Genomic DNA, 55,539 nt, shown 5'->3' on the forward strand with positions numbered 1-55,539 from the left:
GGCTGCGCAGCAGCCCCAAATCACCCCGCATAACCCAGCAGGTACAACAACCCGGTCAAGGTGACTAAGGAAGCCACTGTCGACAACAGTATCGTCCGCGATATCAGCCCCGCTTCCCGGTTGTAATACTCCGCCAGCATGAATGGCCCGGTCCCAGTCGGCAGCGCCGCCAGCAGTACCGCTGAAGCAGCCCACATGTTCGGCAGGCTGAATACCTTGAACGCCAACACCCAAGTCAGCGCTGGCTGCCCTACCAGCTTCATCGCAACCAGTGGCCATGGGCTGGCCTGAGCGCCGCTGCGTTTCTCTGCCAGAAACGCCCCCAGCGAAATCAATGCACACGGCGTGGTGGCCAAGGCCAGCATGTCGAGAAAATGCATCACCGGCTCCGCCAACCCCAACCCGGACATTGCCCAAGCGGCCCCAGCCACGGGCGAAATCACCAAGGGGTTCTTCGCCAGCGCCTTGCACACCACCCACATGGCGCGGCCGATCCGCTTCTCTTCCTGTAGGCCAATTTCGATCAGCGTCAGCGATATCGCGAACACCAGGCAGACCACGATCAACGAAGAAATCAACGCAGGCTGCAGTCCGGCCTGACCGAACAGCAGCAAACACAGCGGGATGCCGATATAGCCGGTGTTGGCATACCCCGCGCTGAGCCCGTCGATACTGGCCGCGACCAGCCCGTGGCCGCTGAACAGACGCCAGGCCAGCGTGGCCACGAACATCGCCAGCGCCCCTGCGCCAAAGGCCACGATGAACCCTGGATGCCATACCTCGCTCCAGGTTGCGGTGGCTGTGACCTTGAACAGCAGGGCCGGCAGGCACAGCCAGACCACCATCTTGTTGATCTCGGCCGCTGCCTTGTCGCCAAGCTTGTTGGTCCGGCGGCAAAGATAACCGACCAGGATCAACGCAAAGATCGGCGCGACGATGACCAGGATGGTGTGCATGTCAGGCCCTGCGCACCAGCGGTGCCTCCGTGCGGCTGCCCAGGCGGCTCAGCCATACGGAGCCCAGGATGATCGCGCCACCGATGAGCAAGCGCCCCAATGGCTCGTGCTGGTTCCAGATCAGCAGGTTGAGCAGCAGCCCCACCGGCACGTGCAGGTTGTTCATCACCGCCAGCGTAGCGCCGGACACCATGCAGGCCCCCTTGTTCCACCAGTACAAGCCCAGTGCCGTCGGGCACAGCCCGAGGAACAGCAGCACCAGCCATTGCACGTCGGTGCTCGGCAAATGCTGGGTGTTGCCAAACAGCAGGAAGGCCGGCAGCACGACGATCAACGCCCCTAGGTAGAAGTAGCCGAAACGCTTGTAATGCGGCAGGTCGCTGGGGTGGCGGGCAACCAGATGGCGGTATAGCACCTGGCCGGCAGCGTAGGTGAAGTTGGCTAGCTGCAGCAGCAGGAAGCCGATGAAGAAGTCGCCACTGATGCTGTCGAAGCGGATCACCGCCGCACCTGCAACCGCCACCAGGGCGGCGAGCAAGGCCCAAGGATTGAAACGGCGGTTCAGCGCATCCTCGATCAGGGTCACGTGCAGTGGCGTAAGGATCGTGAACAGCAGCACCTCCGGCACGGTCAGCACGCGGAAACTCAGGTACAGGCAGACATAGGTGATGCCGTACTGCAACGCACCGATCAGCAGCATCGAGCGCATGAAGCGCGGCTCGACCTGGCGCCAGCGGGTCAGCGGCAAGAAAACCAGGCCCGCCAGCACCACGCGTGCGAGCACGGCAAAGTAGCTGTCGACGTGCCCGGCCAGGTACTCGCCGATCAGGCTGAAGGAAAACGCCTGGATCAGCGCGACGATTATCAGGTAGCCCATGGTTGCCTCTCGTAAATCAAGGCCGCGACCTTAGCGGGTTGCGACCGATGTGTTCAACCATGCGCTATGTGGGGGCTGCGCATTTCATGGGCGGGAGTGATTCACACACAAAAAAGCCCGGCCATCGAGGCCGGGCAGGTACACCCAAAGGAGCAAACAAGGTGTCAGGGTTGGGAATTCGTTGACGCTCAGGCCACCGCAGCCAGCTTGGCCTTGGCCTGGTTGATGCCTTTCTCGTGGAAGTCACCGCTCATGTTCAGGCCTTCGGCATGGATGAAGTTCACATCGTGAATACCGATGAATGCCATCACCTGGCGCAGGTACGGCTCCTGATGGTCGCTGGTGGCGCCGGCGTGGATGCCGCCGCGGGCTGTCAGGACAATGGCGCGCTTGCCGGTCAGCAGGCCTTGCGGGCCGGTCGGGGTGTACTTGAAGGTGATGCCGGCACGCAATACGTGGTCAAGCCAGGCCTTGAGCGTGCTGGGGATGGTGAAGTTGTACATTGGTGCAGCCATCACCAGCACGTCGGCCGCCAGCAGCTCATCTGTCAGCTCGTTGGAACGGGCCAAGGCGTCCAGTTCAGCGGCATTGCGCTGCTCTTCAGGCTTCATCCAGCCACCGAGCAGGTTGCCGTCCAGGTGCGGCACCGGGGTCACCGCCAGATCGCGCACGGTAATCTCGTCGGCAGGGTGCGCTGCTTGCCAGTGTTCGATGAAGTCACGGGTCAGTTGACGGGAAACGGAATCCTGCTGGCGGGCGCTGCTTTCGATGATCAGTACGCGGGACATGGGTGCCTCCATCGGCAAAATGGGTTGCGATTCGATGGAGGTGAGATTAAGGCTTGACCTATCGATAAAAAAGCGTAAAAAGTGGGTGCAATCTATCGATTAATCAGTTTTATTCCGCTTTGCAGTTCACTGCGATACGTAGCTTGATGATCTGCCGGTTGAACTTGGCCGTGACATCCACACTTTTGCCCGCCGGCACATTCACCCGGCGTACCCGTGGCGCCTCCGGGCCGTTGCGGAACGTCACCTTGCAGGCCGCCGGCACTTGCCCATAGTTGTTCAGGGTGATGGCTCCGATGTCGTACGCGGTGTCGTAGGCGGTGTAGTCCAGCTTGACCCCGGCCAGTTCCTTCTCCACGTCGATGGGGTAAGCCATGGCCCCGAGGGGCAGGCACATCAGTATTGCCACACAACATTTCTTCATGGGGCGCTCTCCTTGAAAGAGCGCAGCTTAGGTCAACAGGAGCCAAAGATGAAAGCGCCGCGCGTAACCCTGGATCAGTGGCGAACCTTGCAGGCAGTGGTCGATCACGGCGGGTTTGCCCAGGCAGCCGAAGCTCTGCACCGCTCGCAGTCATCGGTCAGTTACACGGTGGCGCGCATGCAAGAGCAGCTCGGCGTGCCACTGCTACGCATCGATGGCCGCAAAGCCGTGCTGACCGAGGCGGGCAACGTGCTGCTGCGCCGCTCCCGGCACCTGGTCAAGCAGGCCAGCCAGCTTGAAGACCTGGCTCACCACATGGAGCAAGGCTGGGAAGCCGAGGTACGTGTAGTGGTGGATGCCGCCTACCCCAGTGCCCGCCTGGTACGTGCCCTGGCCGCGTTCATGCCGCAGAGCCGCGGTTGCCGGGTGCGCCTGCGCGAGGAGGTGCTGTCCGGCGTCGAGGAGGTGATGCATGAAGGTATCGCCGACCTTGCCATCAGCAGCTACAGCATTGGCGGCTATCTGGGCACCGAACTCAGTGCCGTGGAGTTCGTGGCTGTCGCCCACCCCGAGCACAGCCTGCACCGCCTGGGCCGGGAGATCACGTTCCAGGACCTGGAAAGCCAGTTGCAAGTGGTAATCCGCGACTCCGGCCGCGCCCAACCCCGCGATGTCGGCTGGCTCGGCGCTGAACAGCGCTGGACAGTCGGCAGCCTGGGGACCGCCACGACCTTCGTCAGCAGCGGGCTGGGCTTTGCTTGGCTGCCGCGGCACATGATCGATCGTGAACTGCGCGAAGGCGTGCTCAAGCCGCTGCCACTGGACCAGGGTGGCAGCCGTCATCCACTGTTCTACCTTTATTCGAGCAAAGAGAAGACCTTGGGCCCGGCCACGCAGATTCTCATCGACCTGCTGCGCAATTTCGACACCGCGCCACTGGACGTGCCCTTCGCAGCCCCCCCGCAAGCCTGAGAGAACCGCGCCCATGGCCTATTTCGAACATGAAGGATGCTCGCTGCATTATCAGGAATACGGCCAGGGTGAACCCCTGGTACTGCTGCACGGCCTGGGCTCCAGCAGCCAGGACTGGGAGCTGCAGGTACCCGCGCTCAGCCGCCATTACCGGGTGATCCTCATGGACATCCGGGGCCACGGCCGCTCCGACAAGCCCAATGATGGCTACCAGATCGCCACATTCAGCGAAGACCTGCTGGCCCTGCTCGAACACCTGCAGACCGGCCCGGTGCACTTCGTGGGGCTGTCGATGGGCGGCATGGTCGGGTTTCAATTCGCCGTCGACCATCCGCAGTGGCTGCGCAGCCTGTGCATCGTCAACAGCGCCCCCGAGGTCAAGCGCCGCACGCGCAACGACTGGGTCTGGTGGGCCAAGCGCTGGGGCCTGGCACGCATCCTGAGTGTCGAGACTGTCGGCAAGGGCCTGGCCCAGCGCCTGTTCCCCAAACCGGAGCAAGCCGACTTGCGCCAGAAGATGGCGCAACGGTGGGCGCGCAACGACAAACGCGCCTACCTCAAGAGTTTTGACGCCATCGTGGATTGGGGCGTGCAGGAACGCATCGGCCAGATACACTGTCCCACGCTGGTGGTCGCTGCCGACCACGATTACACCCCGGTACAACTCAAAGAGCGCTACGTTGCCCTGATGCCGCAGGCAAGGCTGGTAGTCATCGATGATTCCCGGCACGCTACACCTCTCGATCAACCCGAAGTCTTCAACCAGACTTTGCTGCAGTTCCTCGCAGCCGCTTCCACCTCTCAAGGATCTTTGAGCCCATGCTGAAAAAACTTCTGCTCACCGCCTGCTCGGTCGCCTTTGCCACCACCGTCATGGCCTCCGACAAGACCCCTCACGTAGTGCTCGACACCAGCTTCGGCCAGGTCGAAATCGAGCTCGATGCCGAGAAGGCGCCGGTCAGTACCAAGAATTTCCTCGAATACGTCGACAGCGGTTTCTACAACAACACCATTTTTCACCGTGTGATCCCGGGCTTCATGGTCCAGGGCGGCGGGTTCACCGAGCAGATGGTGCAAAAGCCGACGCGTGACCCGATCCGCAACGAAGCCGGCAACGGTCTGCAGAACACCCGTGGCACCCTGTCGATGGCACGCACCTCCGACCCGAACTCGGCCACCAGCCAGTTCTTCATCAACGTGGCCGACAACGACTTCCTGAACCCGGGCCGTGACCGTGGTTATGCGGTGTTCGGCAAAGTGACCAAGGGCATGGAGGTGGTCGACCAGATCGTCAACTCGCCCACTACCGTCAAGAAAGGCATGCGCGATGTGCCGGCCGATCCGGTGTTCATCAAGTCCGCCAAACGCATCGACTGACTGCAGGCTTCACAAGGACGTGAAACCGCCTGAGGGTCGGGTTGAACAGGAGTGTTGTCACCCATGCTGTACCGCCGTTTCGAGCAACTGATCGACATTTTCCGCGACGCGCCCAGCGAGTCGCCGCCCACCCAGGTGTGGCCCTTCTACCTTTACTACCTTCGCCAGGTGTGGCCGAGTTTTCTCGCCCTGCTGGTGGTCGGGCTGGTTGCCTCGCTGATCGAGGTGGCGATGTTCAGCTACCTGAGCCGCATCATCGACCTGGCCCAGGGCACGCCCAATGCCAACTTCTTCAGCGAGCACAGCGGTGAGCTGATCTGGATGCTGGTGGTGATCCTGCTGCTACGGCCGGTCTTCTTTGGCCTGCATGACCTGCTGGTGCACCAGACCATCAACCCGGGCATGACCAGCCTGATCCGCTGGCAAAACCACACGTATGTGCTCAAGCAGAGCCTTAACTTCTTCCAGAGCGACTTTGCCGGGCGTATCGCCCAGCGCATCATGCAGACTGGCAACTCCCTGCGCGACTCGGCAGTACAGGCGGTGGATGCGTTGTGGCATGTACTGATCTATGCGATCACCTCGCTGGTGCTGTTCGCCGAGGCTGACTGGCGCCTGATGCTGCCATTACTGGTCTGGATTGCCAGCTATGTCGCCGCGCTGTTCTACTTCGTGCCGCGGGTCAAGGAGCGCTCGGTGATCTCCTCCGATGCCCGCTCCAAGCTGATGGGGCGCATCGTCGACGGCTACACCAACATCGCCACCCTCAAGCTGTTCGCCCATACCGATTACGAGCAACAGTACGCCCGCGAAGCGATCCGCGAGCAGACCGAAAAGACCCAGCTGGCGTCGCGAGTGATCACCAGCATGGACGTGGTCATCACCAGCCTCAACGGTTTGCTGGTGGTCGCCACCACCGGCCTGGCCCTGTGGCTGTGGAGCCAGTCGCTGATTACCGTCGGCGCCATCGCCCTGGCCACCGGGCTGGTGATCCGTATCGTCAACATGTCGGGCTGGATCATGTGGGTGGTCAACGGCATCTTCGAGAACATCGGCATGGTGCAGGACGGCCTGCAGACCATCGCCCAGCCTGTCACCGTCACCGACAAGCCCAAAGCAGCGCCGCTGAAAGTGACCCGTGGCGCGGTGCGTTTCGATAACGTCGACTTCCACTACGGCAAGGCCCGCAACGTCATCGACGGGCTGAACCTGGACATCCGCCCGGGCGAAAAGATCGGCCTGATCGGCCCCTCCGGCGCTGGCAAGTCGACCCTGGTCAACCTGCTGCTGCGCCTTTACGACGTGCAGGGCGGGCGTATCCTGATCGACGGGCAGGACATCGCCGAGGTGAGCCAGGCCAGCCTGCGGGCGCAGATCGGTATGATCACCCAGGACACCTCACTGCTGCATCGCTCGATCCGCGACAACCTGTTGTACGGGCGCCCTGATGCCAGCGAGCAAGCGCTGCACGAGGCGGTGCGCCGGGCCCGTGCCGACGAATTCATTCCACAGTTGTCGGATGCCCAGGGCCGCACGGGCTTCGACGCGCACGTGGGCGAGCGTGGGGTCAAGCTCTCCGGTGGTCAGCGCCAGCGCATCGCGATAGCCAGGGTGCTGCTCAAGAACGCGCCCATCCTGATCATGGACGAGGCCACGTCAGCATTGGACTCCGAGGTCGAAGCGGCGATCCAGGAAAGCCTGGAAACCCTGATGCAAGGCAAGACGGTGATCGCCATCGCCCACCGCCTCTCCACCATTGCGCGGATGGACCGCCTGGTGGTGCTGGACAAGGGGCATATCGTCGAAAGTGGCAGCCACAGTGAACTGCTGGCGCAACAAGGCTTGTATGCCAGGCTGTGGCATCACCAGACGGGCGGGTTCGTCGGGGTGGATTGAGGCCTGTCCGGTCTCAATCCCGGCGATAAGGCAACATCCCCCGCGCCTCTTCGGCATAGCCCATAACCCCTGCCCGCTCCTGCTGCAGGAAATCGTCCACCGCCCGGCGCAGCCCTGGGTGAAGCAGATAATGCCAGGAGCGTGTAAGCACCGGCTCGAAGCCACGAATCAGCTTGTGCTCGCCCTGCGCCCCAGCATCGAAGCGCTGCAAGCCTTCGGCAATCGCAAAGTCCATGCCTTGGTAGAAGCAGGTTTCGAAGTGCAGCCGGTCGAACTCATCCAGGCAGCCCCAGTACCTCCCAAACAGGCTGTCGCCACCCACCAGGCTCAGGGCCATGGCGACATCGCGACCGCCTTGACGCGCCATCACGACCCTTAGGGCCTCGGGCATGCGCTGCGCCAGCAGGCTAAAGAATTCGCGGGTCAGATAGGGCGTACGCCTGCGCACTGCGTAGGTATTGGCGTAGCAGAGGTAGACGAAATCCCATTGGGCCTCCTCCAGTTCCTCGCCACGGTACCAACGGAAGTCGATGCCCTGCCCTGCAACCTGCTCACGTTCCTTGCGCATCTGTTTGCGCTTGCGCGAACTCAAGCTGTCGAGAAAGTCCTGAAAGTCGCGGTAGCCACGGTTGCGCCAGTGGAACTGACATCCCAGGCGCTCCATCCAGCCCGGCAGGCCGGCCATCTGTGCATCCAGGCCTGGGTCGGTGAAGTTGATGTGAGCCCCGGATAGCCCGCCTTTGCCCAGATACTCAGGCAATGCCTGGAGCATGAGCAGGCCATCGGCCGGGTCAAGGCTGAGCAGGCGCGGCCCGCTGACCGGGCTGAACGGCACGGCGCCGAGCAGCTTGGGGTAATAGGCAATACCGGCGCGCTCGCAGGCGTCGGCCCAGCCATGATCGAACACGTACTCGCCGTACGAGTGCCACTTACGGTACGCCGGCAACAGCGCACGCACTTGCCCGTCACGCTCCAGCACCAGGTGTTCCGCCGCCCATCCGGTGGCTGGCACGACACTGCCGCTGTCCTCCATGGCGCTGAGGAACGCATGGCGCAGGAACGGTTGGCCGGCAGGCACCAGGGCGTCCCAGGTCGCGGCAGGCAGGTCACGCAGATGGGCAAGGCTGTAGAGGCTGGTCACGATGTCGACTCGCGGAGTGAGGGCATCAGTATCAGGGAATACCGGCCTCTCACTCAAATGCCGAATGCCGGCCCGATCCTTTCATTCTCAATTACTTAACGGCAGTGCCACCAAATAGACATTATTCTGTCATTCGCCCCCGCAATACTTGCGCCTGTTTTCCGGAACCCTAGAACCTGTCTATTCAGGCCCTTTCCGAAGACATGCCAACATGGGGGTGGACGCTGAGCCTCCCCAATATTTTTCAGTAGGGAGAACCTTATGCGTCTTGTTTCTACACTTACCGGAGTGAGCCTCACCGGCATGATGCTGGCTCTGAGTACTCCGGCCAGTGCGGCTGTCGACGCCAAGCTGCTCGAAATGCTCCGCGCCAATGGCTCGATCAACCAGGCGCAGTACAACGAACTGCAAGGTGACCTGGCAAAAGAAACCAAGGAAAAGGCCGACCAGAAAGCTCAGTCAGAACGCATGAGCTCCTTCGAACAGAAAGTGGCATGGGCCGCCAAGACCCAGGTCAAAGGCGACATACGTCTGCGCTACGAGGACGTCAACGTCGACGACCCGAACAGCAGCAGCGGCAACCAGGACCGCCAGCGCGTTCGCGCCCGCGTCGGTTTCTACAGCGAGATCAACCCGCAAGTCGACGCAGGCATCCGCATCGCCACCGGCAGCAGCGCAGACCGCCGTTCGACCAACCAGAGTTTCGATAACTACTTCGACAAAAAATCGCTGTGGGTCGACCAGGCCTACCTCGACTGGCACCCGACCGCAGTACCGAACCTGCACCTGATCGGCGGCAAGATGGCACAGCCTTGGGTGAGCATGGGTGACATCATCTGGGACGGCGACATCAACCCGGAAGGCGTTGCCGCCACCTACAAGACAGACCTCGGCGGCGCCGAAGTCTTCGCCAGCGCGGGCCAGTACACGCTCAAGGACAACGTGGACGGCGACGGCGTGCAGTACAAGCACGACGCCCAGGTCTACCACGGCCAGTTGGGCGCCAAGTTCGCCCCGGCCGATGTGCTCAAGCTCACTGTCGGCGCGAGCATCTATGGCTACGACAACGACAAGGAAGCGACCATCCTGCAGTCGTTCGGCAATACCACCAACGAGTTCAACCTGGTGGAAGGCTTCGGCCAGCTGGACTTCACCGGCCTCGCCATCCCGTTGTCGGCGTATGGCCAGTACGTGAAGAACACCGAAAGCACCGATGGCGAAGACCAGGCCTGGCTGGCTGGCCTGAAGACCAAAGTCGGCGCCTGGAGCCTGGATTACAACTACCGCGATGTTCAGCGCAACGCCGTGGTCAGCCTGTTCACCGACTCCGACTTCGGCAACGGTTACACCGGCTCGCGCGGCCACAAGTTCAAGGTCGGTTATGAAATCGACAAGAACTTCTCGCTGGGCGCCGCTTACCTGATGGCCAAGACCGACCTGTCGCAGTTGCCGAACAGCGATGCCGATGTCGACACGCTGCAGGTGGACCTGGAAGCCAAGTTCTAAGCTGCAACGCCTTAGCTTCACTCAAGGCGGGAAATGCCGACCCCATCCGGCATTTCCTGCCTTTTTTTGCCTGCGAGAAACGCACAGGCCCCACCGCCGGCAAGCCGGCGCAGGGCCTGTGCCAACTGTCAGCGTTTACGCAGGATCACACTACCAATCGAATAACCCGCACCAAACGAGCTCAACACGCCCAGCGAACCCTTGGCCAGGTCATCCTGGTAGAGGTGGAAGGCAATCACCGACCCTGCCGAGCTGGTGTTGGCATAACGGTCGAGAATGACCGGTGCATCTTCCTCAGCCACTTCACGCCCCAGCAGCTTCTTGACGATCAGGTGGTTCATGCTCAGGTTGGCCTGGTGCAGCCAGAAGCGCTTGACGTCGGAGGGCTGCAGATCGTTCTCGCCCAGGTGCTTGCCGATCAGCTCGGCGACCATCGGGCAGACTTCCTTGAATACCTTGCGGCCTTCCTGCACGAACAACTTGTCCCGCGTACCGACGCCCTCTTCCGCAGCACGGTTGAGGAAGCCGAAATTGTTGCGGATATTGTTGGAGAACGAGGTCTGCAACTTGGTACCGAGGATATCGAACTGGTGTGCCGAGGTGGCCTGGTCGGCACGCTCGACCAGCACGGCAGTGGCGGCGTCACCAAAAATGAAATGGCTGTCGCGGTCACGGAAGTTCAGATGCCCGGTGCAAATCTCCGGGCTGACCACCAGCAACGCACGGGCCTGGCCCAGTTGCACGCTGTTGGCTGCGGTCTGGATACCGAAAGTGGCCGAGGAGCAAGCCACGTTCATGTCGAAGGCGAAGCCCTGGATGCCCAGCGCCTGCTGCACTTCGATGGCGATGGCCGGGTACGGGCGCTGCAGGTTGGAGCAGGCGACGATCACACCGTCGACATCGGCAGGTGTGCGGCCGGCGCGCTCAAGCGCCTGACGGGCAGCGGCCACGCCCATCTCGCAAAGGATCGACTGCTCGTCATTGGAACGCTCCGGCAGGCGCGGCTTCATGCGCTGCGGGTCGAGAATGCCGGCCTTGTCCATGACGAAGCGGCTCTTGATGCCCGAGGCCTTCTCGATGAAGGCGGCGTCGGAGAGCGGCGCAGCTTCGACCTCGCCGCGCTCGATGGCGGCAGCGTTGTCGCGGTTGAACTGCTGCGACCAGGTGTTGAAGGATTCCACCAGTTCTTCGTTGGAAATGCTCTGGGCCGGGGTATACAGGCCGGTGCCGCTGATCACGACGTTATGCACGATCGTTCCTCTGGTCAAAGGCCATCGCCACAGGGCGCTGGCTGGAGTAATAGCACTTTAGTACCAAGTTCATGGCGCAGGTTGAACCCGCAAGGGGCCGCAATGCGCCCCCAAATTGCCTCAATATTGCCACAACTTGCGGGGTTTAGGCTTCCACCTGAGACCACTGTTTGCTGAGACGCTTGTCAGAAATCGGTACTTTCGTGCCCAATTGCTGGGCAAACAGCGACACCCGATATTCTTCCAGCAACCAGCGGTACAAGGTCAGCTGCTCGTCGCGCTTGCCCTCTTGGGCGTGCTTGTCGGCCCGGGCCTTGTACTGGGCCCAGAGGTTGGTCAGCTCGCCACTCCACACCCGGTCCTTCTGCACCTGGGTGCCGAGCTTCTCCAGGCGCAACTCCACCGCCCTGAGGTAGCGCGGCAGCTCCTTGAACCAGGCCGAAGGCGTCTCGCGCACGAAGCCCGGATACACCAGGTTGGCCAACTGCTGCTTGATGTCGTTCAGCGCCACCGCCTGGCTCAGGTCGATCTTGCCTTTGAAACGCTTCTGCAGGCCGTGCCACAGCTTGAGCACTTCCAGGGTCTGGCGGGCCAGGCGCTCGGCATGCTCGGCCCAGCTGCCGCGCTTACGCTCGGCAAGCCCGGCCAATGCTGCGCCATCGCGCGGTAGCGTGGCCTCACCTTCGAGGATGCAACTGTCGAGGCTGGCCAGCAGGATATCCTCCACCAGCGCCTCGACGCGGCCCAGTTCGCGGTACAGCAAGCCCAGTTCGGTCAGCCCCGGGAGCTTGCCGCGCAGGAACTTGGCAGGCTCGGCCAACTGCTGCAGCAACAGGCGCTGCAAGGCACGGCGATGCTGAAACTCGGCTTCGGCCTGGGTCGAGAAACGCCCCTCGCGCACGCTGCCGCTCTCTTCCACCAATGCCGGGTACACCGTCATCGACAGCCCGGCGATCTTCTGCTGGGCGGTCTGCTTCACTTCACTGAAGGCCTTGGCCTGCACCGGCTGCGCGCCCTTGTCGTCGCGCGGCACCGCCAGCGCTGCCTGGCTGGCGGCGGCAAAGCGTGCGGTCAACTCGGCCAGGTCGCGGCCCTCGCCGAGGAACTTGCCCTGGCCATCGACCACCTCGATATTCATGCGCAGATGCCCTTCGACCAGGCCTACCGACTCTGCCCAGGCCTCATCGGACACACGGGCACCGGTCATGCGCAACAGCTCCTGCCCCAAGGCCTGAGGCAAGGCCCCCTGGCCGAACGTCATGCGTGCCAGCGATGCCTTGACGAAATCCGGTACCGGCACGAAGTTCTTGCGCAGGGCCTTGGGCAGGTTGCGCACCAGCGCCACGCACTTGGCTTCGAGCAAGCCCGGCACCAGCCACTCCAGGCGCTCGCCTGGCAGGCTTGGCAACAGCGGCGCGGGCACCCTTACAGTCACGCCGTCGCGTGGGTGGCCTGGTTCGAAGTGGTAGCTCAGCGGCAGGCGCAGCTCGCCGACCTGCAGGCTGTCCGGGTATTGCGCCGCAGTGACTTCGCTGGCCTCACGGGCCAACACGTCTTCCTCACGCATGATCAGCAGGCTGGCATCCTTCTGGCTGCCCATGCGGTACCAGCTGTCGAAGGTCGCGGTCTGGTGGATCTCCGCTGGCAGGCGCGCTTCGTAGAAGGCGTAAAGGGTTTCTTCATCGGCAAGAATGTCGCGCCGGCGCGCCTTGGCTTCCAGCTCGTCGAGCTCTTCAAGCAGGCGCTTGTTGGCGGCCAGGCACTTGGCTCGCGACTGGATTTCGCCCCCAACCAGCCCTTCGCGTATGAACAGCTCACGCGAGGTAACCGGGTCGATCGGACCGTAATGCACTGGGCGGCGGCCGACCAGGATCAGCCCGTACAGGGTGATTTGCTCGTAGGCCACCACCTGCCCGCGCTTCTTCTCCCAGTGCGGTTCGAAGTGGTTCTTCTTGACCAGGTGAGTCGCCAGCGGCTCGATCCAGTCGGGCTCGATCTTGGCCACCATGCGCGCATACAACTTGGTGGTCTCCACCAGCTCGGCGGCCATGACCCACTGCGGGCGCTTGCGGCCAATGCCTGAAGACGGATGCACCCAGAAACGCCGCTGACGCGCGCCCTGGTAGTCGCCGTCTTCGGTCTTGTGGCCGATCTGGCTGAGCAGCCCGCTGAGGATGGCTTTGTGCATCTTCTGGTAGTCGGACGGATCTTTGTTCACCGTCAGTTGCAGGTCACGGCAGATCAGCGCCAACTGACGATGGGCGTCGCGCCATTCGCGAAGGCGCAAATAGTTGAGAAAATTCTTGCGGCACCAGTTGCGTAGCGGGTTGGCCGTCAGCGCCTGGCGCTGCTCCTCGAAGCCACGCCACAGGTTGACCAGTGCGGCAAAATCGGAATCCACATCCTTCCACTGCGCATGCGCCTGGTCAGCCGCCTGCTGACGCTCCGGCGGGCGCTCGCGCGGGTCCTGCACCGACAATGCACTGGTGACGATCAGCACTTCCTGCAGGCTGCCCTGACGGGCGCCTTCGAGCAGCATCCGGCCCAGCCGGGGGTCGATCGGCAAGCGCGCCAGCTGACGGCCCAGGGGCGTGAGCTGGTTCTCGCGGTTGACCGCCGACAGCTCCTGCAGCAGGTTGAAGCCGTCGCTGATGGCCTTGCCATCCGGCGGCTCGATGAACGGGAAGGCATCAATGGCGCCCAGCCGCAGGTGCAGCATCTGCAGGATCACCGCCGCCAGGTTGGTGCGCAGGATCTCGGGGTCGGTGAAGGCTGGCCGGCCGTTGAAGTCTTCTTCGCTGTAAAGGCGTATGCAAATGCCAGGCTCGACACGGCCGCAACGGCCCTTACGCTGGTTGGCGCTGGCCTGGGATACCGCTTCGATCGGCAAGCGCTGGACCTTGGCCCGGTAGCTGTAGCGGCTGATGCGGGCGGTACCGGTGTCGATTACATAGCGGATGCCTGGCACGGTCAGCGAGGTTTCCGCCACGTTGGTGGCCAGCACCACACGGCGGCCAGTGTGCGACTGGAAGATACGCTGCTGCTCGGCCGGAGACAGGCGCGCATACAGCGGCAGGATCTCGGTATGACGCAACTGGGCCTTACGCAGGATCTCGGCGGCATCGCGAATCTCGCGCTCGCCCGGCAGGAACACCAGCACGTCGCCGGGGCCCTTGCCCTCGCTGCGCTCGTGGTGGGCGATCTCATCGAGGGTGGCGAGGATCGCCTGGTCGACGGTGAGGTCGTCCTCGACCTGGTTGCCTTCTTCGTCCTGTTCACTGGTCAGCGGGCGATACCAAGTGTCCACCGGATAGGTACGGCCGGACACCTCGATGATCGGCGCACCATCGAAATGCTTGGAGAAGCGCTCCAGGTCGATGGTTGCCGAAGTGATGATCAGCTTCAGGTCCGGGCGGCGATGCAGCAGGGTCTTGAGGTAGCCGAGCAGGAAATCGATGTTCAGGCTGCGCTCGTGCGCCTCGTCGACGATGATCGTGTCGTAGCGCTCGAGGAAGCGGTCATGTTGGGTTTCGGCCAGCAAGATGCCGTCGGTCATCAGCTTGACCAAGGTGTTGGCGTCGCTCTGGTCCTCGAACCGTACCTGGTAACCGACCAGGGCGCCCAGCGGTGTACCAAGCTCTTCAGCCACACGGGCAGCAACGCTGCGCGCCGCAATCCGCCGTGGCTGGGTGTGGGCGATCAGGCCGTGGCTGCCGCGGCCCAGCTCCAGGCAGATCTTGGGTAGCTGGGTGGTCTTGCCCGAACCGGTCTCACCGGCAATCACCAGGACCTGGTTTTCGGCCAATGCCTTTTTGATCTCGTCACGCTTGGCGGCAATCGGCAAGCTGTCGTCGTAGCGGATGCGCGGCACACTGTGCTGGCGCGCGGTCACCTGGGCGCAAGACGCCTGGACCTTTTCCACCCACTGCGCGAGCTTGGCCTCGTCGGGGCGCTTGCGCAGCTCATGCAGTTGCCGGCGCAGGCGATGGCGGTCGGCGATCATGGCGTGGTCGAGGTTTTGCAGCAGTTTGTCGATGGCGTGGTCAGTCATGGGGCTTTTTAGTGATGCAGGTGAGCCTGCTTTTGCATGATCGGCATTCGAAGGATGCGCGATTGTCGCAGATTTGCCGGCTTTTTGCTGTCTGTACCGCCCCCCGCGAATGTTTAGCCGATACCAGAGTGAAGGTTGCCATTCACTGCTTTAATCAACCTGACGCCGCATGTGAGTATCCAACGCATGATCCCCTTCCAGCCCATCGCCCCGCCGCTGTCGCGCCCTTCGCTACCGAAGGCCCGCATCTGCGCCGGTGAAAATCCGCTGGTCCATGTGATCCTGGCCTTCTGGGCCCTCTGGCATTGCCGCCACGCCCGCCCACCGGACACTTCACTCGCGCATCTGACAAAGCCCGGCCACCTTTCGGCCGATTGACTCAGCCGGACCGCCGCCAAGCTGCGGTCCTGTATGCACACGAGCGAATCCCTCATGCACTTTGCACCTGTTGAACACGCCCGACGTTTCCTTGCCGAAAACCCCGATATCGAGCTGTTCGAACTGTTCATCCTCGACGCCAACGGCGTGCCGCGCGGCAAGCTGCTGCACCGCGACGAGCTGCTGGCGGTTTACCAGAGCGGCCGCCCGCTGCCCAGTACCATCCTGGGCCTGACCCTCAACGGCGATGACGTGGAAAACTCCGGGCTGGTCTGGGACGTCGGCGACATCGACTGCCGCGCCTACCCCTTGGAGGGCAGCCTGGTGCGCCTGCCGTGGCGCCGCGTGCCGACCGCCGCCGTGCAAGTCAGCATGCACCCCAGCGAAGGCCTGCCGGCCAGTGTCGCCGACCCGCGCCATGTGCTGTTGCGCACCATCGACGCGCTCAAGGCCGATGGCTACCACCCGGTAATGGCATGCGAGCTGGAGTTCTTCCTGCTCGACCAGCAGCGTGACGCCCAGGGCCGTCCGCAACCGGCTCTGGACAACGACGGCGGCCGCCCGCGCAGCACCCAGGTGTATGGCCTGCGTGAGCTGGAGCAGATAGAGCCGTTTCTCGCCGACCTTTACGCGGCCTGCAAAGCCCAGGGCATCCCGGCCCGCACGGCGATTTCGGAGTACGCCCCCGGCCAGGTGGAAATCACCCTGGAGCATGGCGATGCCCTGGAAGCGATGGACCAGGCCGTGCGCTACAAGCGCTTGGTCAAAGGCGTGGCGCACGCCCACGGCATGCAGGCGTGCTTCATGGCCAAACCTTTTGCGCAACTGGCCGGCACCGGCATGCACATGCACCTGAGCCTGGCCGACAGCGCCGGCAACAACCTGTTCGCCAGCGAAGACAAGGCCGGCACCCCGCTGCTACGCCAAGCGGTTGCCGGCATGCTGCGCCACCTGCGCGACTCGCTGCTGCTGTTCTGCCCCAACGCCAACTCGTTCCGTCGTTTCCAGGCCAACAGCTATGCACCGCTGGCGCCAACCTGGGGTGTCGACAACCGCACAGTCAGCTTGCGCGTGCCCGGCGGGCCGGCCAACAGCCGCCATGTCGAACACCGCATCTGTGGCGCCGACGCCAACCCGTACCTGGCCGCTGCGGCGATTCTCGCTGCCAGCCACCGCGGCATCCGCGAACAACTCGACCCGGGTGCTCCGGTCGAAGGCAACGGCTATGCCCAGGCCACCGAGCACCTGCCCACCGACTGGCTGACTGCCCTCGACGCACTGGAGCGTTCGGCGTGGGCACGCGAAGCACTCGGTGCGGACTTTCTCGGGGTGTACCTGAAGGTCAAGCGCGCCGAGTATCGCCAGTTCATGGCCGAAGTCAGCGAACAGGACTGGCGCTGGTACCTGCACCAGGCCTGAGCCTCACCCTATTCAAAATAAGGAACACCCATGAACGCAGCAGTGAACCACGGCCCGGCCCAGCGCGCGCCGTCCTACTACAGTGCCTCCCTCAACGACCACACGCAGTACCCGCAGCTCAAGGGCACCGTGCAGGTCGACGTAGCCATTATCGGCGGCGGTTTCACCGGCGTAGCCACCGCCGTGGAGCTGGCCGAGCGCGGCCTGAAGGTGGCGGTGGTGGAAACCAACCGCATCGGCTGGGGCGCCAGCGGCCGTAACGGCGGCCAGGTTACCGGCAGCCTCTCGGGCGACGAAGCCATGCGCACGCAGATGCGCGACCGCCTGGGCAGCGAAGTGGATGACTTCATCTGGCACCTGCGCTGGCGCGGGCACCAGATCATCGAGCAGCGGGTCGAGCGCTATGACATCGACTGTGACCTCAAGCGCGGCCACCTGCATGCAGCGATGAAACCGTCACACCTCAACGAGCTGCGCGCCTTCGAAGCCGAAGCGCAGCGCCGCGGCATGGGTGATCAGGTCCACATGCTCGACCGCAACGCGGTTGCCGAGCACCTGCAAAGCCCGTTGTACCTGGGTGCGCTGAAAAACCTGCGCAACCTGCACCTACACCCGCTCAACCTGTGCCTGGGCGAGGCGCGTGCAGCCCATGCACTGGGCGCGCTGATCTTCGAGAATTCCGAAGTGCTGGACATCGTGCACGGCCCGCGCCCTGCAGTGGTCACTGCCCAAGGCCGAATCGAAGCACGCCAGGTGATGCTGGCCGGCGACGTTTACCACAAACTGGAAAAGCGCCAGCTCAAGGGCAAGATCTTCCCCGCCATGGGTGGCATCGTAACCACCGCGCCGCTGGGTGAACTGGCCGAACAGATCAACCCCCAGGACCTGGCGGTGTACGACTGCCGTTTCGTCCTCGACTACTACCGCCTCACTGCCGACAAACGCCTGCTGTTCGGCGGCGGCGCCAACTATTCGGGCAAGGATTCACGTGATATCGCAGGTGAACTGCGCCCGTGCATCGAGCGCACCTTCCCGGCCCTCAAAGGGGTGCCGATCGAGTTCCAGTGGAGCTGCGCGATGGGTATCGTGGTCAACCGCATACCGCAGCTGGGCAAGCTTTCGGACAACGTCTGGTACTGCCAGGGCTATTCGGGGCACGGCATCGCCACCAGCCACATCATGGGCGAAATCATGGCCGAGGCGCTGACCGGGACACTGGAGAAGTTCGATACCTTTGCCGGGTGCAAGCACATCAAGGTGCCGATGGGGGACCTGCTGGGTAATCCGCTGTTGGCGGCGGGGATGTGGTACTACCAGATGCTGGAAAAACTGCGCTGATTGCGCTCCCCCTGTAGGAGCGGCCTCGTGTCGCGAAAGGGCCGCAAAGCGGCCCCAGATTTTCAGCATGCTGCAAATATAGCCAGGCAATGGTGAGCGATCAGGCGATCTTCTTCAAACCCTGCTTTTTCAGCTCTTCATCACGCAACTCGCGGCGCAGGATCTTGCCCACGTTGGTCGTTGGCAGCGCATCGCGGAACTCGATGTAACGCGGCACCTTGTAGCCGGTGACGTTGGCACGCATGTGCTCCATCACCTGCTCCTTGGTGACGGTCATGCCCGGCTTGACCACAATGAACACCTTGATCAGTTCGCCCGACTTTTCGTCCGGCACCCCGATCGCAGCGCACTGCAGCACACCCGGCAGGGCAGCCAGTACGTCCTCCAGCTCGTTGGGATACACATTGAAGCCCGAGACCAGGATCATGTCCTTCTTGCGGTCAACGATGCGCATGTAGCCATCCGGCTGGATCAGGGCAATGTCCCCGGTCTTCAGCCAGCCGTCACTGTCGAGGATCTCGGCGGTGGCATCTTCACGCTGCCAGTAGCCTTTCATCACCTGCGGCCCCTTGACGCACAGCTCGCCCACCTCGCCCAATGGCAGTTCGCTGCCACTGTCATCGATGACCTTGCACAGGGTCGAGGGCACCGGGATACCGATGGTGCCGACCTGATTGGCTTCGGACGGATTGACCGCCGCTACCGGGCTGGTCTCGGTCATGCCATAGCCTTCGCAGATGGCGCAACCGGTGACGGCTTTCCAGCGCTCGGCCACGCTCAGTTGCAGCGCCATGCCACCGGACAAGGTGATCTTCAATGCCGAGAAGTCCAGCGCACGGAACGCCTCGTTGTTGCACAGGGCAACGAACAGGGTGTTGAGGCCGACAAAGCCGCTGAATTTCCACTTGCCCAGCTCCTTGACCATTGCCGGCAAGTCACGCGGGTTGCTGATCAGCACGTTATGGTTGCCGATCAGCATCATCGCCATGCAATGGAAGGTAAAGGCATAGATATGGTACAGCGGCAGCGGCGTGATGAGGATCTCGCAACCTTCTTGCAGGTTCGAACCCATCAGCGCCCGGCACTGCAGCATGTTGGCCACCAGGTTGCGGTGCGTCAGCATTGCGCCCTTGGCCACACCTGTGGTGCCGCCGGTGTACTGCAGCACGGCCACATCATTGGCTTGCGGGTTGGCCTCGGCCACCGGCTGGCCCTTGCCCAGCGCCAGGGTATCGTTGAAGCGCACGGCCTTCGGCAGGTTGTAGGCCGGCACCATCTTCTTCACGTACTTGATCACGCTGTTGATCAGCAGGCGCTTGAGCGGTGGCAACAGGTCCGCCACTTCAGTGACGATGACGTGCCTGACCTGGGTCTTGGGTACAACCTTCTCGGCCAAGTGAGCCATGTTGGCCAGGCATACCAAGGCCTTGGCACCGGAGTCGTTGAACTGGTGTTCCATCTCACGCGCGGTGTACAGCGGGTTGGTGTTGACTACGATCAGCCCGGCGCGCATGGCGCCGAACACCGCTACCGGGTACTGCAGGACATTCGGCAGCTGGACGGCAATGCGATCACCCGGTTTGAGGTCGGTGTGCTGCTGCAGCCAGGCCGCAAAAGCGCCCGACAGGGCATACAACTCGCCGTAGGTGATGGTCTTGCCCAGGTTGCTAAAGGCCGGTTTGTCGGCAAAGCGCTGGCAGGATTGCTTGAGTACCGCCTGGATATTGGGAAATTCGTCAGGATTGATTTCCGCCGTAATCCCGGCTGGGTATTTATCCTTCCAAAAATGGTCGATCATGCAAGCCCACTCCTTCAGCAACAGCGAAGTTCGATTTACGCGTCGATGCGTTTATTATTGATATGAGATGGCGGTTCGTTGCAAACCGAATCATCTGAAAGCGGGCCGAGAGTAACAGCTTTGCCAAGGGTCGCCTAGAGGCCAAATCAGGCCTTATAGTCACAAAAATGACTCAATGAACAATACAAGTCATTTTTAGAGTATTTGACTTAGATCGCCAAGTTTCAAGCGGCAAGCTGCAAGCTAGAGCGGCGCACGCCCCCTCTTGCAGCTTGAAACTTGAAGCTTGAAGCTCGCCCTCCCTTACGCGATGTCGCGCAGTTCGCGACGCAGGATCTTGCCCACCGGTGTCATCGGCAACGACTCGCGCAGCACGATGTGCTTGGGCACTTTGTAACCTGTGAGGTTGGCCTTGCAGTAGGCCTTGAGTTCATCGACGCTGAGCCCGCCCTCACGGGCCACCACGAACAGTTTGACGGCCTCGCCCGAACGCTCGTCCGGCACGCCGATGGCGGCGCAGTTGGCCACCTTCGGGTGACCCATGATCACGTCTTCGATTTCGTTGGGGTACACGTTGAAGCCCGAGACGATGATCATGTCCTTCTTGCGGTCGACGATACGCGTGAAGCCGTCCGGGTCGATCACTGCAATGTCGCCGGTTTTCAGCCAGCCATCGGCATCCAGGGTCTGCGCCGTAGCCTCGGGTTGCTGCCAGTACCCCTTCATCACCTGCGGGCCCTTTATGCACAACTCGCCCCGCTCACCGAGCGGCAGTTCATTGCCCTCATCATCGATGACCTTGAACGCGGTGTCTGCAACCGGTATGCCCACGGTACCCAGGCGTGCCAGCTCGCCATAAGGGTTGGTGCTGGCCACTGGCGAAGTCTCTGTCAGGCCGTAGCCCTCGACAATGCGGCAGCCGGTCAGGCTCTCCCAACGTTCGGCGGTGGCCTTGACCAGTGCCGTACCGCCAGAGTTGGTCACCTTGAGCGCCGAGAAATCCAGCTGCCTGAAGCCCGGGTGATCCATCAGCGCCACGAACAGTGTGTTCAACCCCAGCAGTGCGGTGAACCGCCATTTGCCCAGTTCCTTGATGAAGCCAGGGATATCGCGCGGGTTGGTGATCAACACATTATGGTTGCCGGTGACCATCATGCACATGCAGTTCGCGGTAAAGGCATAGATGTGGTAGAGCGGCAGCGGCGCGATCATCACCTCCTGGCCTTCCTTGATCAGCTTCTGCCCGTCCGGGCCATGCTGCGAAAAGCACGCCAGCACCTGCAGCATGTTGGCCACCAGGTTGCCGTGGGTGAGCATGGCGCCCTTGGTCAGGCCCGTGGTGCCGCCGGTGTACTGCAGCACGGCGATGTCGTCGAGGCTCAGCGTTACCGGCTTGTGGCTCAGCGCCGCGCCCTCGCGCAGTGCCTGCTTGAACGAGATGGCCTGCGGCAGATGATAGGCCGGGACCATTTTCTTTACCTTGTCGACCACGGTGTTGATCAACCAGCCCTTGGCCATGGGCAACAGGTCGCCCATCTTCGCCTCGATCAGGTATTCGATGCCGGTATCGGGCAGCACCTCCTGGACCCGCTTGCCGAACATGTTCAGGTACACCAGGGCGCGGGCACCGGCATCTTTGAACTGGTGGCGCATTTCACGCTCGGTGTAAAGCGGGTTGGTGTTGACCACGATCAGCCCGGCGCGCAGGGCGCCGAACACCGCAATGGGATACTGCAGCACGTTGGGCATCTGTACGGCGATGCGGTCACCCGGCACCAGGTTGGTATGCTGCTGCAGCCAGGCAGCAAAGGCCGCCGAAAGGCGGTCGAGTTCGCCATAGGTCAGGGTCTTGCCCAGGTTGCTGAACGCCGGGCGGTCGGCGAAGCGCTTGCAGGAGCGCTCGAAAACCTCGACGACCGAGGTGTACGCATGGATATCGATGGTGGAAGGCACGCCCGCCGGGCGCTTGTCATTCCAGAAGTCGGCTTGCATTTATTATTGTTCCTCTGCCTGAACCCGCTCTTAGCCTGTAATCCCTTTGCCTGATGGCAAAAAGGCGTTCAACCGACGTTAGCAGGTAAGCCTGAGGTGGCATATATGCCAAGTGCCGCCATTAACATTGTGAATCTTATTTGTGCCCTTCCTGCAATCCGGCCACTTGCGCATACACTGTGCTCGTACCCAGCGCAAAGGATCCGCCATGCCTTACGACGCCTTCTGGCTGCCGGCCAGCGAGCATTGCAGCCTGTACGTGCACCAATGGCTGCCGGCCACGCCGGTCAAGGCCGTAGTGCTGCTGGCGCATGGCATGGCCGAACATGCCGGGCGCTACCAGCACCTGGGCCAAACGCTGAGCGCTGCCGGCTATGCGCTGCTGGCTCCGGACCTGCGCGGCCACGGCCGTACAGCTGAGCTGGGCGGCCTCGGCCTGTTCGCCCGGCAATATGGCTGGAATGCCGTGGTCAACGACCTGGCCCTGCTCACGCAGCACATCGGCCAGCAGTTCCCCTGCACACCGCTGTTCCTGTTCGGCCACAGCATGGGCAGCTATATCGCCCAGGCTTACCTGATGCATCACAGTGGCAGCGTGCACGGGGCGATCCTCAGTGGCTCCAATTTCCAGCCGCCGGCGCTGTATCGCATGGCGCGCCTGATCGCCCGGCTGGAGGCCTGGCGCCAAGGGCCCCTGGGCAAGAGTGCGCTGATCGAATGGCTGTCGTTCGGCTCGTTCAACAAATCGTTCAAACCCACCCGTACCGCCTTCGACTGGCTCAGCCGCAACCCTGAAGAGGTGGATAAATACGTCAGCGACCCGCTGTGCGGTTTTCGCTGCAGCAACCAGTTGTGGTTAGACTTGCTGCTCGGCCTGGCGCAGATCAGCCAGGCGAAGAACCTCGCGCAGATCGATCCGAACCTGCCGCTACTGGTGATTGGCGGTGAATGTGATCCGGTGAGTGCCGGCAAGCGTCTCACCCATCTGGCCGACGCCCTGCGCGCGACCGGCAATCGACATGTACAACTGCGCGTCTACCCCCAGGCGCGGCACGAAGTGCTCAATGAACTCAATCGGGACGAGGTCACCGCCGATATACTCGCGTGGCTGGAGCAGGCGCTGGCCCTTGGCCGCCCTGCCCGCAGTGAATGATAACGGCCTTGTCCGCCCATCAAGGAAGCGCCAATGACCCAGGTCACCAACACGCCTTACGAAGCTCTAGAAGTCGGCCAGAAGGCCAGTTACGAAAAGTCTGTGGAAGAACGCGACATCCAGCTGTTCGCCGCGATGTCCGGTGACCACAACCCGGTGCACCTGGATGCCGAATTCGCCGCCAAGAGCATGTTCCGTGAGCGCATTGCCCATGGCATGTTCAGCGGCGCGCTGATCAGCGCGGCAGTAGCCTGCACCCTGCCCGGCCCCGGCACCATCTACCTGGGCCAGAAGATGAGCTTCCAGAAGCCGGTGAAAATCGGCGACACCCTGACCGTGCGCCTGGAAATCCTCGAGAAGCTGCCCAAGTTCAAAGTGCGCATCGCCACCAACGTGTACAACCAGAACGATGAGCTGGTTGTAGAGGGCGAGGCAGAGATCCTGGCGCCGCGCAAGCAGCAGACGGTAGAGCTGGTATCGCCGCCCAATTTTGTCGCAAGCTGATGGGTTCAGGCAGTACCGGCGACAGGGCCGGTGCTGCCGGGTCATTCCAACGCCTGCAGCTTTCCCTCGATATGCCGCCGTTCCGGCGCCTGACGCGTCAACTCCAGCGCCTGGCGCCAGGCCGCACGGGCCTCTTCTATCTGACCCAACTGGTAATGCAGCTCCGCCCTTGCCGCATGCGCCAGGTGATAGTCGCGCAACTCGCCAGTCGCCAGAATTGTTTCAACCTGCGCCAACCCGACCTGCGGGCCATCCCGCTTGGCCAATGCCACCGCTCGGTTGAGTGCAACCACTGCGGATGGCCAATGCCGCTGCAGCACATCGTAAAGGCCGACAATCTGCGCCCAGTCCGTTTCACTGGCGCTCGCCGCCTCCGCATGCACCGCTGCAATCGCCGCCTGCACCGTATAGGCACCGAACGCGCGGCTGCGCAACGCCAGCTGCACCAATTCACAACCTTCGCTGATTTGCGCACCGTCCCACAGGCTGCGATCCTGCTGCTCGAGCAGCACCAGATTGCCTTGGGCATCGCTACGCGCGTGCTGGCGTGACGCCTGCAGCAACATCAGCGCCAGCAAACCGACCGCCTCCGGGTCCGGTAACAACTGCACCAGCAAGCGACCGAGGCGAATCGCTTCGTCACTCAACGCCTGCTGTACCAAAGCCTCACCAGAAGACGCCGAATAGCCCTCGTTGAACACCAGGTAAATCACCCGCAACACGCTTTCCAGGCGCTCAGGCAATTCGTGCAGCTCCGGCACCTGATAAGGAATGCGTGCGTCGCGGATCTTGGCCTTGGCGCGCACAATGCGTTGGGCAATGGCCGCCGGGCTCTGCAGGAAGGCACGGGCGATCTGCTCAGTGGTCAGGTCACAGACTTCGCGCAACGTCAAAGGCACCTGCGCATCGGCAGCCAGAGCCGGGTGGCAGCACGTGAAGATCAGCCGCAGGCGATCGTCGGCGAGCAACTCCTCATCACTGGGGTCTTGCCCCTGGCCCTCGATGAGCATGATCAGGTCAGCCTGCGAACGGTCGAAACGCGCACGGCGCCGCACCGCGTCAATGGCCTTGAAACGGCCGGTCGACACCAGCCATGCACGTGGATTTTGGGGGATACCGTCGCGCTGCCAGCGCTCGACGGCAATGAAGAAGGCATCATGCATGGCCTCCTCTGCCAGGTCGAAATCCCCCAGCAGGCGGATCAGCGTCGCCAGGATACGCCGCGAGTCCCGGCGGTAAACCCCCTCGATCTCGGCGCGTACCTGCACCAGCGTTGCCATCAGTCCGGCATCCGCTGGGTCACCACCTCCACCAGGCGGTCCAGGCTTTCTCCCCACCCCTGGTGAAAACCCATTTCTTCATGGGCCGTGCAGTCGGCAGCGCTCCAGTGCCAGGCGCGTGCGGTATAACGGGTCTTGCCGTGTTCCTCGTCAAAGGTCACCACTGCGGTCATGAAGGCCTTGGCAGACGGCACCCAGCCTGGCCCGAACGCATCGGTGAACACCAGCCGACGTGGCGCGGCGATCTCCAGGAACACACCCTGGGTGGGGTAGTCGGTACCGTCGGGGGCGCGCATCAAGGTGCGAAACAGGCCGCCGACCCAGAGCTGCATTTCACATTCCGGCGTGGTCATGCCATGCGGCCCCCACCACTGCATCAGCCAATGGGGTTCGGTCCAGGCACGGAACACCTTGGCGGGCGGGGCGTCGATCAGGCGGCTGATGGCCAACTCATGTTGCGCTTGCGCAGGTTGGGCAAGGCTCATTCTTGTTGTTCTCCGTTGCGGTCAGGGTTGCAGTTCGCGCACGGGCCTTACCTCAACGCTGCCGACCCGTGCGGCCGGGATGCCTTTGGCAATGTTCAATGCCTCGTTGAGATCGCGGGCATCGACCAGGTAAAAACCCGCAAGCTGCTCTTTGGTCTCGGCGAACGGGCCATCGGTCAGGCTCATGCGGCCACCGCGCATGCGTACCGTGGTGGCGGTCTGCACCGGTTTCAGCGCCTCGGCCGCGAGCATGCGCCCACAGCGCTGCAGCGACTCGGCGTAAGCCATGCATTCGGCGTCTTCGGGGCTGTCGGGCAGGCTGTGCAGCAGCCCCTCGTCACAATAGACCAGGCACAGGTATTTCATGGTGATCTCCACGGCATTGGCAAAGTGCGTTTGGCGATAGCTGATCAGGGTTTGAGATCAAACAGCGCTTTCTGGGTTTCCACGTCGAAAGGCGCAGACCAGTGTTCATGGATGACCCGCCACAGGCCAGCGGTCTTGCGATAGCCAACGGTGACACGCATGAAACCGCACTGGCTTTCGTCATCCGACGGACCGCAGCGGTTGAGCCAATGGGCCAGGCCCAGCTCGCCATCGGCGTACACCGTGAGTTCGGCCAACTCGAAAGTCATCGGGCCGGTGCAAAAGCCCATGCACATTTCCCAATGTGCCTGGTACACGGCCTTGCCCTTGAACTGCAGTTCCTTGATCGCATCGAAGGCGACGATGTCGTCGGCATAGGGGGCGGTGATACCTGGGATGTCACGATCACGCACCGCTTGCATCCAGCGTTCGATCAGTTCACGGATTTCGCTTTCGGCCTGAGTATTCATGAGGGGCTCTCCGAAGTGCTGGTGGCGCCGGTACTCGGCGCCTTCAACACTGGTCGAACGAGAGAGCGGGAAATCGACAACAGGGAGGAAAAAGACTGATAGGTGCGGCGGCACCCTGTAGCTGCCTACACGCCCGGGCTGGCCAGTATGAATTCGCGATAGCCCGAAACGATCACGTACACCGCGAAATAACAGAAAATCGCTGCCGAGAGCAGGTATGACCACGTCAGCAAACGGTCACCGAGCAAACGCCCACCATGGCTGGCGATGCCGCAAAGGCTCAGGCACCAGACCAGCCCTGCGGCGAAAAAGCCGCTGAGAAACAAACCGGCCTCCAGCAGGCTACCGCCACCGGAACGGGAAATCAGCACGCCACCGACGGCGGCGAACCATAGAATGGCGGTGGGCGACGACATGGCCAGGAAGATACCGCGCATGAATTCGCGCCAGGCCGATTCCGCCACCACCTCGCTGCGCGCTTCCATATGCCCGCCACGCCAGGCCGCCAGCAGCATCTTCAGCGCGAACCACACCAGCAGCGCCGAACCACCCAGCCACAAGGCCCAGCGCACGCTCTCGAACTGCAGCAACACGGTCATGCCGGCCAGCGCTGCAATTGCGTACACCAGGTCACCGACACACGTGCCCAGGCCGAGCCAGAAGCCTTGCAGGAAACCGCGCTGCATGGCCAGGGTGATCATGGCGATATTGGCCACACCGATATCAAGACACAGGGACAGGCTGAGGAGAAAACCGTTGGAGAAAGGCATTGAATACTCGATGGCGGGTAAATGAGCGCCGTAGAGCCTGCCATGAGTGATTGCGGGATTGGAAGAACAAGTGTTCGATCAGGCCAGCGCCGCCTGTTCAAACACCTCATCGGCCCACTGGTTCAGGCTTTTGCCTGCCGCACGGGCAGCAACGCTGGCAGCGGCATGGATTTCGGGCCGGATACGCAGCATGACCTTCCCCGATGCCGGCTTTTCGGGAGTGATGCCCTGTTCCGCGCAATCGGCCAGGTAGTCCTCCAACGCATGACGGAAGGCCTCATGCAGTTCCGGGACAGAACTTGCGTGGAAACTGATGATGTCGCGGATCCCCAGCACGCGGCCGACGAAAATATCATCACGCTCATCATATTCAATACGGGCGGCATAGCCCTTGTAGCGCATGCAACTCATCATTTCACTCCTGCCCGCAGCAAGAATTCGCGGGCCTCTTCAATCTGATACCGCCTGGCCTCCTTGCCTGGATGGGGACGATGGCACCTCCAGCACTGGCCGCCAAGCACCAGTTTGACCCGGGAGCCTTGCCGCTCCAGCACCTGCCCCCCCGAGGTGCAGCACCAGCGTTTCAATCTCGGAAAAGGCTAGTGACTACGTGGTTGGCGTCCTCAGGATAGCGTCGAGAATTTTTCGGTATCGAGTATTCATGGAAAAATGCTATCAAAATAAGATAGCACTTATTCCAAGATATTCATTCAGGATCTTTCATTACCCCCCAGAATCCGCGCATACCGCGCCCGGTCCACGTTCGCTCCGCTCAACACCACAGCCACGCGCTTGCCGGCCTGCTGTTCGCGCTCTTGCATCAACGCCGCCAGCGCTGCGGCGCCTGCACCTTCGGCAGTGTTGTGCGTGGCCTCGTGGTAAACCCGCATGGCTTCGGCGACTTCACTGTCGGTGACCCGCACGATCCGCGCAGCGTGCTCGCGCACCAGGGCAAAGGCTTGCGGATGGGGTACCCGGCAAGCCATGCCATCGGCGAAGGTTTCGGCAGTGGCAGTGGTGACGATATGGCCCTGCTCGAAGCTCTGGGCATAGGCATCGGCGGCGCTGGACACCACACCGACGATCTGGGTTCTCAAACCCAGCAGGTTACGCGCCTGGATCAGCCCGCAAATACCTGAACCCATGCCGATCGGCACGTAAACGCAGTCAAGGTCACGCACAGCCTCGAACAGCTCCAGGGCATAAGTGGCCACGCCCCGTACCAACTCCGGGTGGAACGAAGGCACCATGGCATACCCCAACACCTCAGCCAGCCGCGCGGCTTCCTCACGGGCCACATCGAAATCCACACCGTACTCGACCAACTCGGCACCCAGTGCGCGCATGGCGGCGTTCTTCTCTGTGGAGTTGCCCTCAGGGACTACGATGACCAACGCAATGCCTGCCTGCCGTGCCGCCAGGGCCATGCTTTGCCCGTGGTTGCCACGGGTTGCGGTGACCAGCCCGCGGGGTGGATCGCCGCCCGCCAGCAGCGAGCGCACATAGACCAGACCGCCCCGGACCTTGAAGGCCCCGGTGGGTGCGTGATTTTCGTGCTTCACCCACACCTCGCAACCCAGCCGCTCAGCCAGCAACGGCCAGGCGTGCTGGGGCGTGGCAGGTACATGTTGGTGAACGAAATCGGCGGCTTCGCGCAGGGCGGCAAGGTCGAACATGGCGATCATCCCTTTTCGGTAGGTGGTTGATCCGATCCTAAGCGCGGGGCATTGTATGGGTACAACCTTATATTGCATGGGTAGCAATTTCGTGTGGATCCCGCAGCTCGTCGACGATGATCAACCCCGGTATCTGGCACTGGTCGACGCTATAGGCAACGCCATCGAGAGCGGCGTACTCAAGGTCGGTGACCGCCTGCCGCCGCAACGGCGCCTGGCCTGGAAACTGGGCCTGAACCCCAGCACCACCCAACAGGCCTACCGTGAAGCCGCCGCTCGCCACCTGGTGGCGGGCGAAGTGGGCCGCGGTACCTATGTGCTGGCGGGAAGCAAGGAAGCGACCTTGTTTCGCCTCAAACACTGCGAAGGGCAAAAACCGCTGATCGACCTGTCGACCAATGTACCGGTTGCCGATCCGCACAATCATGACCTGCATAACAGCTTGCGCAGGCTGCTGGAAGGTCACGACCACGGCTTGCTCGACCATTACCTGGGCCCCGAACAGTTGCTGCTGGGGCGCATCCGCGGCGCCCACTGGCTGGGCAATCGCGGCCTGGCCCTGTCGGCCGACCAGCTGTTGCTGTGCGGCGGAGCCCAGCAGGCGCTGGCACTGGTGCTGCAGTCATTCTGCCAGGCGGGTGAGCCCGTCATGCTTGAAGCCCTGACCGCTCCGGGTATCAAGGCCGCCTGCCGGCAACTGCGTCTGCCCGTGCATGGCGTCGCACTGGACAACCAAGGCCTGCGGCCCGATGACCTGGACCGGGTAGCGCGCGCCAGCGGTGCCCGCGTGCTGGTGACCACGCCCACCCTGCACAACCCCACGGGCGCCTGCATGGATGATGCTCGCCGCGAGGCAATCGCTGGGGTAGTCAAACGCCTGGGGCTGTTGGTGATCGAGGATGATGTGTATGGCGCACTCAGCGACCGGCCGCCGCTCTACCCGCTATTGGGCGATCAAGGGATCTACATCAGCAGCCTGTCCAAGACCGTGGCTGCAGGCTTGAGGTTGGGGTGGATCGTGGCCAGCCCGAAGTTGCTGTCACAGGTCGACCCGCATGCCCAGGCAAGCCACTGGCCGGTGTCGCCATTGGGCTTGCATGTCGCTTGCCAATGGATCGATGACGGTACCGCCGCCCGGCGGCTGGCTTGGCAGAAAGCAGAACTTGCCGAGCGCTGGCGCCTGGCACGCAGGCTGCTGGGTGATGGGCTACACAACGCAGGTCAGCCTTCACCCCACGCGTGGCTGGGCACGCCGCAGGGGGCTGAGGCGGTGGTAAAGCAGTGTCGTGAGCAAGGTGTGGAAGTCGTCCCGGCGAGTGTCTTCGCCATTGGCGCAAGCGAGGTGCAAGCCGTACGCATCAGCCTGTCGGCGGCAGGCAGCCGGGCTGAACTGAAACGAGGGCTGGAGGTAGTACGGCAGGTCCTGTCCGGTCAATGAACAGAGGGTGAGGTAAGCAGCCTCTTCGCTACTGCCCGGTGCGAAAAGGCCGCTAACGCAGAACCATCAACCCTGCTGGCAACCTTCGCCCATGGCGCGGTACTGAATGGTGTGCACCTGGCCCTGATGGTCTTCATAGGTCATGGTCGCAGGCACCACTTCACAGACATTGGGGATGGTCGACAGGTTGATCACCCGTTTGATGTCAAGGTTCATGGAATAGTCGTACTGCTGGGCCACAGGCTCGGTGGAGACGGGTTTGGCCTCATCGGCAAGGGCGAACGAGGACATACCGACCAATGCAAGAATCAGTAATGGTTTCATGGATGTTTGGCCTTTAAATCAATCAAGCTGATCGATTGACTTCATATGCCGTCAATGGCGCGGAGAAGTTGTCATCAACTGCAAAGATGACACGAAGTACCGATCCCGCTTTGTCGTACTGCCAGGGGGGATACGTGAAATTCTACTCCCGGTCTGGAATAGTTGAACCCCGAACTCGGACATTCACCCTTGCAGCTTTTGCAACAATCTGCGACAAAGCGAAACGGGTTGATGGCCCGAAATCATTGGGCTAGAGCTGTTTGCCACCGGAATACCATGCCTCCACTCCTCTGCACCCCATTAACCGACCTTGAACGGCGGCTGCTAGACCACTTCTATCGCCAGCAGGGATCGCGCATGCGTGCGGCCGGCGACGGTGAGTTGTGGGTGGCGCGCAGCGGCGTAATCGTTGCTGGTTTGAGCTTGAGCGCTGTTGCCGGTGGCCGGTGGCTCACCGGCCTGCTGGTAGCCCCAGAGTGGCGAAACCAGGGTGTGGCCGCGCGCCTGGTCAACGCAGCACTGGGCGAAGGTCGTGGCCCAACGTGGCTGTTCTGCCACCCGGACCTCGAAGCCTTTTACCAACGTCTGGGGTTCTCCCCGGCGAACATGTTGCCTGAAACGCTGGGGTCACGCCTGGCACGCTACCAACGCAGCAAACGGCTGATGGCGATGGTGCATGGTCAGTCGTCGCTGGCGTCCAGCCCAGGGAACAGTACCTCGGTGTAACCGAACTTGGCGAAATCCTGAATCCGCGAAGGATACAGCCGCCCGATCAGGTGGTCGCATTCATGCTGTACCACGCGCGCATGAAACCCGTCGGCAACCCGGTTGACCGGGTTGCCCTGCGGGTCGATGCCCTCATAGCTGATGTGCTTGTAGCGAGGCACCACCCCGCGCAGGCCAGGCACAGACAAGCAGCCTTCCCACCCCTCCTCGATCTCGGTGGACAGCGGAGTGATCACCGGGTTGAGGAGAATGGTCTGTGGCACCGCCTCGGCATCCGGGTAACGCTCGCTGCGCTCAAAACCGAAAATGACCAGTTGCAGGTCGATGCCGACCTGAGGTGCGGCCAGCCCCACGCCGCCGACATGGCGCATGGTCTCGAACATGTCGTCGATCAACTGCTGCAGTTCGGCGCTGCCGATCAGGTGTTCTGGCACGGGTGCAGCGACGCGCAGCAAACGCTCGTCGCCCATCTTCAGAATGTCACGGATCATCGCGGGTTCGGCTCGGTAGGCTGGGGCTCGACCGGATGTTCATGGCCGAGCACGGTCAGGGTTTCCTTGGGTTTATCGCCCTCGAAATCCTTTTCGCCAGGGTCTTTGCCCTCAGCGGACATATGTTCGATCACAGCGTTCATCTCCGCGCCCAGCAACAATACGGCAGCAGAAATGTAGAAATACAACAACAACACGATGATCGCACCGATACTGCCATACATGGCGTTGTAGTCGGCGAAAGTCTTCACATAGTAAGCGAAGGCCAGCGAAGCGATGATCCAGACCACCACCGCCAGCACTGAACCTGGGGTGATGAAGCGAAACTTCTGTTTCACGTCGGGCATCACGTAGTAGATCACCGCCACCGCCACCATCATCAGGATGATGATCGCCGGCCAACGCAAGATCGTCCACACCGTGACGATCACTTCCTGCATGCCGATCTGCGCGGCGATCCACTCCATCACCTGAGGCCCCAGCACCATCAACGCTGCCGCCGCCAGCAGCATACCGGCAATGCCGACGGTATAGAAAATCGACAACGGGATGCGCTTCCACACCGGGCGCCCTTCGGGCACGTCATAGGCGGCATTCATGGCACTCATCATCAGCCGTACGCCTGCAGAGGCGGTCCACAGCGCGATGACGATACCCACCGACAGCAGGCCACCTTTGGACTGCTGCAACTGATCGATGACGGGGTTGACCTGTTCCAGCGCTTGGGGCGGCAATACCAGTTCCGATTGCATGCGCAGCCACGAGAAGAAATCCGGCAAGTGCAGAAAACCGATCAGTGCGATCAGGAACAGCAGGAACGGGAACAACGAAAACAGCATCTGGTAAGCAAGCGCAGAGGCGTAGGTGGACATCTCGTCGTCAAGGAATTCCTTGACGGTGCGCACCAGAATGCGGTGAAGGGGCAAGCCACCCAGGTCGGGAAAAATCATAGCGTCTCCTTTCGCCGCTTGATCAGTACATCAGGGAAGTCTAATAGACCACGCGACTGGTGTGCTGCTCCCTGCTGGACTTGAAGAAAATTCGCAGTCTTGATCAACAGCCCCATCACCGTCTGCTGGCGACGGGGCTGCAGTCATAACGTGATCAAGGCTTTTTCACAGCATCCTTGACGTCGCCCTTGATTTGCTGCCCTTCGCCCTTGATTTCCTGGGCCTTGCCTTCTGCGCGCAGCTTGTCATTGTCGGTGACTTTGCCAACACCTTGCTTGATGTTGCCCACTGCTTCGTTGGCCATACCTTTGACTTTGTCTTTAGTGCCGCTCATGGCAAATCTCCTGCAAATGGAGACACGTGATCCGTGTCGACAAAAGGTGGACCCAGCGGCCAGTTCAGGAGTTTCAAACATTTTTGCAATCTCAAGCCGAGCGGTAAATATGCGGGCGAATACCGCACTGAATCAGCAACCTACGTCTGCGCAACGCCGCCCTGCTGCCCTAGAATCGCGGGCAAACGGCAGCCCTATAGAGGCTGCATGCTTATAAAAACAACAGCTTACGGAACCCTGCACCCATGCGTTTGATGCCCCTGCTGGCAGCCTTGCTACCGCTGCTGCCCCTGTCCGCGCTTGCTGGCGCACCGGCCACCGAAACCCTGCGGGTCGACCGCTATACCGACGACGGCCAGCCAGGGACCCTGCGCTGGGCGATCGAAACCAGCAACCAGAACCCCGGCCACTACCGCATCGAAATCGACGCGGTCGGCAAAGCCCCGTTTGTCATCCGGCCGACCCGCGCCCTGCCTGAAATCAAAGGCCCGGTACAGATCACCGGCCTGCCTTGGGCGCGCGACGGCCAATACGTCGCCATTGACGGCGCCGGCTACATAAATGACCAGGGAGTACGCACCTGCCCCGGCGCCCTGCCCGGCCAGTTCGGCACCAACGTGCGCACCACGACCAACCCCGGGCTGGTGCTGCGCGACACCCAGGGCGTACACCTCAGTGGCCTGGAAGTGCGCAACTTCTGCATCGGCATCCTGGTCAACCGCGCCAGCAACAACGTTATCGAAGACAACCGCATCGTCGCCAACAAGGGCGGTGCCGGTATCATGCTGACCGGCGATGACGGTGCCGGTAACCCCACGGCCACCACCACGATCAACAACAAGGTGCTGCGCAACCAGCTGATCGACAATGGCGATGGCCTGGAGCTGACTCGCGGCGCGGCGTTCAACCTGGTGGCCGACAACCTGTTCCGTTCGACTGCAGCCAACCCGGAGCCGTCCCAGGGCATCGAGATTCTGCTGGGCAACGACAACAGCGTGGTACGCAACCGCTTCGAGAACTACTCCGACGGCCTGCAGATCAACTGGGGCAAGCGCAACTACCTAGGCGCCAATACCTTCAGCGGCAACTCGATCGGCGTCAGCGTCACCGGCCAAGGCAATATCCTCGACGGCAACCTGATCCACGGCAACCGCATCGGCGTAGCGCTGCGCCCGGAGCCGGAGGTCACCACCACGCGCCTGACCGGTAACCGGATCTGGGGCAACAGCCTGGATATCCGCCGCTGCGAAGCTGGCGGCTCTTGCGTACCGGATCAGCGCACGGGCGCCATCGTTTTTGGCGTGCCAGCCCAGGCCCATGCACTGTACGTAGGTTCACGCGGGGTCGGTGCAGACCTGCCGAAAAAGGACCAGGCAGTGATCTGCGATGCCAAGGGCCAGCCCAAACCCTGCCAGCCGCTGCCCAACCACAACCAGCAGGCACCACGGCTGTTGGCCCTGAACGACAATGTGCTGCGCGGCGAAGTGCAGGGGCCGGCATCGAGCCTGCTGCGGGTCGAGGTGTTTGGCAATGCCCAGGCACAAGGCACTGAGGCTGAGCAGTACCTGGGGGAAGTACTGGTGAACAGCGATGCCAAGGGGCAGGCGCAGTTTGCCCAGGTGCTGGAGAATGCAGATGGGGTGCGCAGCTTTACCGCCACTGTGACTACGGCCGACGGCGCGACCTCCGAGTTGAGCCAGCCGCTTCGCCGCTAGGGTAGCTGGCCTCATCGCCGGCACGCCGACGATGAGGCCATCAAACCTTGCTCCGCTACCCGCCACCCCTCACAATGCAGCCCTTTATAGCGTCACACCGCAGGAACCTGCATGAAACTCGACAAACCCGCCGCCATCGCCCGGCGCAACGAAGCATTGGCCAAGCCGGTGCTCACCAGTGCCAACACGCTGTTCGCCATCCTCGACCCCAAACGCAACCTGTGGTGGTTCGAAGTACCGGTGGCGCTGCTGCGCAAGGGCCAGCCCGACTGGGTCAACCTGCTGCTGCACACCCCTGAAAGCGACGAACTGCAGCACCTGAAGGTCCCGACCAACTTCCTCAAGGCGCATCAGGAGCAGATGGAGGTGCGCAATGCTGGCAAGCGCCGGTCGACCATCAGCCTGGCGCTGAGCGCCGACCGTGACTCGCTGCTGCGCGACACCCGCCCGGGCGGCGAGCAGCTCGACTTCAGCACATTCGTGCAGGCCTGACCTCAGGCCCGCTCGATGCGATCGTCATGGATGACGATCCGGCCCTGTTTGAACAACGCACCGATGGCCTTCTTGAAGTTGCCCTTGCTGACGTTGAACATGCGGCTGATCACCTCTGGGTCGCTCTTGTCGCACACCGGCAACACGCCCCCTTCGGCCTCCAGGCGCTGCATGATCTGCTCATGCAAGCCGTCCGCAAGCGCCTGGCCAACCGGTTGCAGGCTCAACGCGATCTTGCCGTCATGGCGCACTTCCTTGATGAAACCCTTCTCGTGCATACCCGAACGCATGAACTTGAAGATTTCATTCTTGTGGATCAGGCCCCAATGACGGTTGTTGATGATGGCCTTGAAGCCCATCGGCGTCTCGCCCGCCACCAGCAGTTCGACCGGCTGACCAACCTGGTAATCGGCCGGGGTGCGGTCCAGATAGCGGTCCAGGCGTGAAGTGGCGGTGATGCGCCGGGTGCGCTTGTCGAGGTAGACATGCACCACGCAGTAGTCGCCGATCTTCAGCGGCCGCGCCTCTTCCGAGTACGGCATCAGCAGGTCCTTGGACAGACCCCAGTCGAGGAAGATGCCCGCACCGTTGATGTCCTTGACCTTGAGGCTGGCGAATTCGCCAACCTGCACCTTGGGCTTCTCGGTGGTGGCGATCAGCTGGTCTTCGCTGTCCAGGTAGAGGAACACGTTGAGCCAGTCATCGACCTCGGTTTCGGCGTTCTTCGGGATGTAGCGCCCGGGCAGCAGGATCTCGCCGTCAGGGCCGCCGTCCAGGTAGAGGCCGAAGTCCACGTGTTTCACGATTTGCAAACTGTTGTAACGCCCAAGCAGAGCCATTTCCGATGTTCCTCAAGACAAGACGGCTATTCTACACCTGAAGCCAGCGCGCCGCCCGACCGCTGATTCGGCGGAACCGTCGTGGAGTACTCGCGTCTACCGTGTGGCCAGCCATCTGCAAGGGATCAGCACATGTTTCTACGCCTGTCCAAAGCCCTGATCATCGCCACGGCATTTGCGCTGGCACTGGTGGCCTGCAGCCGTATAGACCTGGCCTACCGCAACCTCGACCGGCTGGTCCCGTGGTCGCTGGACGACTACCTGGCCATGAACCGTGACCAGAGGTCATTGCTCGACGAACGGCTCAAGCAGCACCTGGCCTGGCATTGCACGACCGAACTGCCTGGGTACCTCGACTGGCTCGACCGGGTACGCAGCATGGTCGCCGAGGGGCAAGTGACCGACCAGGCGCTGCAACAGCGCATGAACGAAGCCCGCCAGGCGATCGGTCGCGTTGCAGAAGCCATCACCCCGTCGGCCGCCGAGCTGCTGCGCGGCATGAGCGATGCCCAGGTCGCGCAGATGGGCGAAGCTTTTCGTGAAGACATCAGTGAACGGCAAGAGAAATACGTCGATACCCCCCTATCCAAACAGGTCGCCCGCCGCGCCGAGCGTATGGAAAAACGCCTGACACCCTGGTTCGGCGAACTCACCGCAGCACAACGCCAGCGCGTGCAAACCTGGGCACAGGCGCTGGGCGACCAGAACCGCCAGTGGATCGCCAACCGTGCGCACTGGCAACAACAGCTGATGCTGGCCATGAACCAGCGCAGCGACGCAAGCTTCGAACCGCGCCTGGCGCAATTGCTGCAGCGCAAGGAAAGCCTGTGGACTGCGCAATACCGCGCTGCCTTTGAGAACAGCGAGCAGCAGACACGCAGCCTGTTGATCGACCTGCTGCAACAGAGCAGCCCGGCCCAGCGGCAGTATCTTCAGCAACGCCTGGCCAAGGTGCGTACCGACTTCAGTGAGCTCAAGTGTCTTAAGGGATAGGCAGGTCAATCGGTATCCGCCCGATAACCCGCCTCAGCGCCCTTTGCGCCGATACGGGAACACATCGATCACCTTGCCTTCGCGGATAGATGCCTGCAGCCCCTTCCAGTAATCCGCGTCATACAGCTCCCCATGCAGCCTGCTGAATAAACGCCGCTGGCCCATATCGGCAAACAGAAACGGCGGGAACTCCTCCGGGAATACATCGTGCGGCCCAATCGAATACCACGGCTCCCCCGACATCTCGTCCTCCGGGTAGCGCGGCGGTGGGATATGGCGAAAATTCACCTCGGTCAGGTAGCTGATCTCGTCATAGTCGTAGAACACCACACGACCATGGCGGGTAACCCCGAAGTTCTTCAGCAGCATGTCGCCTGGAAAGATGTTCGCTGCGGCCAGCTGCTTGATGGCCAGGCCATAATCCTCCAGCGCTTCGAGTACCTGGCCTTCGCTGGCCTGCTCCAGGTACAGATTGAGCGGGATCATGCGCCGTTCGGTCCAGCAATGGCGGACCAGCACCGTATCGCCTTCCACAGCCACGGTGGACGGCGCCACCTCCAGCAGCTCGGCCAGGCACTCAGGCTCGAACTTGCCCCGGGGGAAACGAAAGTCGGCGAACTCCTGGGTATCGGCCATTCGCCCAACCCGGTCGACACTCTTCACCAGGCGGTACTTGTCGATCACCGTGGCACGGTCGACCGTCTTGGACGGCGAAAAGCGGTCCTTGATGATCTTGAATACGGTATTGAAGCCCGGCAGGGTGAACACACTCATGACCATGCCGCGCACACCGGGTGCCATGATGAAACGGTCGTCGGTACTGGCCAAGTGGTTGATCAGCGCACGATAGAACTCCGACTTGCCGTGCTTGTAGAACCCGATCGAGGTGTACAGCTCGGCAATGTGCTTGCCTGGCAGTATGCGCTTGAGGAAACTGACGAACTCGGCCGGCACCGGCACGTCGACCATGAAATACGAACGGGTGAAGGAGAAGATGATCGAGACCTCGGCCTCGTCGGTGATCAGCGCATCCGCCTCTATGCCATGGCCCTCGCGGTGCAGCAGCGGGATCACCAGGGGCCACTGTTCATCGCTGTTGTACAGCCGGCCCACCAGGTAAGCGCCCTTGTTGCGGTACAGCACCGGCACGAACAGTTCAACGGCCAGGGCCGGGTCCTTGCACACCCAGTCCGGCAGGCAGTCGCGCAGTTGCTCTTCAAGGCGTGACAAGTCGTGCTCAAGGTCACCATACGCGAATGCATAGTCGCAGAAGATAGCCCGCAACAGGCCCTTGAGGCTGCCATCGGGCGTATAAGTGCGGGTCTGTGCAGCACGCTCATGGTTGCGAATCGAGGGCCGGGTGGTGTGGATGAACATGCAGCCATCGCTGATCTGATCATGGCTGAACAGGCTGCAGAACAAAGAGTTGTACCAGGTCTCCGCCAGTTCATCGTCCAGCCGCGGGTCGATCAGGCGTATATAGGCACTTTTCACCAACGGCCACTGTTCGACCTCCAGCAGCACTTCCTCATCGAACCCGTCCCGCAGCCAGCCGTTGACCTCACCGACCTTCTGCTCATAGAGGTTGATCCGCGCCGCCGCTGCGCGCTGAATGTCCTGCCAGCGCGCCTGCTCGAAGCGCTCTCGGGCGCCCAGGGTGATGCGGCGAAAGTGTTCGCGATAGTCGTCGAAGCCATCGAGGATCATCCGGGCGATTTCGCCGGCCGGCCAGTGCTGGGTCATGCAGGACACCTCGGTGCGGGGTGAGATAGACAGCTTAGTCGCCTGTGCAACTTTGCGGAGCTTCTACCGGCTTACACCGCAAGAAAGGACAAGAACCGCCCGTGCGCCATCGCGTACACTCGCGCCCTGCCCTGTACCCGGAGACCACCGTGAGCCCCATCGCCCTGACCCGCCTGCTGACCCTTGCCGCCGTCTGGGGGGCGAGCTTTCTGTTCATGCGCATCATCGCCCCCGAGCTGGGCACCGTGCCCACCGCCTTCTTTCGCGTGTCCATCGCCTGCCTCGGCCTGATCGCCATACTCGCCGCAGCGCGCGTACGCTGGAATTTCGAGGGCAAACTCGGCGCTTGCCTGGTCCTGGGCATGATCAACTCAGGCATCCCCGCCACCTTCTATTCAGTGGCAGCCCAGGTACTGCCGGCGGGCTATTCGGCGATCTTCAACGCCACCACGCCGCTGATGGGGGTGCTGATCGGCGCACTGTTCTTCCGCGAGGCCATGACCTTGCCCAAGTTGTGCGGCATCTTCCTTGGCCTGTTCGGTGTCGGCATTCTCAGTGGCGCGGGCCCGGTGGCGCTGGACATGGCACTGCTGCAAGGCGCCCTGGCCTGCCTGGCGGCAACCACCTGCTATGGCTTCGCAGGCTTTCTGGCGCGGCGCTGGATCAGCGGCCTGGACAGCCGCCTCTCGGCGCTCGGCAGCATGCTCGGCGCCACGCTGATGATGACGCCACTGTTCGCCTGGAGTGCGCTGACCCAGCCGCCTGCCAGCTGGGGCGGCTGGCAGGTGTGGCTGTCGCTGCTGGGCCTGGGCCTTGTGTGCACGGCCTTCGCCTATATCCTGTACTTCCGCCTGCTGGCCGAGATTGGCCCGGTCAAGGCCAGTACCGTGACCTTCTTGATTCCGGTCTTCGGTGTGCTGTGGGGCGCGTGGCTGCTGGACGAATCGCTGTCGATGGGCCATCTCTATGGCGGCCTGCTGATCGCTGCCGCGCTGTGGCTCGTACTCAAGCCCGCGCGCCGCGCTCAGGCCTGATACAGCACTCTGTAGGAGCCGGCTTGCCGGCGATAGGGCCAGTACAGACAACAACGCCAAAGGGCATTACGATAAGCAGCCCTCACGACACGTAACGCCCCATGCCCCCCGAGCAAACCGCAGCCTACAAGATCGTGCTCTGGCGCCTGGAGCAGGATGCCCAAGGCTACCCACCCGCATCGGTCGAAGGCCTCTGGGCAAAACGTACCGCGGCTGGCTACCAGGTCGACAGCCTCCCCTTCTATGCCTACGGCATCGCACCCGGCGACACCATCAGCATCAGCGAAGAGGGCGAGCAATCCTGGTTCGAAGGCTTGCTGCACAGTGGCGGCGCTTCGGTATTTCGCGTTCTTGTGAAGGCAGGCGGTGATCTGGAACAGGTTCGTGCGGCACTCGAAGATTTCGGCTGCCCCAACGAAGTCGAAAAAGCGGTCAGGATGCTGGCCGTCGAAGTCCCGCCTTCGCGCTCACTCGACACCCTGCTCTACTACCTGCTGACGCAGCGCGAAGCCGGCACCCTGGACTTCGAGGAAGGCGTGCTGCGCCACGCCATCCCCGAAGAGTTTCGCTGACGGTCTATGCTTGGGCCATGCGCCTGGCAGGCTTGCTGAACACGAACAGCAAACCGACCACAATCAGCCCCATTCCCAGCAGGCTGAGCGGTGCCAGGCGATTACCAAATATCAGGAAGTCCATCACCGCAGTCACCGCCGGCACCAGGTAGAACAGGCTGGTGACGTTGACCAGATTACCTTTGGCGATCAGGCGGTACAGCAGCATGGTCGCCAGCAGCGAAACCACCAGCCCCATCCACAGCAGCGCACCAATGAAACTGCCGCTCCATGCAACGTGCAGCGGCTGCAGCGGCGCGAACACAGCACACATGGCAAACCCCGCCAGATACTGCAGGCCCAGCGTGCCCATGGGGTTGTCGGTGATGCGTTTTTGCAGGATCGAGCCAAAGGTCATGCTGCCCAGCGCCAGCAAGGCAAACAGCATCCCGGCCAGCGACACTCCGCCGAGGTTGATACCCTGATAGACCACCATCACCAGCCCGCCGAGCCCCAGGCCCAGACCGAACAGCCGGCGCCAGGAGCGCTGGCGCTCCATCAGCACCACAGTGAGGATCGGTTGTACTCCCATCACCGTGGCCATCACGCCGGGGGTCACGTGGGTATTGAGCGCCAGCAGGTAGAAGATCTGGTAGGCACCGAGCAACACGCAGCCGGTGCCAAGGGCTCGCAACATCGTCCCACGTGTGCGCGGCCAGCGCAGGCCCAGCAACGGGCCGATCAGCAGCAACCCGGCGAGTGCCAGCGCTGAGCGCAGCAGCAGGAAAGCAAACGGGCTGGCATGGGCCAGGCCAAGTTTGGAAACGATGGCGCCACTGCTCCACAGCAGGACGAACAGGCTGGTAGTGGCCGCCGAGGCCACGGATGCTTTGGAAATGACAGACATGCATGCACCTGTATTCGGGCAGATAAGCCGAACGGTGGGCGTGAACTTCAGTTACGGAAGCCGCCGACCGTATTCAGTAGGTTGCGCGTGTGACGGGATGCGGCTAAAGGCCGGTCAGCCCGGCACAACCACGCAGCGAGGCGGAGCTACGCCGCCTACAACGCCACTGACAGGTGGTGGGTAATGACTGATCATGGCCGGCTGCTGGCTGCCACGCACGGCCCCGCCCGCGACTGGCGCGATGGCAAAGCTTGCGGTGGACAGGATGGCAGGCATGAGCAGGTCTTCGGGGAGGTGACTGCCCTGGAATATAGCGGTGAATCAGGGCCAGGACAATAGCTGGCTTCTGTGATGCCTGTTGGGCCCTGTCGCCGGCGATAGGGCCCTGCAGGCACCGAAACTTCAGAACAACCAGCGATAGAGCAGGTACGCCACAACCACCGCCAGCACCGGCCGCAGGATGCGGTAGGCCTTGGGGTTGGCACGCTTGAACTGCTTCACGCGGGTGCTGATCCTGTTGCTGAAGCGCTTGCTCCAGGCATACGCCTGGTTGATCCCGCCCACGCGCTCGTCATCGGTGTTCTGCGGTGCAGTGGCGCGGCCCAGGAAGGCGCTGACCTTGCGGTTGATGCGGGCCATCAGCGGGTTGCTGAGCGGGCGTTCGATGTCGCAGAACAGGATCACACGGGTGACGTCGGTTTCGTTCTTGACCCAGTGCACGTAGGTCTCGTCGAACATCACGTCCTCGCCATCACGCCAGGCGTAGGCCTGGCCGTCGACGTAGATGCGGCAGTCGTCGGAGTTCGGCGTAGACAACCCCAAGTGATAGCGCAGCGAGCCGGCGAAGGGGTCGCGGTGCGGGTTGAGATGGCTGCCGCCGGGCAGCAGGGCGAACATCGCGCCTTTGACGTTGGGGATGGCGCTGACCAGCTCGACGGTCTTCGGGCACAGCGCCTCGGCCGACGGCAGCGGTTTGTCGTACCACTTCAGGTAGAAACGCTTCCAGCCCTTCTTGAAGAACGACCCGAAGCCTGCGTCGTTGTCTTTTTCGGCGGCGCGGATGTAACCCTCGTCGAACAGGCGCATGGCCTCTTCGCGGATCACCTGCCAGTTGTCCTTGAGCACGTCCAGTTCAGGGAAGCGCTGGCGGTCCAGGTACGGCTTGGACGGAACACCGGAGAAAAAGTACATCAGGCTGTTGTAGGGTGCGAACAGCGCCGAATGGTTGACGAACTGGCGCAGTACTGGCAGACGCGCCTTGCCGCGCAAGTGGACGAACAGCACGCTGCCGAAAAAAACCAGCAGGACACCTGCCTTGGCGACAAAGGAAAAGGTCATGCAACACTCCTTGGAAAGGGAGCAGGCCAGCGCTGCCTGCCCCCAGAAAAATCATCCTGCCATCATAAACCCATCACGCCCCGGTAAAAACAACCAGGGCGGGAACTCACTCATGAAGATTTTGCAATAAACCCGAGCGCAGGGGCAGCTGCAAGCTTGAAGCTTGCCCTTACTGCTGATTCTCCTGCTCGCTGAACATGTCGGCGAACAGCATGCTCGACAGGTAGCGCTCGCCGGAGTCGGGCAGGATAACGACGATGGTCTTGCCCTGCATCTCCGGCTTTTCCGCCAGCCGCACCGCAGCCGCCATCGCCGCGCCGCAGGAAATGCCGCAAAGAATGCCCTCTTCCTGCATCAGGCGGATGGCCATCGCCTTGGCCTCTTCATCGGTCACGGTCTCGACCTGGTCGACAATCGACAGGTCAAGGTTCTTCGGCACAAAGCCGGCGCCGATGCCCTGGATCTTGTGCGGGCTGGGCTTGAGCTCCTCACCGGCCAGGGTCTGGCTGATCAGCGGCGAGGCCACAGGCTCGACCGCCACCGAGAGGATCGACTTGCCCTGGGTGTGCTTGATATAGCGCGACACGCCGGTAATGGTGCCACCGGTGCCGACACCGGCCACCAGCACGTCGACCGCACCGTCGGTGTCGTTCCAGATTTCCGGGCCGGTGGTCTTTTCATGAATGGCCGGGTTGGCCGGATTGTCGAACTGGCCTGGCAGGAAGTACTGCGCCGGGTCCGAGGCGACGATCTCGTTGGCCTTCTCGATCGCGCCTTTCATGCCCTTGGCCGGCTCGGTCAATACCAGCTCGGCGCCCAGGGCCTTCAGCACCTTGCGACGCTCCAGGCTCATCGAGGCAGGCATGGTCAGGACCAGTTTGTAGCCACGGGCAGCGGCGACGAAGGCCAGGCCAATGCCGGTGTTGCCCGAGGTCGGCTCGACGATGGTCATGCCAGGTTTGAGCTTGCCGCTGCCCTCGGCGTCCCAGACCATGCTCGCGCCGATGCGGCACTTGACCGAGTACCCAGGGTTGCGCCCTTCGATCTTGGCCAGGATGGTCACACCGCGCGGGGCGATGCGGTTGATCTGCACCAGCGGCGTATTGCCGATGGAATGGGCGTTGTCTGCGTAGATACGGCTCATGGCAGGGTCCTTGGCATGAAGTGGCGGGGAAAGACTTAAAGGGTAAGCCTGCCCCGTTGGCCCGTAAAGCCCGTTCGAACTCGCGCGGGCGGCGTGCGGTCAACCGCACAACCCGCCTTGGAGATCACTGCGATGAAAGCCCGTTATCGCTGGCCACTGGTCGGCCTGGCCAGCCTGGTCGTGCTGTTGGTGGCCCTGCACCTGGCGCTGCCTTACCTGGTGCGCGACTACCTCAATGACAAGCTGGCGGATATGGGTGAGTACCGTGGCCAGGTCACGGACGTGGAACTGGCCTGGTGGCGCGGAGCCTACCAGATCAACGGGCTGAAGATCGTAAAGACCAGCGGCAAAGTCCCGGTGCCGCTGCTCGATGCGCCACTGATCGACCTGTCGGTGAGCTGGCACGCGCTGTGGTATGACCATGCCGTGGTGGCCGAAGTCACCTTTGTGCGCCCGGTGCTCAACTTCGTCGATGGCGGCAACAAACAGGCCTCGCAGACCGGTCAAGGCACAGATTGGCGCCAGCAACTGGAAAAACTGCTGCCTATCACTCTCAACGATGTGCGCATCAATGACGGCACGCTGACCTTTCACAACTTCAACTCCAAGCCGCCGGTCGACCTCAAGGCCACCCGGCTCGACGCCAATATCCGCAACCTGACCAACGTACGTGACGAAAAAGGCCGGCGCGACGCCAGTTTTGAAGCCAAGGCCCTGCTGTTGGGCGACGCCAGGGTGGAGAGCCGCGCGACCTTCGACCCGTTCAGCGACTTCGATGATTTCGAATTCCGGCTGCGCGCAACCGGCATGGAGCTGCGCAGGCTGAACGACTTCGCCAGTGCCTATGGCAAGTTCGACTTCAATGCCGGGCACGGCGATGTGGTGATCGAGGCCCAGGCGGAAAACGGCCGGCTCAATGGCTACATCAAGCCGTTGCTGCGCGACGTTGACGTGTTCAATTGGCAGCAGGACATAGAGGACAAGAACAAGGGCTTTTTCCGCTCGGTGTGGGAAGCGCTGGTCGGGGCCAGCGAAACGGTGCTGAAGAACCAGCCGAAAAACCAGTTCGCCACCCGCGTGGAACTCAGCGGCAGCGTGCACCAACAGAACATCAGCGCCTTCGAGGCGTTTTTGCAAATTTTGCGCAACGGGTTTGTCCAGGCGTTCAATGCACGCTATGAGCAGCCTGCGCCTGATTCCGACTGAATAGGCGTGACGAGCCATTCAGGGACTGAATACCCGGTCTGCGTTTGCAGCCGCCTGGGGCCGGGGTATAGTCGCTGACAACAAATGACGACATGCCGTACCTGTACTGGCCCCCGCAGAGGACACTCCCGATGAAGTTCGAAGGCACCCGCGACTACGTAGCCACAGACGACCTGAAACTGGCGGTCAACGCGGCCATCACCCTCGAACGCCCACTGCTGGTCAAGGGTGAGCCAGGCACCGGCAAGACCATGCTTGCCGAACAGCTGGCCGCCTCCTTCGGCGCCCGCCTGATCACCTGGCACATCAAATCCACCACCAAGGCCCACCAGGGCCTTTACGAGTACGACGCGGTCAGCCGCCTGCGCGACTCCCAGCTGGGCACTGAAAAAGTCCACGATGTGCGCAACTACCTGAAGAAGGGCAAGCTCTGGGAAGCCTTCGAGGCCGAGGAGCGGGTGATACTGCTGATCGACGAGATCGACAAGGCCGATATCGAGTTCCCCAACGACCTGTTGCAGGAACTCGACAAGATGGAGTTCTACGTCTACGAAATCGACGAGACCATCAAGGCCAAGCAACGCCCGATCATCATCATTACCTCGAACAATGAAAAAGAACTGCCCGACGCGTTCCTGCGCCGCTGCTTCTTCCACTACATCGCCTTCCCGGACCGCGACACCCTGCAGCAGATCGTCGATGTGCACTACCCCAACATCAAGCAATCGCTGGTCAGCGAAGCGCTTGACGTGTTCTTCGACGTGCGCAAGGTGCCGGGCCTGAAGAAAAAGCCCTCCACCAGCGAGCTGGTCGACTGGCTCAAGCTGTTGATGGCCGACAACATCGGCGAAGCGGTATTGCGCGAACGCGACCCGACCAAGGCCATTCCGCCGCTGGCCGGCGCCCTGGTGAAGAATGAGCAGGACGTTCAACTGCTCGAACGCCTGGCCTTCATGAGCCGGCGCGGCAACCGCTGACAGGAGCCGGCCATGCTGCTCAACCTGTTCAACGAAATGCGTGCGGCCAAGGTGCCGGTGTCGGTGCGCGAACTGCTCGACCTGCTCAACGCCCTGCAACAGCGCGTGGTGTTCGCCGACATGGACGAGTTCTACTACCTGGCACGGGCCATCCTGGTGAAGGACGAGCGCCATTTCGACAAGTTCGACCGGGCTTTCTCGGCCTACTTCAAAGGCCTGGAAAACCTCGACCGGCACATCGAAGCGCTGATCCCCGAAGACTGGCTGCGCAAGGAGTTCGAGCGCTCGCTGACGGATGAGGAACGTGCACAGATCCAGTCACTCGGCGGCCTGGACAGACTGATCGAGGAGTTCAAGAAACGCCTGGAAGAGCAAAAAGAACGCCACGCCGGTGGCAACAAGTGGATCGGCACCGGCGGTACCAGCCCATTCGGCTCTGGCGGTTTCAACCCTGAAGGCATCCGCGTGGGCGACGCCGGCAAACGTCAGGGCAAGGCGGTAAAGGTCTGGGACCAGCGCGAGTACAAGAACCTCGACGATCAGGTCGAGCTGGGCACGCGCAACATCAAGCTGGCACTACGCCGGCTGCGCAAGTTCGCCCGCGAAGGCGCCGCCGAAGAGCTGGACATCGACGGCACCATTGACCATACCGCACGTGACGCCGGGCTGCTGAACATCCAGATGCGCCCCGAACGGCGCAACACGGTCAAGCTGCTGTTGCTGTTCGACATCGGCGGCTCGATGGATGCCCATGTCAAAGTCTGCGAAGAGCTGTTCTCGGCCTGCAAGACCGAGTTCAAGCACCTGGAGTACTACTACTTCCACAACTTCGTTTATGAATCGGTGTGGAAGAACAACCTGCGGCGTACTTCGGAGCGCTTCTCCACCTTCGACCTGCTGCACAAATACGGCGATGACTACAAGGTGGTGTTTGTCGGTGACGCGGCCATGGCGCCCTACGAGATCACCCAGCCCGGTGGCAGTGTGGAGCACTGGAACGAAGAGGCCGGGTATGTGTGGATGCAGCGCTTCATGGAGAAATTCAAGAAGATCATCTGGATCAATCCGTATCCGAAACAGGCCTGGGATTACACGGCATCGACACACCTGGTGCGTGACCTGATCGAGGACAAGATGTATCCGCTGACCTTGCAAGGGTTGGAGGATGGGATGCGGTATCTGTCCAAGTAGTTTGGCCTGTTCCGGCCCTATCGCCGGCAAGCCCCTCAGATACACCTCAGCATTTGAGCCTTGTGGGGTACCTGCGGGAGCCGGCTTGCCGGCGATAGGGCCGGTAGCGTCACCGCCAACCGTTAAGGCAAGCCTGCTGCTCCCGCCAAGCCTCTTCCTGCACCACCGCCCTGAACCGCACCGCCGCCCCCGGCATGCACTGGGCCAGCTGCGCCAACGCCAACGGCGTCAACGCCCCCAGCCGCGGATAGCCACCGATGGTCTGCCGGTCATTGAGCAGCACGATCGGCTGCCCGTCCGGGGGCACCTGTACCGCCCCTAACGCAATACCCTCCGAAATCATCGGCGCGCCCTGATAAACAAGCTGCGGCCCGAGCAAACGAATGCCCATGCGGTCGCCACGGCTGTCCAGCGTCCAGTCACGGTTGAACGCCTCGAACAGGCTCATACCGCTGAAATCACCGATCTGCGCGCCCATGGCCAGATCGAGCACGGGCTTTTGCCGATAACAGGGCCGCAGCACCTCTGGCACTTCGCGCAGGGCCGGCTGCGTGCCGGCAAACGCCAACAATTGCCCTTTGCCCAGCGCGGCCCCTCGCCCATCGATACCGCCCAGCTCTTCACGCACAACAGTAGCGCAGCTCCCCAGCACGGCTTCACCTTGAAACCCGCCCGGCGCCGCAAGATAAGCACGTACGCCCTGCTTCGGTTGCTTCAAGGTCAGCCGCTGGCCCTTGGCCAAGGCAAAGCTGCGCCAGGGGGCCAGCGGCTGGTCATCGACACGAGCATCCAGGTCGGCACCGGCCAGGGCGAGTACGCAATCCTGCTCAGCCACTACCGTGAAGCCGCCCAGCGCCACCTCGACCACCGGCGCGCCCAACGGGTTGCCCAGCAGCCAGTTGGCCCAATACATCGCCACCCAATCCAGCGCACCGCCCTGGGTCACCCCCAGGTGCCGCACACCAAAGCGCCCGGCATCCTGCAACTGGCACAAGGCGGTGCTGGCTTCGATCTTCAATTGCGTCATGCCTGTGCCTCCAACGGGCTGTCGTCACCACCCAATGCCCGGAACTCGGCATGGGACACCGCCACGAAGCGCACCCGATCGCCCGGCTGCAGCAGGCTGTAGCCTTCACGCTCGCGGTCGAACAGGCGAACCGGAGTGCGCCCTATGAGGTTCCAGCCGCCAGGCGACACGGCGGGATAGGCCGCAGTCTGGCGCTCGGCAATGCCGACACTGCCGGCCGCCACGCGCTTGCGCGGAGTGCTCAGCCGCGGGGATGCCAGGCGTTCGTCCACCAGCCCCATGAAACCGAACCCCGGAGCGAAGCCAAGGGCGAACACCGGGTACTCACGCTCACTGTGCAGGCGGATCACCTCTTGCTCGCTCAAGCCGCTGCGCTCGGCCAGCAGCGGCAGCTCAGGGCCGACACTGGCGTCGTACCACACGGCAATCTCGTGCCGGCGACCGCTGGCGCCCGCGTCTGGCTGCAGCCCCTCCAGCGCCTGGTCGATCAACGCCCTCGCCTGCCCTGGCGGCATATCGAACTGCACCATCAGCGTGGTGTAGGACGGTACCAGGTCCACCAGGTGCTCACCGAAGGCGGCACTCAAACGGTGGCTCGCGGCGAGCAGCCACGGCATGTTGGCCTCGTCGATCCGGTCGAACAGGCGCACCATCAGGCTGTCGATCGCAACCACTTCGATACGCAGCTTCATGCCGGCCCCAGCGCATCGAGGGCCTGGCGGATCTGCCGCACCGCCGCCACCGAGCTGTCATTGTCACCGTGCACGCACAGGGTACTGGCGTGCAGGCGCAAGGCACTGCCATCGTCGGCCACCAGCGTTTCACCACGGGCCAGGCGCAAGGCCTGCTCGACCACCACGGCCGAATCGTGATGAACCGCACCCGGCAGGCGCCGCGACAGCAAATGGCCGCTGGCGGTATAGGCGCGGTCGGCGAACGCTTCAAACCACAACGGCACGCCAACCTCGTCACCCAAGGCTTGTGCTGCGCTGTCGTCGGCAGTGGCCATGAGCATCAAGGGCAAGCCAGCGTCATACGCCGCCACGGCTTCGAGCACGGCTCGCAGCTTGAGCGGGTCGGCCATCATGTCGTTGTACAGCGCGCCGTGGGGCTTGATGTAGGCCACCCGGCCACCCTGGACCTTGCAGATACCGTCAAGAGCGCCGATCTGGTAGTGCAGCAGATCGCGAATTTCCTCGGCACTGCAGGCCATGGAGCGGCGACCGAAGCCGACCAGGTCCGGGTACGCCGGGTGGGCGCCGATGGTCACGCCATGCTGCAGGGCCAGGGCCACGGTACGGCGCATGGTGCCGGGGTCGCCGGCATGGTAGCCGCAGGCGATGTTGGCGCAGTCGATGTAGGGCATTACCTCGGCGTCCAGGCCCATGCGCCAGCTGCCGAAGCTTTCACCCATATCGCAATTGAGTAGCAGGCGTTTCACCTGGCGTGCTCCCGTGTCGATGTTCATGTGCCTACCTTAACGCGCCTGGAGGTGTTTGCCGCGGGTTTCCGGCAGGCTCAAGGCCGCCAGAATCACCACACCGTACGACACCGCGGCGAACCCGCCAATGCCCAGCCCCAGCGGCACCTTCTGGCCAAGCAGGCCGATCAGCAAGGGGAACATCGCGGCGATGACCTTGCCGATGTTGTAGCAGAACCCCTGCCCCGAGCCACGGATACGGGTGGGGAACAGCTCGGTGAGGAAGGCCCCCATGCCGCTGAAGATGCCCGAGGCAAAAAAGCCCAGCGGGAAACCCAGCCACAGCATCACGCCATCGCTAACCGGCATCTGGGTGTACAGCAGCACGATGATGAACGAGCCCACGGCGAACAGGATGAAGTTCTTCTTGCGCCCCAGAATGTCAGACAGGTAAGCGCTGACGACGTAGCCGATGTAGGAGCCGACGATCACCATGGCCAGGTAGCCACCGGTACCCAGCACGCTCAAGCCGCGCTCGTTCTTGAGGAAGGTCGGCAGCCACGAGGTGATGGCGTAGTAGCCCCCCAGCGCACCGGTGGTCAGCAGCGACGCACGTATTGTGGTCCAGAGCATGCCGGGGGCGAAGATCTCGTAGAACTGCGAGGGCGCCTCGGCGCTCTCCACTGCCTTGGCCTGGCGATACACCTCAGGGTCTTTGACCAGGCGCCGGACGAAAATCACGAAAATGGCCGGTACCAGCCCCAGCAGGAACAGCGCGCGCCACGCCTGCTCCGCCGGTAGCCAGGAGAACAGCAGCGCATAAAGGATCGCCGTCAGGCCCCAGCCGATGGCCCAGCCGGACTGCACCATGCCCACCGCCTTGCCACGGTCCTGGGCGCGGATCACCTCACCGATCAGCACCGCGCCGGCGGTCCACTCGCCGCCAAAGCCGAAGCCCATCAGGGTCCGGGCGATCAGCAGTTGCTCGTAGTTCTGGGCGAAGCCGCAGAGGAAGGTGAAGAAGGCGAACCACAGCACCGTCAGTTGCAAGGTGCGCACGCGGCCGATGCGGTCGGAGAGGATGCCAGCGACCCAGCCGCCGATGGCCGAGGCAATCAGGGTGCTGGTGTGGATCAGCCCGGCTTCGGTCGTGGTGATGCCCCACAGCATGATCAGCGTAGGGATGACGAAGCTGAGCATTTGGGTGTCCATGCCATCCAGGCCATAGCCGATCTTGCAGCTCCAGAACGTGCGCCGTTGCTGGGAGTCGATGTCGCGGTACCAGGCGAACGGCCCGGTCGAAGGTGGGGATTGCACCTGTTGCTGCACGCCGCTTGGGTTCATGCTTGCCTCGGCTTGTTGGTATTGTTTTATGGGCGACGTCTGGCGTCGCGGCCTGTGCGTCATGTTCAGAGCCCGCAGCGCCCGAGTCCAACGAGAAAAACCGCCGGTCTGGAACAAGAAAAACTGATCATGAACCTACGCTTCCTCGAAACTTTCGTCTGGGTCGCCCGGCTCAAGAGCTTCCGCCTCACCGCCGAGAAACTTTTCACCACCCAGGCGTCGGTCTCCAGCCGCATTGCGGCACTGGAAGCCGACCTGGGCGTCAAGCTGCTGCTGCGCGATTCACGCGGCGTCAGCCTGACCCCGGAGGGCAGCAAGGTGCTGGAGTATGCCGAGCGCATGCTCGACACCGCCAAGGCCATGAAACAGTCGCTGGACAGCGACCGGGCCAAGGTCGGGCGCATCCGGCTTGGCGTGATGGACACCGTGATCCACACCTGGATGAGCGCGCTGGTGGCCGAGTTGAGCGAACGCTACCCGCAGGTGGAAATCGAGCTGGTGGCTGATACTGCATTGAACTTGCGCGAACAGCTGCAAAAAGGCTTTCTCGACGTGATCCTGCAAACCGACCTGCTGCGCGAGCAGTCGATCCGCAGCCTGGACCTGGCGCGCTACCCGATGGGCTGGGTGGTGGCGGCCGGCTCAGCCCAACACCGCGACTACGCCTCGCTGGCCGAGCTTGGGCGTGAGCGGATCGTCACGTTCTCGAAGAACTCACGGCCGCACCAGGAAGTGCTCAGCCTGTTGCAAGCCGCAGGGGCCGAAACCCCGCGGCTCAACTGCGTGAACTCGGTGGCGGCGATCACACGGCTGTTGCGCGATGGCTTCGGCATTGGTGCGCTGCCGCCCGCGCTGGTGGACGCCGAACTGAGCCGGGGCGAACTGGTGCTGCTCGAAGGCTTGCAGCCGCCGCCGAGCCTGGAACTGGTGGTGGCCTGGCAGACCGGGGTGGCGCTGGTGGATGAGGTGGTCGGGGTGTGCCGGCAGGTACTGGAGCGCTATGCGCAGGATGTGGGTGGGCAGCGGATTGTGTTGGTTTGACAAACGCTAGTGTCTTACCGGCCCTCACAGTTCTCACGGACAGTGAATTATTTGTGGGAGCCGGCTTGCCGGCGATAGGGCCGGACCTGACCCAGAAGGGATCAACGCCAGCTCTCTTTCACCGCCTTGCGCCGCCCACCGAGAATGACCCAGGCAATTCCCAGCAACAGGCTTTCGACGACAAACGCCAGCACAAACCCTGCACCGACGCCCCAGCCAATCGCCTCCGGCACCAGCAGAATCTGATAGTTGTACCCCTTGAGCGTCTCTTCACGCATTTGCGGATCGGGCTGCACCAGCACGTGCCAGGTGCGGCTGACCCACGAGCCTTGCAGCGCCTGCCACTCGTTCTCGAGCACCTGGTTGCGGATCAGCAGGCTTTCTATGCTGTTGGCATCGCTGTTGAACACCACATCGTCACTGCTGCGGTAATGCCGCACCAGCGCCTGCAAATCGCCCTTGAAGAAGCGTTCGGCGGTCTGTTTGAAGCCATCGAGTGCCTGGCGCGATTCGAACAGGTGCGCCTCGACCCGCTGGCTGTAGTCCTTGACCAGCCCAGGCACCTGGATACCGGCCAGCAGGCCGAAGGTGAACAGCAGCAACCGCAGGTAACTTCTGAACATGCAGCGTCCTTAGCTCTGGCCTTGCGAAACGCACTCTCCGTGCCGCCACAGGCCCCATTGGCCGGGTTCGTAGCGCCGCCAGGTCTCGTTCTCGGTCAAGGCCTCGGTGGCAATCACCGTGACCACGTCATTGGGGGTGGTTTGGGTGTGAAAGTCGACGATCAGGTCGACATCCTTCAAACGCGCCGCGCCAAAGGGGGCGCGACGGGTAATGTGTACCAGCTTGGTCGAACAGAAGCAGAACAGCCAGTCACCATTGCTGAGCAGGCAGTTGAACACGCCCTTGCCGCGATACTCGGCACAGGCTTCGACCAGCACCGGCAGCAGCTGTTCCACTGCGACCGGCTCAGGGAAAGCCGCGCGAATACGGTTGAGCAAGTCGCAAAAGGCTGCTTCGCTGTCGGTGTCGCCCACCGGCCGGTAAAAGGTCGCCTCACCCTTGAACGCACCCAGCTGGCCGTTGTGGGCGAAGCACCAGTTACGGCCCCACATTTCGCGCACGAACGGGTGCGTATTGGACAGGCACACCTGGCCGACATTGGCCTGGCGGATGTGGCCAATGACCACTTCGCTCTTGATCGGATAACGCTGCACCAGGTTGGCGACTTCCGACTCGCTGCTCGCTGCCGGGTCCTGAAACAGCCGCAGGCCGCGGCCTTCGTAGAAACCGATGCCCCAGCCGTCACGGTGCGGGCCGGTACGGCCGCCGCGCTGCATCAGGCCGGTGAAGCTGAAGACGATGTCGGTGGGGACGTTGGCGCTCATGCCCAGCAGTTCGCACATGGTGATGCCTCCGCTTACAGACGTGGCTCGACCCGGCCACCAGAAGGTGCGGCAGGCGGCGGGTCATTGCGGTAACGGTCACCGCGTTCGGCGGCCAGCGGCGCCCCGACGCTCACTTGGTCGTCCTCGGCAGCCAGGCGTTTGGCGGCGGCCTCCTGCTGCTCGCGACGCTCGCGGGCACGCTTTTCCAGCGGCCAGCGCAGCAGCACGAAGGCCAAGTACAGGCCAAAGGCGATCAGGCCGTACATGGCAAAGTCCGATACCGCGCGCCAGGCGTTGTTGCCCACCTTGAAGGCAACGTCCAGTGCAGTGATGGCGATGGCCGGGGCCATGGCATCCTTGCCCGGGTCGACGACGGTCGGCGTCAACAACAGGACCGCGAGGATCACCCGCAGCGGCTCACGCAGCCAGCGCCACATCCAGCCAGTGAGTTTGAAGCCCACCCAGAGACAACCCAGGGCAGCAACAGCGTAAAGGCCCCAGGCGAGGGTATAGTCGTTCTCGGTCATGGTGATCGTGCAAGCCAGGCAAAGAGTTGCCTATGATAAACACTTTTCCGGGCGCAGGCGCCCCCCAGCCAAGAGATCCCCGATGCCCAACGCGCTCCAGCCCCCCATCGCCCGCCAAGACCAGGCCACCGACCCTTACGCCTGGTTGCAACAGCGCGACACCCCTGAGGTGCTCGAGTACCTGCAGGCCGAAAACGCCTATCAGCAAGCCTGCCTGGCCGACCAGGCGCCCCTGCGTGAACAGCTGTTCGAAGAGATCAAGGGCCGTATCCTAGAAACCGACCTGTCGCTGCCCTCCCCCTGGGGCCCGTACCTGTATTACACACGCACCACGGCAGGCGATGAGTACCCGCGCCACTATCGCTGCCCACGGCCTGCGGATGACGCCAACACGGTGGACGAAAGCCAGGAACAGCTGCTGCTCGACCCCAACGCCCTGGCGAACGGCGGCTTTCTGGCCCTTGGCGGCTTCAGCGTCAGCCCCGATCACCGCCTGCTGGCCTACAGCCTCGACACCAGCGGCGACGAGGTCTACACCCTGTACGTCAAGGACCTGGCCAGCGGCAACCTGACCGCCCTGCCCTTCGACGACTGCGACGGCAGCCTGACCTGGGCCAACGACAGCCAGACGCTGTTCTTTGCCGAACTGGACGATACCCACCGCCCGTGGCGGCTGCGCCGTCACACGTTGGGCGAAACCGGCGCGCAGGCCGTTTTCGAAGAGCCGGACGGGCGTTTTTTCCTGCATTGCTACCGCGCCAGCTCCGAGCGCCAGCTGGTCCTGCTGCTCAACAGCAAGACCACCAGCGAAGCCTGGGTGCTGGACGCTGAAACGCCAAAAGAGGCATTCACCTGCCTGGCACCGCGCGCCGAGGGCCACGAGTATTTCCCCGACCACGGCCAGCTCGATGGCCAGTGGCGCTGGTTCATCCGCAGCAACCAGGACGGCATCAATTTCGCCCTGTACCAGGCAGCGGCAGACCAGGTGCCCACCCGCGAGCAATGGCAGGTGCTGGTGCCGCACCGCGACGACATCATGCTCGAAGGCCTGAGCCTCAACGCCAGCGCCCTCACCTTGAGCCTGCGTGAAGGCGGCTTGCCGATCATCGAAGTGCGCCCGCAAGGCACGCCGGCCTACCGCGTCGAGTTGCCTGACGCGGCCTATAGCCTGTACGTGCAGGACAGCCTGGAATTCGCCAGCACGCGCATCCGCCTGCGCTACGAGGCACTCAACCGCCCGGCCCAGGTGCGTCAGCTGGACCTGGCTACGGGCGCGCAGACAGTGCTCAAGCAAACTCCGGTGCTGGGCGAGTTCGATGCCGACGACTACGTCAGCGAACGCCTGTGGGCCACCGCCACCGACGGCACCCAGGTACCGATCAGCCTGGTGCGCCGCAAACAAGACCAGGGCAAGACGGTCCCCCTCTACCTGTACGGTTACGGTGCCTACGGCGAGAGCCTCGACCCGTGGTTCTCGCACGCCCGCCTGAGCCTGCTACAACGCGGTGTGGCCTTTGCCATCGCCCATGTGC

General features: G+C 62.5%; 54 protein-coding genes (1 of these 54 only partly in view). 21 read left to right on the forward strand and 33 right to left on the reverse strand.

Translation table 11 applies throughout. The annotated features are described in order from the left end of the window. Window positions 1-20: 20 nt before the first annotated feature. From ACW4TB_RS21735 to ACW4TB_RS21750, 4 genes are all read right to left on the reverse strand, one after another. Window positions 21-956, reverse strand: a complete 936-nt coding sequence (locus ACW4TB_RS21735) for an AEC family transporter (RefSeq protein ID WP_012315654.1) — start codon at window positions 954-956, stop codon at window positions 21-23. Between the two features lies 1 nt (window position 957). Continuing rightward, window positions 958-1,833, reverse strand: a complete 876-nt coding sequence (locus ACW4TB_RS21740; RefSeq protein ID WP_012315655.1) for a carboxylate/amino acid/amine transporter — start codon at window positions 1,831-1,833, stop codon at window positions 958-960. A gap of 188 nt (window positions 1,834-2,021) precedes the next feature. Beyond that, window positions 2,022-2,621, reverse strand: coding sequence for an FMN-dependent NADH-azoreductase (locus tag ACW4TB_RS21745; protein WP_012315656.1), 600 nt, complete (start codon window positions 2,619-2,621; stop codon window positions 2,022-2,024). 109 nt (window positions 2,622-2,730) lie between these two features. Continuing rightward, window positions 2,731-3,045 carry a 3-phosphoglycerate kinase gene (locus ACW4TB_RS21750; protein ID WP_279930764.1) on the reverse strand — a complete coding sequence of 105 codons (315 nt, stop codon included), beginning with the start codon at window positions 3,043-3,045 and terminating at the stop codon, window positions 2,731-2,733. Window positions 3,046-3,093: 48 nt separating this feature from the next. On the opposite strand from ACW4TB_RS21750, the gene ACW4TB_RS21755 reads away from it, so the two are divergent. The 4 genes from ACW4TB_RS21755 (at window position 3,094) to ACW4TB_RS21770 (ending at window position 7,290) form a co-directional block, all read left to right on the forward strand. Continuing rightward, window positions 3,094-4,017, forward strand: a complete 924-nt coding sequence (locus tag ACW4TB_RS21755; RefSeq protein ID WP_012315658.1) for a LysR family transcriptional regulator — start codon at window positions 3,094-3,096, stop codon at window positions 4,015-4,017. 13 nt (window positions 4,018-4,030) lie between these two features. Next, window positions 4,031-4,843 (forward strand): alpha/beta fold hydrolase, encoded by an 813-nt coding sequence (locus ACW4TB_RS21760; RefSeq protein WP_012315659.1) that lies wholly within the window; start codon window positions 4,031-4,033, stop codon window positions 4,841-4,843. Next, entirely contained in the window at window positions 4,837-5,394 is a 558-nt protein-coding gene (locus tag ACW4TB_RS21765; RefSeq protein WP_279930767.1) for a peptidylprolyl isomerase, read from the forward strand. Before ACW4TB_RS21760 ends, ACW4TB_RS21765 begins: the two co-directional genes overlap by 7 nt. Before the next feature lie 63 nt (window positions 5,395-5,457). Next, a complete protein-coding gene (locus tag ACW4TB_RS21770) occupies window positions 5,458-7,290 on the forward strand; it encodes an ABC transporter ATP-binding protein (RefSeq protein ID WP_012315661.1) in 1,833 nt (610 codons plus the stop codon). A gap of 13 nt (window positions 7,291-7,303) precedes the next feature. On the opposite strand, the gene ACW4TB_RS21775 is transcribed toward ACW4TB_RS21770, so the two are convergent. Next, window positions 7,304-8,431 carry a GNAT family N-acetyltransferase gene (locus tag ACW4TB_RS21775; RefSeq protein WP_012315662.1) on the reverse strand — a complete coding sequence of 376 codons (1,128 nt, stop codon included), beginning with the start codon at window positions 8,429-8,431 and terminating at the stop codon, window positions 7,304-7,306. A gap of 261 nt (window positions 8,432-8,692) precedes the next feature. On the opposite strand from ACW4TB_RS21775, the gene ACW4TB_RS21780 reads away from it, so the two are divergent. After that, window positions 8,693-9,937 (forward strand): putative porin, encoded by a 1,245-nt coding sequence (locus tag ACW4TB_RS21780; RefSeq protein WP_012315663.1) that lies wholly within the window; start codon window positions 8,693-8,695, stop codon window positions 9,935-9,937. A 128-nt stretch (window positions 9,938-10,065) separates the two neighbouring features. Here the strand turns inward: ACW4TB_RS21780 and ACW4TB_RS21785 are convergent, their stop codons facing one another. Together ACW4TB_RS21785 and hrpA are read right to left on the reverse strand one after the other, a co-directional pair. After that, complete coding sequence (locus ACW4TB_RS21785) at window positions 10,066-11,187, reverse strand: beta-ketoacyl-ACP synthase III (RefSeq protein WP_012315664.1); 1,122 nt, start codon at window positions 11,185-11,187, stop codon at window positions 10,066-10,068. A gap of 145 nt (window positions 11,188-11,332) precedes the next feature. Beyond that, a complete protein-coding gene (hrpA, locus tag ACW4TB_RS21790) occupies window positions 11,333-15,238 on the reverse strand; it encodes an ATP-dependent RNA helicase HrpA (protein ID WP_254466267.1) in 3,906 nt (1,301 codons plus the stop codon). A gap of 432 nt (window positions 15,239-15,670) precedes the next feature. On the opposite strand from hrpA, the gene ACW4TB_RS21795 reads away from it, so the two are divergent. Then, window positions 15,671-17,035 carry a glutamine synthetase family protein gene (locus ACW4TB_RS21795; RefSeq protein ID WP_254466268.1) on the forward strand — a complete coding sequence of 455 codons (1,365 nt, stop codon included), beginning with the start codon at window positions 15,671-15,673 and terminating at the stop codon, window positions 17,033-17,035. A gap of 30 nt (window positions 17,036-17,065) precedes the next feature. Beyond that, on the forward strand, window positions 17,066-18,373 hold the full coding sequence (locus tag ACW4TB_RS21800; RefSeq protein WP_279930774.1) for an NAD(P)/FAD-dependent oxidoreductase: 1,308 nt from the start codon (window positions 17,066-17,068) through the stop codon (window positions 18,371-18,373). 100 nt (window positions 18,374-18,473) lie between these two features. Here the strand turns inward: ACW4TB_RS21800 and fadD1 are convergent, their stop codons facing one another. Beyond that, on the reverse strand, window positions 18,474-20,171 hold the full coding sequence (gene fadD1 / locus ACW4TB_RS21805; protein WP_012315669.1) for a long-chain-fatty-acid--CoA ligase FadD1: 1,698 nt from the start codon (window positions 20,169-20,171) through the stop codon (window positions 18,474-18,476). Window positions 20,172-20,474: 303 nt separating this feature from the next. Continuing rightward, window positions 20,475-22,163 (reverse strand): long-chain-fatty-acid--CoA ligase FadD2, encoded by a 1,689-nt coding sequence (gene fadD2 / locus ACW4TB_RS21810; RefSeq protein WP_279930778.1) that lies wholly within the window; start codon window positions 22,161-22,163, stop codon window positions 20,475-20,477. A gap of 208 nt (window positions 22,164-22,371) precedes the next feature. Between fadD2 and ACW4TB_RS21815 the strand changes: the two genes are divergently transcribed. After that, complete coding sequence (locus ACW4TB_RS21815; protein ID WP_012315671.1) at window positions 22,372-23,316, forward strand: alpha/beta hydrolase; 945 nt, start codon at window positions 22,372-22,374, stop codon at window positions 23,314-23,316. Between the two features lie 33 nt (window positions 23,317-23,349). Further along, complete coding sequence (locus tag ACW4TB_RS21820) at window positions 23,350-23,820, forward strand: MaoC family dehydratase (protein ID WP_012315672.1); 471 nt, start codon at window positions 23,350-23,352, stop codon at window positions 23,818-23,820. Between the two features lie 41 nt (window positions 23,821-23,861). On the opposite strand, the gene ACW4TB_RS21825 is transcribed toward ACW4TB_RS21820, so the two are convergent. The 7 genes from ACW4TB_RS21825 to ACW4TB_RS21855 form a co-directional block, all read right to left on the reverse strand. Next, entirely contained in the window at window positions 23,862-25,100 is a 1,239-nt protein-coding gene (locus ACW4TB_RS21825) for an RNA polymerase sigma factor (protein WP_012315673.1), read from the reverse strand. Then, window positions 25,100-25,585: an SRPBCC family protein gene (locus ACW4TB_RS21830; protein WP_012315674.1), complete on the reverse strand. Its 486-nt coding sequence runs from the start codon at window positions 25,583-25,585 to the stop codon at window positions 25,100-25,102. The genes ACW4TB_RS21825 and ACW4TB_RS21830 overlap by 1 nt, the downstream gene beginning before the upstream one ends. Window positions 25,586-25,606: 21 nt before the next feature. Next, on the reverse strand, window positions 25,607-25,951 hold the full coding sequence (locus ACW4TB_RS21835) for a YciI family protein (RefSeq protein ID WP_012315675.1): 345 nt from the start codon (window positions 25,949-25,951) through the stop codon (window positions 25,607-25,609). A 44-nt stretch (window positions 25,952-25,995) separates the two neighbouring features. Then, window positions 25,996-26,421, reverse strand: a complete 426-nt coding sequence (locus tag ACW4TB_RS21840) for a YybH family protein (RefSeq protein ID WP_254466271.1) — start codon at window positions 26,419-26,421, stop codon at window positions 25,996-25,998. 125 nt (window positions 26,422-26,546) lie between these two features. Further along, window positions 26,547-27,191 carry a LysE family translocator gene (locus ACW4TB_RS21845; RefSeq protein ID WP_254466272.1) on the reverse strand — a complete coding sequence of 215 codons (645 nt, stop codon included), beginning with the start codon at window positions 27,189-27,191 and terminating at the stop codon, window positions 26,547-26,549. A 78-nt stretch (window positions 27,192-27,269) separates the two neighbouring features. After that, window positions 27,270-27,602: a type II toxin-antitoxin system HicB family antitoxin gene (locus tag ACW4TB_RS21850; protein WP_039603657.1), complete on the reverse strand. Its 333-nt coding sequence runs from the start codon at window positions 27,600-27,602 to the stop codon at window positions 27,270-27,272. Window positions 27,603-27,901: 299 nt separating this feature from the next. After that, window positions 27,902-28,867 (reverse strand): threonine dehydratase, encoded by a 966-nt coding sequence (locus tag ACW4TB_RS21855; protein ID WP_279930786.1) that lies wholly within the window; start codon window positions 28,865-28,867, stop codon window positions 27,902-27,904. Between the two features lie 55 nt (window positions 28,868-28,922). Between ACW4TB_RS21855 and ACW4TB_RS21860 the strand changes: the two genes are divergently transcribed. Then, window positions 28,923-30,305 (forward strand): aminotransferase-like domain-containing protein, encoded by a 1,383-nt coding sequence (locus tag ACW4TB_RS21860; RefSeq protein ID WP_455843076.1) that lies wholly within the window; start codon window positions 28,923-28,925, stop codon window positions 30,303-30,305. Between the two features lie 66 nt (window positions 30,306-30,371). On the opposite strand, the gene ACW4TB_RS21865 is transcribed toward ACW4TB_RS21860, so the two are convergent. Continuing rightward, window positions 30,372-30,629: a DUF2790 domain-containing protein gene (locus ACW4TB_RS21865; protein WP_008098787.1), complete on the reverse strand. Its 258-nt coding sequence runs from the start codon at window positions 30,627-30,629 to the stop codon at window positions 30,372-30,374. Between the two features lie 276 nt (window positions 30,630-30,905). Here ACW4TB_RS21865 and ACW4TB_RS21870 point away from each other — a divergent pair, with 276 nt between their 5' ends. Beyond that, the gene (locus tag ACW4TB_RS21870) at window positions 30,906-31,355 is read left to right on the forward strand and encodes a GNAT family N-acetyltransferase (RefSeq protein ID WP_279930788.1); all 450 of its coding nucleotides are present in this window, start codon (window positions 30,906-30,908) and stop codon (window positions 31,353-31,355) included. Here ACW4TB_RS21870 and def read toward each other — a convergent pair. From def to ACW4TB_RS21885, 3 genes are all read right to left on the reverse strand, one after another. Further along, complete coding sequence (gene def / locus ACW4TB_RS21875) at window positions 31,310-31,846, reverse strand: peptide deformylase (RefSeq protein ID WP_012315683.1); 537 nt, start codon at window positions 31,844-31,846, stop codon at window positions 31,310-31,312. The two genes, ACW4TB_RS21870 and def, sit on opposite strands and share 46 nt — an antisense overlap. Next, window positions 31,843-32,796, reverse strand: a complete 954-nt coding sequence (locus ACW4TB_RS21880) for a YihY/virulence factor BrkB family protein (RefSeq protein WP_279930791.1) — start codon at window positions 32,794-32,796, stop codon at window positions 31,843-31,845. Before ACW4TB_RS21880 ends, def begins: the two co-directional genes overlap by 4 nt. A gap of 154 nt (window positions 32,797-32,950) precedes the next feature. Further along, window positions 32,951-33,130: a CsbD family protein gene (locus ACW4TB_RS21885; protein ID WP_012315685.1), complete on the reverse strand. Its 180-nt coding sequence runs from the start codon at window positions 33,128-33,130 to the stop codon at window positions 32,951-32,953. A 245-nt stretch (window positions 33,131-33,375) separates the two neighbouring features. Here ACW4TB_RS21885 and ACW4TB_RS21890 point away from each other — a divergent pair, with 245 nt between their 5' ends. Next, window positions 33,376-34,845 carry a right-handed parallel beta-helix repeat-containing protein gene (locus ACW4TB_RS21890; protein ID WP_279930793.1) on the forward strand — a complete coding sequence of 490 codons (1,470 nt, stop codon included), beginning with the start codon at window positions 33,376-33,378 and terminating at the stop codon, window positions 34,843-34,845. Window positions 34,846-34,956: 111 nt separating this feature from the next. Next, on the forward strand, window positions 34,957-35,337 hold the full coding sequence (locus tag ACW4TB_RS21895) for a hypothetical protein (RefSeq protein ID WP_012315687.1): 381 nt from the start codon (window positions 34,957-34,959) through the stop codon (window positions 35,335-35,337). Window positions 35,338-35,339: 2 nt separating this feature from the next. Here the strand turns inward: ACW4TB_RS21895 and ACW4TB_RS21900 are convergent, their stop codons facing one another. After that, window positions 35,340-36,176, reverse strand: a complete 837-nt coding sequence (locus ACW4TB_RS21900; protein ID WP_012315688.1) for a CvfB family protein — start codon at window positions 36,174-36,176, stop codon at window positions 35,340-35,342. 132 nt (window positions 36,177-36,308) lie between these two features. On the opposite strand from ACW4TB_RS21900, the gene ACW4TB_RS21905 reads away from it, so the two are divergent. Then, complete coding sequence (locus tag ACW4TB_RS21905; protein WP_254466277.1) at window positions 36,309-37,169, forward strand: DUF6279 family lipoprotein; 861 nt, start codon at window positions 36,309-36,311, stop codon at window positions 37,167-37,169. A 33-nt stretch (window positions 37,170-37,202) separates the two neighbouring features. Here the strand turns inward: ACW4TB_RS21905 and aceK are convergent, their stop codons facing one another. Then, the gene (aceK, locus tag ACW4TB_RS21910; RefSeq protein ID WP_279930796.1) at window positions 37,203-38,912 is read right to left on the reverse strand and encodes a bifunctional isocitrate dehydrogenase kinase/phosphatase; all 1,710 of its coding nucleotides are present in this window, start codon (window positions 38,910-38,912) and stop codon (window positions 37,203-37,205) included. Between the two features lie 101 nt (window positions 38,913-39,013). On the opposite strand from aceK, the gene ACW4TB_RS21915 reads away from it, so the two are divergent. Then, window positions 39,014-39,946 (forward strand): DMT family transporter, encoded by a 933-nt coding sequence (locus tag ACW4TB_RS21915; protein WP_196996873.1) that lies wholly within the window; start codon window positions 39,014-39,016, stop codon window positions 39,944-39,946. A gap of 101 nt (window positions 39,947-40,047) precedes the next feature. Then, entirely contained in the window at window positions 40,048-40,518 is a 471-nt protein-coding gene (locus tag ACW4TB_RS21920; RefSeq protein WP_012315692.1) for a DUF4265 domain-containing protein, read from the forward strand. 4 nt (window positions 40,519-40,522) lie between these two features. On the opposite strand, the gene ACW4TB_RS21925 is transcribed toward ACW4TB_RS21920, so the two are convergent. The 4 genes from ACW4TB_RS21925 to cysK all read right to left on the reverse strand — a co-directional run bounded on the left by ACW4TB_RS21925 (window position 40,523) and on the right by cysK (window position 43,886). After that, on the reverse strand, window positions 40,523-41,404 hold the full coding sequence (locus ACW4TB_RS21925) for a DMT family transporter (RefSeq protein WP_012315693.1): 882 nt from the start codon (window positions 41,402-41,404) through the stop codon (window positions 40,523-40,525). 114 nt (window positions 41,405-41,518) lie between these two features. Next, a complete protein-coding gene (locus tag ACW4TB_RS21930; protein WP_174142309.1) occupies window positions 41,519-41,680 on the reverse strand; it encodes a hypothetical protein in 162 nt (53 codons plus the stop codon). 126 nt (window positions 41,681-41,806) lie between these two features. After that, window positions 41,807-42,742, reverse strand: a complete 936-nt coding sequence (locus ACW4TB_RS21935) for an aspartyl/asparaginyl beta-hydroxylase domain-containing protein (protein WP_279930803.1) — start codon at window positions 42,740-42,742, stop codon at window positions 41,807-41,809. 169 nt (window positions 42,743-42,911) lie between these two features. Then, window positions 42,912-43,886, reverse strand: a complete 975-nt coding sequence (gene cysK, locus ACW4TB_RS21940) for a cysteine synthase A (RefSeq protein WP_012315695.1) — start codon at window positions 43,884-43,886, stop codon at window positions 42,912-42,914. 132 nt (window positions 43,887-44,018) lie between these two features. On the opposite strand from cysK, the gene ACW4TB_RS21945 reads away from it, so the two are divergent. From ACW4TB_RS21945 to ACW4TB_RS21955, 3 genes are all read left to right on the forward strand, one after another. After that, window positions 44,019-45,092, forward strand: coding sequence for a DUF748 domain-containing protein (locus tag ACW4TB_RS21945; protein WP_012315696.1), 1,074 nt, complete (start codon window positions 44,019-44,021; stop codon window positions 45,090-45,092). A gap of 131 nt (window positions 45,093-45,223) precedes the next feature. Next, window positions 45,224-46,069 (forward strand): AAA family ATPase, encoded by an 846-nt coding sequence (locus ACW4TB_RS21950; RefSeq protein ID WP_012315697.1) that lies wholly within the window; start codon window positions 45,224-45,226, stop codon window positions 46,067-46,069. Window positions 46,070-46,081: 12 nt separating this feature from the next. Beyond that, the gene (locus tag ACW4TB_RS21955; protein ID WP_279930807.1) at window positions 46,082-47,260 is read left to right on the forward strand and encodes a vWA domain-containing protein; all 1,179 of its coding nucleotides are present in this window, start codon (window positions 46,082-46,084) and stop codon (window positions 47,258-47,260) included. Window positions 47,261-47,369: 109 nt separating this feature from the next. Here ACW4TB_RS21955 and ACW4TB_RS21960 read toward each other — a convergent pair whose 3' ends face one another. Genes ACW4TB_RS21960 through ACW4TB_RS21975 form a run of 4 tightly spaced genes read right to left on the reverse strand, consistent with a single transcriptional unit; the run spans window position 47,370 to window position 51,051 of the window. Then, window positions 47,370-48,287, reverse strand: a complete 918-nt coding sequence (locus ACW4TB_RS21960; protein WP_279930809.1) for a 5-oxoprolinase subunit C family protein — start codon at window positions 48,285-48,287, stop codon at window positions 47,370-47,372. After that, window positions 48,284-48,979 (reverse strand): 5-oxoprolinase subunit PxpB, encoded by a 696-nt coding sequence (gene pxpB / locus ACW4TB_RS21965; RefSeq protein WP_279930811.1) that lies wholly within the window; start codon window positions 48,977-48,979, stop codon window positions 48,284-48,286. The genes ACW4TB_RS21960 and pxpB overlap by 4 nt, the downstream gene beginning before the upstream one ends. Continuing rightward, on the reverse strand, window positions 48,976-49,755 hold the full coding sequence (locus ACW4TB_RS21970) for a 5-oxoprolinase subunit PxpA (RefSeq protein WP_279930812.1): 780 nt from the start codon (window positions 49,753-49,755) through the stop codon (window positions 48,976-48,978). The genes pxpB and ACW4TB_RS21970 overlap by 4 nt, the downstream gene beginning before the upstream one ends. Before the next feature lie 9 nt (window positions 49,756-49,764). Further along, the gene (locus tag ACW4TB_RS21975) at window positions 49,765-51,051 is read right to left on the reverse strand and encodes an MFS transporter (protein WP_039603254.1); all 1,287 of its coding nucleotides are present in this window, start codon (window positions 51,049-51,051) and stop codon (window positions 49,765-49,767) included. A 129-nt stretch (window positions 51,052-51,180) separates the two neighbouring features. Between ACW4TB_RS21975 and ACW4TB_RS21980 the strand changes: the two genes are divergently transcribed. Then, window positions 51,181-52,092, forward strand: coding sequence for a LysR family transcriptional regulator (locus ACW4TB_RS21980; protein ID WP_279930815.1), 912 nt, complete (start codon window positions 51,181-51,183; stop codon window positions 52,090-52,092). Between the two features lie 101 nt (window positions 52,093-52,193). Here the strand turns inward: ACW4TB_RS21980 and ACW4TB_RS21985 are convergent, their stop codons facing one another. Genes ACW4TB_RS21985 through ACW4TB_RS21995 form a run of 3 tightly spaced genes read right to left on the reverse strand, consistent with a single transcriptional unit; the run spans window position 52,194 to window position 54,007 of the window. Then, window positions 52,194-52,715 (reverse strand): DUF2937 family protein, encoded by a 522-nt coding sequence (locus tag ACW4TB_RS21985; protein ID WP_279930816.1) that lies wholly within the window; start codon window positions 52,713-52,715, stop codon window positions 52,194-52,196. Window positions 52,716-52,724: 9 nt separating this feature from the next. Next, window positions 52,725-53,498 carry a class II glutamine amidotransferase gene (locus tag ACW4TB_RS21990; protein WP_012315711.1) on the reverse strand — a complete coding sequence of 258 codons (774 nt, stop codon included), beginning with the start codon at window positions 53,496-53,498 and terminating at the stop codon, window positions 52,725-52,727. 14 nt (window positions 53,499-53,512) lie between these two features. After that, complete coding sequence (locus tag ACW4TB_RS21995) at window positions 53,513-54,007, reverse strand: MFS transporter (RefSeq protein WP_279930819.1); 495 nt, start codon at window positions 54,005-54,007, stop codon at window positions 53,513-53,515. Window positions 54,008-54,089: 82 nt separating this feature from the next. Here ACW4TB_RS21995 and ACW4TB_RS22000 point away from each other — a divergent pair, with 82 nt between their 5' ends. Next, on the forward strand, window positions 54,090-55,539 hold the 5' portion of the coding sequence (locus ACW4TB_RS22000) for a S9 family peptidase (protein ID WP_279930821.1). Its footprint extends 593 nt past the window's final position; the window shows 1,450 of its 2,043 coding nt (coding positions 1-1,450); it begins with the start codon at window positions 54,090-54,092; the stop codon falls past the right edge of the window.

It is taken from the genome of Lelliottia jeotgali (assembly GCF_977070485.1).

Bases quoted from the DNA above. Each gene is read 5' to 3' on its own strand.
- ACW4TB_RS21735 (WP_012315654.1), bottom strand. From the start codon at position 956: ATGCACACCATCCTGGTCATCGTCGCGCCGATCTTTGCGTTGATCCTG.
- ACW4TB_RS21740 (WP_012315655.1), bottom strand. From the start codon at position 1,833: ATGGGCTACCTGATAATCGTCGCGCTGATCCAGGCGTTTTCCTTCAGC.
- ACW4TB_RS21745 (WP_012315656.1), bottom strand. From the start codon at position 2,621: ATGTCCCGCGTACTGATCATCGAAAGCAGCGCCCGCCAGCAGGATTCC.
- ACW4TB_RS21750 (WP_279930764.1), bottom strand. From the start codon at position 3,045: ATGAAGAAATGTTGTGTGGCAATACTGATGTGCCTGCCCCTCGGGGCC.
- ACW4TB_RS21755 (WP_012315658.1), top strand. From the start codon at position 3,094: ATGAAAGCGCCGCGCGTAACCCTGGATCAGTGGCGAACCTTGCAGGCA.
- ACW4TB_RS21760 (WP_012315659.1), top strand. From the start codon at position 4,031: ATGGCCTATTTCGAACATGAAGGATGCTCGCTGCATTATCAGGAATAC.
- ACW4TB_RS21765 (WP_279930767.1), top strand. From the start codon at position 4,837: ATGCTGAAAAAACTTCTGCTCACCGCCTGCTCGGTCGCCTTTGCCACC.
- ACW4TB_RS21770 (WP_012315661.1), top strand. From the start codon at position 5,458: ATGCTGTACCGCCGTTTCGAGCAACTGATCGACATTTTCCGCGACGCG.
- ACW4TB_RS21780 (WP_012315663.1), top strand. From the start codon at position 8,693: ATGCGTCTTGTTTCTACACTTACCGGAGTGAGCCTCACCGGCATGATG.
- hrpA (WP_254466267.1), bottom strand. From the start codon at position 15,238: ATGACTGACCACGCCATCGACAAACTGCTGCAAAACCTCGACCACGCC.
- ACW4TB_RS21795 (WP_254466268.1), top strand. From the start codon at position 15,671: ATGCACTTTGCACCTGTTGAACACGCCCGACGTTTCCTTGCCGAAAAC.
- ACW4TB_RS21800 (WP_279930774.1), top strand. From the start codon at position 17,066: ATGAACGCAGCAGTGAACCACGGCCCGGCCCAGCGCGCGCCGTCCTAC.
- fadD1 (WP_012315669.1), bottom strand. From the start codon at position 20,171: ATGATCGACCATTTTTGGAAGGATAAATACCCAGCCGGGATTACGGCG.
- fadD2 (WP_279930778.1), bottom strand. From the start codon at position 22,163: ATGCAAGCCGACTTCTGGAATGACAAGCGCCCGGCGGGCGTGCCTTCC.
- ACW4TB_RS21815 (WP_012315671.1), top strand. From the start codon at position 22,372: ATGCCTTACGACGCCTTCTGGCTGCCGGCCAGCGAGCATTGCAGCCTG.
- ACW4TB_RS21820 (WP_012315672.1), top strand. From the start codon at position 23,350: ATGACCCAGGTCACCAACACGCCTTACGAAGCTCTAGAAGTCGGCCAG.
- ACW4TB_RS21825 (WP_012315673.1), bottom strand. From the start codon at position 25,100: ATGGCAACGCTGGTGCAGGTACGCGCCGAGATCGAGGGGGTTTACCGC.
- ACW4TB_RS21830 (WP_012315674.1), bottom strand. From the start codon at position 25,585: ATGAGCCTTGCCCAACCTGCGCAAGCGCAACATGAGTTGGCCATCAGC.
- ACW4TB_RS21835 (WP_012315675.1), bottom strand. From the start codon at position 25,951: ATGAAATACCTGTGCCTGGTCTATTGTGACGAGGGGCTGCTGCACAGC.
- ACW4TB_RS21840 (WP_254466271.1), bottom strand. From the start codon at position 26,421: ATGAATACTCAGGCCGAAAGCGAAATCCGTGAACTGATCGAACGCTGG.
- ACW4TB_RS21845 (WP_254466272.1), bottom strand. From the start codon at position 27,191: ATGCCTTTCTCCAACGGTTTTCTCCTCAGCCTGTCCCTGTGTCTTGAT.
- ACW4TB_RS21850 (WP_039603657.1), bottom strand. From the start codon at position 27,602: ATGAGTTGCATGCGCTACAAGGGCTATGCCGCCCGTATTGAATATGAT.
- ACW4TB_RS21855 (WP_279930786.1), bottom strand. From the start codon at position 28,867: ATGTTCGACCTTGCCGCCCTGCGCGAAGCCGCCGATTTCGTTCACCAA.
- ACW4TB_RS21860 (WP_455843076.1), top strand. From the start codon at position 28,923: ATGGGTACAACCTTATATTGCATGGGTAGCAATTTCGTGTGGATCCCG.
- ACW4TB_RS21865 (WP_008098787.1), bottom strand. From the start codon at position 30,629: ATGAAACCATTACTGATTCTTGCATTGGTCGGTATGTCCTCGTTCGCC.
- ACW4TB_RS21870 (WP_279930788.1), top strand. From the start codon at position 30,906: ATGCCTCCACTCCTCTGCACCCCATTAACCGACCTTGAACGGCGGCTG.
- def (WP_012315683.1), bottom strand. From the start codon at position 31,846: ATGATCCGTGACATTCTGAAGATGGGCGACGAGCGTTTGCTGCGCGTC.
- ACW4TB_RS21880 (WP_279930791.1), bottom strand. From the start codon at position 32,796: ATGATTTTTCCCGACCTGGGTGGCTTGCCCCTTCACCGCATTCTGGTG.
- ACW4TB_RS21885 (WP_012315685.1), bottom strand. From the start codon at position 33,130: ATGAGCGGCACTAAAGACAAAGTCAAAGGTATGGCCAACGAAGCAGTG.
- ACW4TB_RS21890 (WP_279930793.1), top strand. From the start codon at position 33,376: ATGCGTTTGATGCCCCTGCTGGCAGCCTTGCTACCGCTGCTGCCCCTG.
- ACW4TB_RS21895 (WP_012315687.1), top strand. From the start codon at position 34,957: ATGAAACTCGACAAACCCGCCGCCATCGCCCGGCGCAACGAAGCATTG.
- ACW4TB_RS21900 (WP_012315688.1), bottom strand. From the start codon at position 36,176: ATGGCTCTGCTTGGGCGTTACAACAGTTTGCAAATCGTGAAACACGTG.
- ACW4TB_RS21905 (WP_254466277.1), top strand. From the start codon at position 36,309: ATGTTTCTACGCCTGTCCAAAGCCCTGATCATCGCCACGGCATTTGCG.
- aceK (WP_279930796.1), bottom strand. From the start codon at position 38,912: ATGACCCAGCACTGGCCGGCCGGCGAAATCGCCCGGATGATCCTCGAT.
- ACW4TB_RS21920 (WP_012315692.1), top strand. From the start codon at position 40,048: ATGCCCCCCGAGCAAACCGCAGCCTACAAGATCGTGCTCTGGCGCCTG.
- ACW4TB_RS21925 (WP_012315693.1), bottom strand. From the start codon at position 41,404: ATGTCTGTCATTTCCAAAGCATCCGTGGCCTCGGCGGCCACTACCAGC.
- ACW4TB_RS21930 (WP_174142309.1), bottom strand. From the start codon at position 41,680: ATGCCTGCCATCCTGTCCACCGCAAGCTTTGCCATCGCGCCAGTCGCG.
- ACW4TB_RS21935 (WP_279930803.1), bottom strand. From the start codon at position 42,742: ATGACCTTTTCCTTTGTCGCCAAGGCAGGTGTCCTGCTGGTTTTTTTC.
- cysK (WP_012315695.1), bottom strand. From the start codon at position 43,886: ATGAGCCGTATCTACGCAGACAACGCCCATTCCATCGGCAATACGCCG.
- ACW4TB_RS21945 (WP_012315696.1), top strand. From the start codon at position 44,019: ATGAAAGCCCGTTATCGCTGGCCACTGGTCGGCCTGGCCAGCCTGGTC.
- ACW4TB_RS21950 (WP_012315697.1), top strand. From the start codon at position 45,224: ATGAAGTTCGAAGGCACCCGCGACTACGTAGCCACAGACGACCTGAAA.
- ACW4TB_RS21955 (WP_279930807.1), top strand. From the start codon at position 46,082: ATGCTGCTCAACCTGTTCAACGAAATGCGTGCGGCCAAGGTGCCGGTG.
- ACW4TB_RS21960 (WP_279930809.1), bottom strand. From the start codon at position 48,287: ATGACGCAATTGAAGATCGAAGCCAGCACCGCCTTGTGCCAGTTGCAG.
- pxpB (WP_279930811.1), bottom strand. From the start codon at position 48,979: ATGAAGCTGCGTATCGAAGTGGTTGCGATCGACAGCCTGATGGTGCGC.
- ACW4TB_RS21970 (WP_279930812.1), bottom strand. From the start codon at position 49,755: ATGAACATCGACACGGGAGCACGCCAGGTGAAACGCCTGCTACTCAAT.
- ACW4TB_RS21975 (WP_039603254.1), bottom strand. From the start codon at position 51,051: ATGAACCCAAGCGGCGTGCAGCAACAGGTGCAATCCCCACCTTCGACC.
- ACW4TB_RS21980 (WP_279930815.1), top strand. From the start codon at position 51,181: ATGAACCTACGCTTCCTCGAAACTTTCGTCTGGGTCGCCCGGCTCAAG.
- ACW4TB_RS21985 (WP_279930816.1), bottom strand. From the start codon at position 52,715: ATGTTCAGAAGTTACCTGCGGTTGCTGCTGTTCACCTTCGGCCTGCTG.
- ACW4TB_RS21990 (WP_012315711.1), bottom strand. From the start codon at position 53,498: ATGTGCGAACTGCTGGGCATGAGCGCCAACGTCCCCACCGACATCGTC.
- ACW4TB_RS21995 (WP_279930819.1), bottom strand. From the start codon at position 54,007: ATGACCGAGAACGACTATACCCTCGCCTGGGGCCTTTACGCTGTTGCT.